General features: G+C 67.3%; 37 protein-coding genes and 8 pseudogenes (1 of these 45 only partly in view). 26 read left to right on the top strand and 19 right to left on the bottom strand.

Annotated features, from left to right (window positions below; all coding sequences use genetic code 11):
• Positions 1–449: 449 nt before the first annotated feature.
• From ABZ490_RS36495 to ABZ490_RS36485, 3 genes are all read right to left on the bottom strand, one after another.
• Positions 450–995, bottom strand: coding sequence for a 2,4'-dihydroxyacetophenone dioxygenase family protein (locus tag ABZ490_RS36495; protein ID WP_359000263.1), 546 nt, complete (start codon positions 993–995; stop codon positions 450–452).
• A 228-nt stretch (positions 996–1223) separates the two neighbouring features.
• Positions 1224–1898 (bottom strand): response regulator transcription factor, encoded by a 675-nt coding sequence (locus ABZ490_RS36490; RefSeq protein WP_359000260.1) that lies wholly within the window; start codon positions 1896–1898, stop codon positions 1224–1226.
• Positions 1895–3517: a GAF domain-containing sensor histidine kinase gene (locus ABZ490_RS36485; protein WP_359000257.1), complete on the bottom strand. Its 1623-nt coding sequence runs from the start codon at positions 3515–3517 to the stop codon at positions 1895–1897. Before ABZ490_RS36485 ends, ABZ490_RS36490 begins: the two co-directional genes overlap by 4 nt.
• Positions 3518–3905: 388 nt before the next feature.
• Between ABZ490_RS36485 and ABZ490_RS36480 the strand changes: the two genes are divergently transcribed.
• The 5 genes from ABZ490_RS36480 (at position 3906) to ABZ490_RS36460 (ending at position 8174) form a co-directional block, all read left to right on the top strand.
• Complete coding sequence (locus ABZ490_RS36480) at positions 3906–4655, top strand: PIG-L deacetylase family protein (RefSeq protein WP_359000254.1); 750 nt, start codon at positions 3906–3908, stop codon at positions 4653–4655.
• Between the two features lie 352 nt (positions 4656–5007).
• Positions 5008–5661 carry a ferredoxin reductase gene (locus ABZ490_RS36475; RefSeq protein WP_359000251.1) on the top strand — a complete coding sequence of 218 codons (654 nt, stop codon included), beginning with the start codon at positions 5008–5010 and terminating at the stop codon, positions 5659–5661.
• Entirely contained in the window at positions 5658–6365 is a 708-nt protein-coding gene (locus tag ABZ490_RS36470) for an alpha/beta fold hydrolase (RefSeq protein WP_359000249.1), read from the top strand. The genes ABZ490_RS36475 and ABZ490_RS36470 overlap by 4 nt, the downstream gene beginning before the upstream one ends.
• Positions 6366–6812: 447 nt before the next feature.
• Positions 6813–7502 (top strand): 4-carboxy-4-hydroxy-2-oxoadipate aldolase/oxaloacetate decarboxylase, encoded by a 690-nt coding sequence (locus ABZ490_RS36465; protein WP_359000246.1) that lies wholly within the window; start codon positions 6813–6815, stop codon positions 7500–7502.
• 12 nt (positions 7503–7514) lie between these two features.
• Entirely contained in the window at positions 7515–8174 is a 660-nt protein-coding gene (locus ABZ490_RS36460) for a GntR family transcriptional regulator (RefSeq protein WP_359000244.1), read from the top strand.
• A gap of 481 nt (positions 8175–8655) precedes the next feature.
• On the opposite strand, the gene ABZ490_RS36455 is transcribed toward ABZ490_RS36460, so the two are convergent.
• The 3 genes from ABZ490_RS36455 to ABZ490_RS36445 form a co-directional block, all read right to left on the bottom strand.
• Positions 8656–9285, bottom strand: coding sequence for a TetR family transcriptional regulator (locus ABZ490_RS36455; RefSeq protein ID WP_359000241.1), 630 nt, complete (start codon positions 9283–9285; stop codon positions 8656–8658).
• Positions 9286–10133: 848 nt separating this feature from the next.
• Positions 10134–10751, bottom strand: coding sequence for a hypothetical protein (locus ABZ490_RS36450; protein WP_359000238.1), 618 nt, complete (start codon positions 10749–10751; stop codon positions 10134–10136).
• Positions 10752–10966: 215 nt separating this feature from the next.
• A complete protein-coding gene (locus ABZ490_RS36445) occupies positions 10967–11500 on the bottom strand; it encodes a 2,4'-dihydroxyacetophenone dioxygenase family protein (protein ID WP_359000236.1) in 534 nt (177 codons plus the stop codon).
• Between the two features lie 291 nt (positions 11501–11791).
• Between ABZ490_RS36445 and ABZ490_RS36440 the strand changes: the two genes are divergently transcribed.
• The gene (locus ABZ490_RS36440; RefSeq protein WP_359000233.1) at positions 11792–12643 is read left to right on the top strand and encodes an IS5 family transposase; all 852 of its coding nucleotides are present in this window, start codon (positions 11792–11794) and stop codon (positions 12641–12643) included.
• Positions 12644–12888: 245 nt separating this feature from the next.
• Here ABZ490_RS36440 and ABZ490_RS36435 read toward each other — a convergent pair.
• The 3 genes and pseudogenes from ABZ490_RS36435 to ABZ490_RS36425 all read right to left on the bottom strand — a co-directional run.
• Positions 12889–14371, bottom strand: a pseudogene (locus ABZ490_RS36435) (IS1182 family transposase).
• A 75-nt stretch (positions 14372–14446) separates the two neighbouring features.
• Positions 14447–14800 (bottom strand): ClpX C4-type zinc finger protein, encoded by a 354-nt coding sequence (locus ABZ490_RS36430; RefSeq protein WP_359000230.1) that lies wholly within the window; start codon positions 14798–14800, stop codon positions 14447–14449.
• A 122-nt stretch (positions 14801–14922) separates the two neighbouring features.
• A pseudogene (locus tag ABZ490_RS36425) lies at positions 14923–15078 on the bottom strand (transposase); the annotation flags it as partial.
• 328 nt (positions 15079–15406) lie between these two features.
• Here ABZ490_RS36425 and ABZ490_RS36420 point away from each other — a divergent pair.
• The 8 genes and pseudogenes from ABZ490_RS36420 to ABZ490_RS36385 form a co-directional block, all read left to right on the top strand.
• A complete protein-coding gene (locus ABZ490_RS36420) occupies positions 15407–16705 on the top strand; it encodes a helix-turn-helix domain-containing protein (RefSeq protein WP_359000228.1) in 1299 nt (432 codons plus the stop codon).
• A 979-nt stretch (positions 16706–17684) separates the two neighbouring features.
• Positions 17685–18323: a response regulator transcription factor gene (locus ABZ490_RS36415; protein WP_359000225.1), complete on the top strand. Its 639-nt coding sequence runs from the start codon at positions 17685–17687 to the stop codon at positions 18321–18323.
• 228 nt (positions 18324–18551) lie between these two features.
• Entirely contained in the window at positions 18552–20480 is a 1929-nt protein-coding gene (locus ABZ490_RS36410) for a phosphotransferase (RefSeq protein WP_359000222.1), read from the top strand.
• A pseudogene (locus tag ABZ490_RS36405) lies at positions 20480–21324 on the top strand (acyl-CoA dehydrogenase family protein); the annotation flags it as partial. The gene ABZ490_RS36410 and the pseudogene ABZ490_RS36405, both read left to right, overlap by 1 nt.
• Before the next feature lie 126 nt (positions 21325–21450).
• Complete coding sequence (locus ABZ490_RS36400; protein WP_359000219.1) at positions 21451–21738, top strand: acyl-CoA dehydrogenase C-terminal domain-containing protein; 288 nt, start codon at positions 21451–21453, stop codon at positions 21736–21738.
• Positions 21739–21776: 38 nt separating this feature from the next.
• Positions 21777–22514: a 3-oxoacyl-ACP reductase family protein gene (locus ABZ490_RS36395; RefSeq protein ID WP_359000216.1), complete on the top strand. Its 738-nt coding sequence runs from the start codon at positions 21777–21779 to the stop codon at positions 22512–22514.
• 69 nt (positions 22515–22583) lie between these two features.
• Positions 22584–23714 carry an alpha/beta hydrolase fold domain-containing protein gene (locus ABZ490_RS36390; RefSeq protein WP_359000214.1) on the top strand — a complete coding sequence of 377 codons (1131 nt, stop codon included), beginning with the start codon at positions 22584–22586 and terminating at the stop codon, positions 23712–23714.
• Positions 23715–24023: 309 nt separating this feature from the next.
• Positions 24024–24245, top strand: a pseudogene (locus ABZ490_RS36385) (transposase); the annotation flags it as partial.
• A 300-nt stretch (positions 24246–24545) separates the two neighbouring features.
• Here the strand turns inward: ABZ490_RS36385 and cynS are convergent.
• Together cynS and ABZ490_RS36375 are read right to left on the bottom strand one after the other, a co-directional pair.
• The gene (gene cynS, locus ABZ490_RS36380; RefSeq protein ID WP_359000211.1) at positions 24546–25016 is read right to left on the bottom strand and encodes a cyanase; all 471 of its coding nucleotides are present in this window, start codon (positions 25014–25016) and stop codon (positions 24546–24548) included.
• Entirely contained in the window at positions 25013–25384 is a 372-nt protein-coding gene (locus ABZ490_RS36375) for a cupin (protein WP_359000209.1), read from the bottom strand. The genes cynS and ABZ490_RS36375 overlap by 4 nt, the downstream gene beginning before the upstream one ends.
• A 198-nt stretch (positions 25385–25582) precedes the next feature.
• Here ABZ490_RS36375 and ABZ490_RS36370 point away from each other — a divergent pair, with 198 nt between their 5' ends.
• The 8 genes and pseudogenes from ABZ490_RS36370 (at position 25583) to ABZ490_RS36335 (ending at position 32907) form a co-directional block, all read left to right on the top strand.
• A complete protein-coding gene (locus ABZ490_RS36370; protein ID WP_359000206.1) occupies positions 25583–26317 on the top strand; it encodes a helix-turn-helix domain-containing protein in 735 nt (244 codons plus the stop codon).
• A 467-nt stretch (positions 26318–26784) separates the two neighbouring features.
• Entirely contained in the window at positions 26785–27717 is a 933-nt protein-coding gene (locus ABZ490_RS36365; RefSeq protein ID WP_359000203.1) for an aminoglycoside phosphotransferase family protein, read from the top strand.
• Positions 27718–27860: 143 nt separating this feature from the next.
• Entirely contained in the window at positions 27861–29099 is a 1239-nt protein-coding gene (locus tag ABZ490_RS36360; RefSeq protein ID WP_359000271.1) for an IS701 family transposase, read from the top strand.
• Positions 29100–29181: 82 nt separating this feature from the next.
• A pseudogene (locus ABZ490_RS36355) lies at positions 29182–29880 on the top strand (IS5 family transposase); the annotation flags it as partial.
• 536 nt (positions 29881–30416) lie between these two features.
• Positions 30417–30986: pseudogene (locus ABZ490_RS36350) on the top strand (reverse transcriptase domain-containing protein); the annotation flags it as partial.
• Complete coding sequence (locus ABZ490_RS36345; protein ID WP_359000269.1) at positions 30984–31103, top strand: hypothetical protein; 120 nt, start codon at positions 30984–30986, stop codon at positions 31101–31103. The pseudogene ABZ490_RS36350 and the gene ABZ490_RS36345, both read left to right, overlap by 3 nt.
• Positions 31104–31210: 107 nt before the next feature.
• Positions 31211–31333 (top strand): annotated as a pseudogene (locus tag ABZ490_RS36340) (IS5/IS1182 family transposase); the annotation flags it as partial.
• A gap of 212 nt (positions 31334–31545) precedes the next feature.
• A complete protein-coding gene (locus tag ABZ490_RS36335) occupies positions 31546–32907 on the top strand; it encodes an aminomethyl transferase family protein (RefSeq protein ID WP_359000200.1) in 1362 nt (453 codons plus the stop codon).
• 180 nt (positions 32908–33087) lie between these two features.
• Here the strand turns inward: ABZ490_RS36335 and ABZ490_RS36330 are convergent, their stop codons facing one another.
• Complete coding sequence (locus ABZ490_RS36330) at positions 33088–33852, bottom strand: hypothetical protein (protein WP_359000197.1); 765 nt, start codon at positions 33850–33852, stop codon at positions 33088–33090.
• A 448-nt stretch (positions 33853–34300) separates the two neighbouring features.
• On the opposite strand from ABZ490_RS36330, the gene ABZ490_RS36325 reads away from it, so the two are divergent.
• Entirely contained in the window at positions 34301–35938 is a 1638-nt protein-coding gene (locus ABZ490_RS36325) for a hypothetical protein (RefSeq protein WP_359000194.1), read from the top strand.
• A gap of 229 nt (positions 35939–36167) precedes the next feature.
• Here ABZ490_RS36325 and ABZ490_RS36320 read toward each other — a convergent pair whose 3' ends face one another.
• From ABZ490_RS36320 to ABZ490_RS36305, 4 genes and pseudogenes are all read right to left on the bottom strand, one after another.
• The gene (locus tag ABZ490_RS36320) at positions 36168–37124 is read right to left on the bottom strand and encodes a hypothetical protein (RefSeq protein WP_359000191.1); all 957 of its coding nucleotides are present in this window, start codon (positions 37122–37124) and stop codon (positions 36168–36170) included.
• Positions 37121–38398, bottom strand: coding sequence for an NAD(P)/FAD-dependent oxidoreductase (locus ABZ490_RS36315; RefSeq protein WP_359000188.1), 1278 nt, complete (start codon positions 38396–38398; stop codon positions 37121–37123). Before ABZ490_RS36315 ends, ABZ490_RS36320 begins: the two co-directional genes overlap by 4 nt.
• Entirely contained in the window at positions 38395–39717 is a 1323-nt protein-coding gene (locus ABZ490_RS36310) for an NAD(P)/FAD-dependent oxidoreductase (protein ID WP_359000185.1), read from the bottom strand. The genes ABZ490_RS36315 and ABZ490_RS36310 overlap by 4 nt, the downstream gene beginning before the upstream one ends.
• An 883-nt stretch (positions 39718–40600) precedes the next feature.
• Positions 40601–40648, bottom strand: a pseudogene (locus tag ABZ490_RS36305) (hypothetical protein); the annotation flags it as partial.
• A gap of 335 nt (positions 40649–40983) precedes the next feature.
• Between ABZ490_RS36305 and ABZ490_RS36300 the strand changes: the two are divergent.
• The 3 genes from ABZ490_RS36300 (at position 40984) to ABZ490_RS36290 (ending at position 47579) form a co-directional block, all read left to right on the top strand.
• Positions 40984–43293: an FdhF/YdeP family oxidoreductase gene (locus tag ABZ490_RS36300; RefSeq protein ID WP_359000182.1), complete on the top strand. Its 2310-nt coding sequence runs from the start codon at positions 40984–40986 to the stop codon at positions 43291–43293.
• Entirely contained in the window at positions 43281–44111 is an 831-nt protein-coding gene (gene fdhD, locus ABZ490_RS36295) for a formate dehydrogenase accessory sulfurtransferase FdhD (RefSeq protein WP_359000179.1), read from the top strand. The genes ABZ490_RS36300 and fdhD overlap by 13 nt, the downstream gene beginning before the upstream one ends.
• 234 nt (positions 44112–44345) lie before the next feature.
• Positions 44346–47579, top strand: coding sequence for a S8 family serine peptidase (locus tag ABZ490_RS36290; protein ID WP_359000176.1), 3234 nt, complete (start codon positions 44346–44348; stop codon positions 47577–47579).
• A gap of 173 nt (positions 47580–47752) precedes the next feature.
• Here the strand turns inward: ABZ490_RS36290 and ABZ490_RS36285 are convergent, their stop codons facing one another.
• The 3 genes from ABZ490_RS36285 to ABZ490_RS36275 all read right to left on the bottom strand — a co-directional run.
• On the bottom strand, positions 47753–49384 hold the full coding sequence (locus tag ABZ490_RS36285; RefSeq protein ID WP_359000173.1) for an AMP-binding protein: 1632 nt from the start codon (positions 49382–49384) through the stop codon (positions 47753–47755).
• 74 nt (positions 49385–49458) lie between these two features.
• Entirely contained in the window at positions 49459–51315 is a 1857-nt protein-coding gene (locus tag ABZ490_RS36280) for an ABC transporter ATP-binding protein (RefSeq protein WP_359000170.1), read from the bottom strand.
• Positions 51316–51353: 38 nt separating this feature from the next.
• Positions 51354–51779, bottom strand: partial view of an ABC transporter permease gene (locus tag ABZ490_RS36275; RefSeq protein WP_359000168.1) — the 3' portion only. 381 nt of this gene lie beyond the right edge of the window; only the last 426 of its 807 coding nucleotides appear in the window; its start codon lies off the right edge, out of view; its stop codon occupies positions 51354–51356.

Raw genomic sequence — 51779 nt, 5'->3', positions numbered from 1 at the left:
TCTCAGCGGCCCTGAGCAGGCCATTTACCCCGATGACCGGCACATTCCCGTCCTCGGAGTCATCTATGCAGGCATTACGGCTTGCTCCTTGAGCGCTGCTTCAACCAGCTCAAGGGCTTCCGCGGCATCGCCACCAGATACGAGAAGACCGCCACTTCCTACGAAGCGGCGGTCAAGCTCGCGTCGTTCCTGCTCTATCCCCAGCCCAGAGTCGGTTCCCTTCCAAGGTAACGGCCGGACCACAAAGTTTCGTAGTCCGGTTCTCAGAAGGGTGCCGTGCGTGTTTCTCCGGCGTTCCGACTCCAGGGATGTCACACGACCCGCCACGCGAGGGCACAGCGGCCCGACCCACAAGGTGTCGGGCCGACGACGCGGCATCGGTGACAAGCCCGCTCCAGTGCCGGCCCGCGGTACCCGCCCCGCCCCTGGCGAGACCCCGCCCCATCTGGTTACAGATACAGCTTCTTGTTGATGGGAATGCCGTTCTCCCGGCAGTACGTCTCATAGTGGTTGATGTACCACCACACGTCCAGCGTCTCCAGGAACTCGCCCTGGTCGTCGAAGAAGTCGATCGGCCCCTGCAGCCACCCGAACAGCTTCACACCATCCGGATGGTCGCTGACCAACGTGTGCGACAGTCCCGGCGTCTCGTAGATGAAGCTCCCCGGCCCCGCCACCCAGTCGTACTCCAGGTACCGGCAGCTGCCCTCGAGACACACCATCACCACGGTTCCCCGGTGGTTGTGCGTCCCGACCACCCCGGGACCCTTGATCCACAGGATGTTGCTGAACGTGTTGCTGCGCACGTCGAACGCCAGGTGCCGGATGGCCGCGCCCTCCCCGAAGGGAACCCACGGGCTCTCCTCTTCCGACATCCCCACGTGACTGCCGTCCACTCCGTACCGCTCGATCACGTCCCGGTACAGCTGCGGGGTCTCGACGATCTTGTACGCCGTGGAGGGCGCCTTCAGCCCATCCGTCTCCAACTCGGACATTACGATGCCTCCTTGCATCCGAAATCGGAAAGCGCGTCCCGTGGCTTCCCGTCGGCCTCTCGTGGGGGAGGTCCCTCCCCCACCTGAGGCGTTCCTGTGAGCGTAGGTCGCTGCGCGTTCCGGGTCGCGCGTCGCCGGACCCGTTCCTTCCGGTCCACTCCGCCGAGCAGGACCGCGACATTTGTCTCGGAAGGACACCTCGCCGCCTCTATACGTGCCCAGGGGGTCTCAGCTGGTCGGCGGCGGAACCAATCCCTGGTGCACGGCGAACAACGCGGCCTGCGTGCGGGACGTCATCCGGAGTTTGCGCAGCACGTTACTGACGTGTGAACGTGCAGTGCGTTCACTGATCACCAGCGCGTCGGCGATCTCCTGGTTCGATCGCCCCCTGCCCACGAGGACAAGGACGTCCCGTTCCCGCCCCGTCAGCGCTCCGATCCCTGTAGGAGGCGAGACGATGTGCTGGGTGAGCCCTCGGGTCACCGCGGGGTCGAGGAACACCTCACCTCTGGCGGCCGCACGTATCGCGGAGACCACCTCGCCGGGCTCCGCGTCCTTGAGAAGGTAGCCAGCCGCTCCTTGGGCAAGCGCGGAGTGTACGCGCTCCATCTCCCCGAAACTGGTGAGCACCACGATCCTGAGCTCGGGATATCGCTGCTTGATCGCCCCGATGGCGGTCGGGCCGTCCATCCTGGGCATGAGGAGGTCGATCAGCACGACATCCGGAAGCTGCTCGTTCACCGCCATCCGCTCCAGGCACGCGAGTGCCTCCTGTCCGTTCGCGGCCTCCTCGGCGACCTCCATGTCGTCCAAAACGTCCAGGTAGGCCCGGATGCCACGACGGACCACAGCGTGATCGTCGACGATGAGCACCCGGATCGGTACCGCTTCGGCCCCGTTCACCGTGGCACCGTCAACGGGTCGGTGGCTTCGTCGGCCGGCTGCGTCGGGACCGACTCCGGCAGTTGGACGGGCAGCGGTAGGACCGCCCGCACTGTCGTACCTCGTCCCGAGCGCGACCTGATCTTCAGGGTGCCGCCCCATCGTTCCGCCCTTTCCCGCATGGTAGTGAGTCCGTATCCGTGGTCACGGGCCCCTTCCGGGCCCTTCTGATGGCCATCCGCGCCGGTGCCGGTGTCGGGCGTATCGCCCGCAGTGCCTGTTCCATCGTCGGAGATGGTGGCTGCGAGGGTGTGGTCCCGCACGGTCATCCGAACGGTGAGGGTGGTGGCGTCGGCGTGCTTGACAACGTTATGGATGGCCTCGGCCGTGATCCGGTAGACGTCTTCGGCGAGTTCCGGGCCCAGCATGTCCAGCCTCTTCGAGAACGCCGACCTGCAGTCCAGGCCGGTGCGGTTCTCCGTACTGCGCAGGAGCGCCCGTATCGCTTCCTCCAGGCCAAGCCGGGTGAAGGGGGACGGTCTCAGCTCGTGGACCATGGCGCGCAAGTCGGCCAGGACCGTCTGGGACAGTGCCCCCACCTCGTCCGCGAACTGCTGTACGGCTGCGGCGGGTATCTGCCCTCCTCGACCGCCCAGAACCCCGATCGCGTTGGCCTGCATGCCCATAGAAAACACTTGCTGGACGATCGAATCGTGCAGATCTCGGGCGAGGCGCTGCCGCTCGTCCTGGCGGGCACCATCACGCTCTCGCTGCAGCAACGTGGCGTAGTCGACAGCCAGCGCGGCCTGCTCAGCCATGGCGGCCAGGAACTCGAGAGTACGGCCGCCAATCTCCTGGCCCGGCGTGTAGTAGGCGTTCAGAACCCCTTCGGCTCGACCCCGGACCATGAGGGGCACGCTGACGAAGGAGTCCCAGGCGAGTTCGCCGAGGTAGGCGTGTAGGGGCTCCCAGACGGGATCCGAGCGGATCTGCGCCCACCGGTGGGGAACGGCTATCGGTTTGCCTTCCCGTACAGCGTCAAGCATGCATAGCCTCGCCCCCCTGTCGCGACACTCGAGTAGACGGTCGAGGAAACGGTCCCAGTGCCGCAGTCCGGCGGATCCCAGCAGCCGCAGTTCCTTGCCCGCGCTATCGAGGATCAGGATCTGCACACCCGCCAGGCCGTCCGTCTGGACGATCTGCTGGGCCACCGCGTCCAGCGTCGCGCCGAGTGCCCCCTCGGAGGCCAGTCCGATCGAGGTGCGAGCGATTGCGGCAAGCCGACGGTGCCGCTGCCACACATCGGTCACGTCACGGAACGACACGACCGTCAGCGTCGGGTCAGCAGACACCCGACGGGCGCGGTACGCGAACTCACGCGTCGACCCCGAGGCGGATCCCCAGCACACCACCTGCTCGTCGGATCGGTCTTCCAGGAGTCCCACCTGTGACGACGCTGATCGCTCGGTGAGCTCGAAAGGCGACCGGATCCCGATCAGGTCCGCTTCCAGCCTCCCGCCGCAAAGGGCCACAGCCTCGGGGTTGAGCTGCACGAAGCAGCCCGAACCGTCGATCAGGGCGAGGCCATCCGGCGCGGCGAAGGCGACGTCGCCCCAGCTGACCAAGGGGAGAGCTGACATGATCAATCTCCTCAACCGATGCCGCCACCGTCGAGTGGCCGCGCCGACCGGTCGGTCCGACCGCGGGGCATGCTTGATCAAGATTTCCGCGCCGGAAACCAGCCATGGCGGATGGGCAGGCGGGTAATGCGACAACAACATCGTAGCCCGCGACCAGAGGCCTCGATCTAAGTCATTTGACCTGTTCTCTGCTGGCCGAAGCTCCTGGCTGGACGCGTCATTGCTCGCGTTCCGCCGCAGGCGGCCGCCCCCCTAGCGTGGGTGTCGCCCCTGCGGGCCCGGGCCGAGGACTCCCCCATGTTCGGTTCGGGCCTGCAGGAGGTTCTGTCGCCGCCGGATGGCTGGAGTACCTGCCCCGGCCTCTTCCTACAATTCCCAGGAGCCCGTGATGAGCACCTCTGCCTCCGCCCCGGCCGACGGCCCGCTGCTGGTGATCAGCGCGCACGCCGGAGACTTCGTCTGGCGGGCCGGCGGCGCCCTGGCGCTGGCAGCAGAGCGGGGGCAGCAGGCCAAGGTGTTGTGTCTCAGCTTCGGCGAGCGCGGCGAGTCCGCCCGAGCCTGGCGGGACGGTCTCGGACTCGACCAGATCAAGGCCCTTCGCCGCGCTGAGGCCACCAGCGCCGCGGAGGCGCTCGGAGCGGAGATCGACTTCCTGGACGCCGGAGACTACCCGCTGACCGAGACCCCGGAACTCGTGGACCGCATCGTGCGCGTGTACCGGGAGGTCGACCCGGCGGTCGTCCTCACCCACACGCTCGTCGACCCGTACAACGGCGATCACCCCGCCGCTGCCCGGATGGCGCTGCAGGCCCGCATCCTGGCCCAGGCGATCGGCTACGACGCCCCGGGCGAGCCGCTCGGCGCGCCGCCCGTGTTCTCCTTCGAACCCCACCAGCCTGAGCAGTGCGACTTCAAGCCCGACGTGCTGCTCGACATCACCCCGGTCTTCGAACGCAAGCGCAAGGCCATGGAGTGCCTCGCCGCGCAGCAGCACATGTGGGACTACTACACCGACTTGGCGAAGCGTCGCGGTGTCCAGCTCAAGCGCAACGCCGGTCCCAACCTCGGTCTCGCGCACACGACGATGGCCGAGGCATACGTCCGCCTTTACCCCCAGACCGTGAACGTCCTGGCGTGACTGCACAACACAGTGACGTGCAGTGGTTCGTGAACATTCGGGTTGCTCCCGGTGAGGTGATCCGATGGCGGGATCACCCGAGCCGTTTCGGCACAGGTCAACGCGCGGTGGCGTAATGACTGCCTTTGTACCGGCTCTCCGTCGGGAACGACTACTGAGAGTCACATGGATTGTCGCACGCGCCAAGGAGATGATCGATGTGATGTCCTGGCCTCCGACGGATCCGCAGCCCGCAGCAGGCACCCCAGCCCCCGACAGCACAACGCCTGACGACGGCATCCCGGTCACTGTCCTGTCACGGTCCTCGGCCGCCGCAGGCATAGTGATACTGGACCTGGGGCCGGTCTCCGACATGTCGTTGCCGGTCTGGGAGCCTGGCGCGCACATCGAGGTTGTCCTGCCGTCGGCACAGGTCCTGCGGTACGCACTGTGCGGCTCCCCACTACAGACCGACGGCTGGCGGATCGCCGTGCCCCGGACATCCGGTCGGGGCCGCACAGCGGACTGGCTTGACGAGCACGCCTGGGTGGGATTCGAACTGCGGGTCCGTGGCCCATTCAACGACTTCCCGCTATACCCGGCGCCGCACTACCTGTTCGTCGCCCATGGCATCGGCATCGCCCCCCTGCTGCCGATGGTCGCCCGCGCCGACGCGTCCGGCGCCGACTGGTCCCTCCTCTACGGGGGACGGAGCCGACCGGCGATGGCTTTCCTGTCCGAGCTGCTCCATTACCGGGAACGCGTGGTCATCTGGCCGGAGGACCGGTACGGGCCTCTAGGCCTCGCCGGGTTCCTCGGCGACCCCGCTCCCTCCACGCTCGTGTACTGCTGTGGTACCGGCGAGCTGCTCACCACCGTCCAAGACTACTGCGCTGCGTGGCAACCAGGAGCCCTCCACCTGCGGGAGTCCGCCCTACGGACCACCCCCGGTACCGATGAGCGCGACGAACTGCCTGCCGTGCCTCGGATTGGGCGGGGGCCGCGAGCGACTGGGCACCGCTCGTGAACACCTTCGTCCTGGTCCATGGTGCCTGGCATGGGGGGTGGGTATGGCGGAATACCGAAGCACACCTCCGTGCCGTCGGACACCACACCTACGCACCGACCCTAACGGGACTCAGTGACAGGGCTCATCTGCTCGACCCCCAGGTCAGCCTGACGACGCACGTCGAGGACATCGTCGCGCTGATCGTGGCTCACGACTTGCGAGAGGTTGTGCTGGTCGGACACGGCTACGGAGGTCAGGTCGTTACGGGAGCTGCGGACCGGCTGGCAGAGCGGCTGGCCAGACGAGTGCATGTGGACGCATTCGTCGGCGGTGACGGAGACTCGGCGATCAGTCTGTTGCCGGCGGCTGTCGCCGCGGAGCACCGGGAGCGGGTCTCCCTGGCCGGCTTTGGGTGGCTCGTTCCCGTCCCGTCGGCGAAGGCGCTGGACGGTGATGCCCGGAACGGCGTCGACAGGGCTCTCCCCCGGCTCACCGCGCAACCCTGGCGTTCGTACACGGAACCGCTGAGCCTCGCTGGTCAGGCGGACCTGGTACCCGGCGTCTTCGTCGAATGCACCGATGGCATGGGGGTGTGCGCCTCTCAGGCCCGGCGTGCCGCCGCACGCGGATGGCCGGTACACCGCGTCGAGGCCCGGCACGACGCCATGCTCACAGTTCCACGGACGCTAGTCGATGTGCTGCTCCGGATCGTGGGGTCGTAATCGTGTCCATGCTTACCAGCACGGTTCGGCCACAGCGGAATCTCCAGGCGGTCCCACTGTTCGTCGACTTCCGAGGACGCCCGTCGCTGACGGCCACCCAGCGCCTGGCCTTCGGGGCGGCTCCTCGGCGACGCGATCCGCAGTTACCCGAAGGCGCCACCGTCGCCATGCTCGGGACGGATGGTGGGCTGGGGCAACGAACTGTTCACGTGGCTGATCGTGCACGGCGGCCCAGGACCATGCGTCCGCAGGGTGCGCGAGACCCACCACGTGGGTGGGCAGGACAACGCCGTCCGCCTGGTCCTGTTCGAGTCGCTGAGCCAGGACGCCGCCCTATCCAGCATGTCCGCGTCCCACCATTGCCCGTCGGCATATCGGACGCCAGCAATCGTCGGCTCCTGCGAGCCGCCTGATCACCTGTTCCGAAACCCATCACCTGGAGGAGCCATGGCCGGCCGACACGTCGTCGTCAGCAACATCACCAGAACCGATCCGAAGATCGTCGCCCGACTTGCCGAAGCCGGTGTGTCGACGATCCACGAGGCCATGGGCCGTCGCGGCTACGCCGGGACGGAGCTGCGGCCGAACCAGGCGGATGTCCGGATCGCGGGCACCGCGGTGACAGTCAGCTCGCACCCGGGGGACAACCTGATGATCCATGCGGCGGTGGAGACGTGCCAGCCCGGGGACATCCTCGTGGTGACCACCACCTCGCCGTCCACCGACGGCATGTTCGGTGAGCTGCTGGCCACATCCCTCGCCGCGCGCGGGGTGATCGGACTGGTCACCGGCGCAGGGGTTCGCGACGCGGCCGAGCTGCGGGAGATGGGATTCCATGTCTGGTCGCGCGCCATCTCCGCCCAGGGCACGGTGAAGGCTTCCCCGGGCTCGGTCAACGTGCCGGTTCCTCTGGGCGGAGTGCTGGTGTCCCCGGGTGACGTCGTCGTCGCCGACGACGACGGTGTCGTGGTGGTACCCCGTGAGGAGGCGGAGCAGACAGCAGTGCGGGCAGCAGAACGGACCGCGAAGGAGGCCGCCACACGCGACGTCCTGCGTTCGGGTGAACTCGGCGTCGACTATTACAGGCTGCGCACCCTGCTCAAGGACCTCGGCGTCCAATACGTGGACCAGGCATAGTCCGCGCGGACCATGAGGACAGAGAAAACGGCCTCGGAAACCCGGATCGCGACCGCGATTCGGGCGGAGATCCTGCGCGGCACTCTCGTGCCCGGGCAGCGCCTCGTCGAGGTGGACATGTGCGAGCGGTTCGCCGCCAGCCGATCGGTCGTGCGTCTCGCACTCCGGCAGCTGGCGGCGGAGCGACTCATCGAGATCCGACGCAACCGTGGCGCATGCGTCCAAGCGGTCTCCCTGGCCGAGGCCGCGGACGTTCTGGAGGCCCGGATGACGCTCGAAGGCCTGGTGGCCGCTCGCGCGGCGCAGCGGGCCGATCGTGCGCAGACCGACGCTCTGCGCGGGCTGGCAGCGGACTTGTGCGAGGCGTTCGACAGCGGGCACCTGACGCGCTACGACGAACTCAGCGCCCACCTGTTCGAACGAATTCACGACATCGCGGGTCATGAGCCAGCACGACAGCTCATCCAGGAGCTTAGTGCGCGGACTGTTCGCCAGCCGGATGTCGTGTCGCTGACAGGAGACCGGGCCGCCACGTCGCTGCGTGAACTCCTGGACGTCGTCGCAGCTGTCGCCGCCTCGGACCCAGCAGCGGCCGAGGCCGCCATGCGCCGGCACCTTACCGGTGTGGTGGAGTCGTTGCGGTCCTTGGCCGTGGATCGTGCCGAACGCTGACCTCCGGCCGGGTGACATACGCCCCGGCCGGAGGCTCCACCGCTTCCGAAGGTGGCGCCCGGCCTCGACGATCTTCCCGGCCAGCAACCTCGGCCGCGTGAACATCGCCTCGTGACTTCCGGGCAACTCGACGAGCCGGTAGATGCCCAGCCACACGGACGTCCGAAGATGCCACGCCCACTCGCCGGGCGCCAGGCGAATGTCCTCGGTGGCGTAGATGAAGCAACGTGGGACGGACGACTTATACAGAAGCGTTCCAGCGGCAGCTTGTCGGTGAAGGGGACGAACGGTTCGCTGGAGAGCAGTTCGCACACCTGCCGTGCCACTCGATGGCGGTGTCCCTTCGCTGCCATCGGCTCGGCCAGGTGCAGTGGGGCGAGCCCCCCTCCCCCCGGGCGGCTGACGATCGCCTCAGCGTGGACGTGAAGGGCAGCCCCGCCCCATAGCTTCCTCACCCGAACGGTTCAGTGGCTTTTTGGAGCTACTCGCCCCCACGAGCCGATGTGAGCGGCGCCTCCCACAGAGCGACGACCGCGTCGATCAGGTCCGTGGCAGTGTCCTGCCAGTTCAGCCGAGAGGCGGGAGCCCCCGCCGCAATGCTTCGCTCGGTCTCGACACACATCTGCACGATCAGGTGACGTGCCATCAGGGCCCGCACGGTCTTCACTTCGGACGGCAGATCGGGCAGCCACTCGTCGAGGAGCAGCCGCAGCTGCAGTAGCGTCGGAGATGAGTTGGCCGTCTCCACCATGAGGTCGTACAGAGCCGGATCTGCCGCCACCTGGGCGTTGAACCGGGCGTACCAGGAAGGGCTGCCCAGGGCGGCGAGATGTTCGGTAACCGGGCGTACCAGACAAGCAATCAACTGACGCAAGCCGTCGAACTCTTCAACCTCGGCAACCATACGCGCACGGAGGTGCTCGATAGCGTCCGTGTGCCTCTGCGCGATCGCCTGGATCAGGTCGGCCTTCGTGCCGAAGTGGTATCCGACAGCACCGGTGTTGCCCTGTCCTGCGGCAATGCTGATCTGCCGGTTGGAGACCGTGTGAACACCATGCTCGGCGTAGAGACGTTCCGCTGCGGCCAGGATCGCCTCACGGGTCGCTTCCACCTGTTCCTCTCGCAGTCCCCTGGGGCGCACGGCCACCACCTCGCCGGGACATGAGGTCTCCCCCGCGACAGGCGTCCCAGGACTGCCGCAGGGCCCCTACCTACGCGTCGAGGACGGGATTACCAGCATACCTTTCGGCCTGCCTGCCTGCGGGAGGAGCACGGTGCCGACCGCGGCGATTGCCCCCAGCCATTGAGTGGAGGCGATGAGCTGATGCCCCTGCAGCGGAGGGTGCCAACGGACCGAGAAGGCGCGTATCTCGGTCGCATCCGGTGCGGAAGTCGGGCCAACTTCCTGGAGAGCGACCGCACATGGCGGGGACAGTGAACTGTCCGTGGCCGTCGCTGCATGGAGCTGGTCGGCGTACGAAGGCGGTGCTGGCGGACTGATCCGGGGTGCCCGTACAACTCACTGTCACGATCGCGCCCCGCACGCGGGGCCCTGCTGAGGGCTGGCAGCTACAGCCACCAGACCTGTTCGGCCCTTTGGCCTTGGACACGACGCTGTGCCGTCTGTCGGCCCAGCGACGGCAAGACCTCGATGAAGATCGCCAAGGTGCAGCAGCACCTGTGGGCACTCTTCCCCTCGGTTTCAGGAAGGAAGGGGGCCGTGGCCGCTTCATGGGCGCGTTCGGCCTCCACCCGCTGGGTCTCGTACTCCGCAACGTGGGACGTTCGCATCCGTTCCCTTGCCGCCGCACTGGATCAGATACGGGCTCCCTGTTCGCAGAATCCACAACAGGACACCACCGGGTCATCCGTCCGACAGCGATCCGAGCGCACACCTGTCGGTCGGCGTGCGCTCGGGCTTGGCCGTCGGGACGACCGGCGCTGGGACCACTTATCCGCTTACTTGCCGAACCTCGCTGCGGGACCGACGCGAGGCACGGACCAGGGGCGGTTTCCGAGCGCGTCCAGGAACGACGTCAGCTGGAGGAAGAAGGCACCGTGCCATACAAAGGTGCCGATGATGATATCCATGCCGAGACCGTGGCTGAAGAAGCCCGGGTGGAAGTCAGGGAAGTTCCCGGGGGTCCACCACAGCAGTCCCACCACTGACATTCCCACGCCGACCAGCTGGCCGGTGATGAAGTTACCGAGCCGCGTGGAAGGAAGGGGAAGCAGGGGACGGATCAGGAACGCGTACGCGAGGCCGAAGACGAAGCCGTTGATCGAGGTGGCCAGGTAGCCGAGGAGGTATCTGGTCACGTCACTGGCCTCGGGGGCGATCAGATGACCACTGAACCTCGACCAGTCGATCTTGCTGAGCCCGATCATCCCGTACCAGAAACCGCTGATCAGAGCGAACTGACTGGCCGCGAAGGCGGCGAGCATGGCGTGGGCGACGGGACGGGGGGTACCGTCCGCGCTGACGGCAAGGGTCTGGTCGGCGGAGCGCGGGGAGGTGTTCGGCGTGTCCGACTGGGAGTCGGACGCTGAGGTGGACAGGGTCTCGTTGGCGGTCATGGAAGTCCTTCTTCCAGTCGGAGTAATAGGAGGATCGGGACGGGGCCAGGCAGGACACTGCTGGTGTGGTCGGGCCGCTGCCACTTCGCGCCCGGGAGATCGGGTCGGGTCACGGATGGCGCTCGTGTCTGTGCGCGCAGCCCCAGGGCTGCTGGGCACCTGCCTGATCCAGAGCTGTGGGTTCGGCGCGGGCTCGGCCGGGCCCAAGAACCTGATCACCGGAAGAGCGAGTTCACATACTCCGCGCCAAGACCGACCCTTTCGTAGTGTGTGCGGCACAGCTCGATGTAGTCGTGGACGTCGAAGTAGCCGTCGGGCTCACCGTTCTCGTCCAGCCAGATCAGCGGCCCTTTGACGATGAAGAACGCCTTCATCGGTTCGTCGCTCTCGTACGCCACCAGCGTGTGTCCCTCGCCCGGTGCCTCGTAGACGAAGTCACCGGCGCGCGCGGTCCACGGCCGCTCCAGGTAGCCCCACTTGCCGGAGATCGTGTACGCGAACACCTCGTGCGGGTGGTAGTGCCGGTTGACCAGCCCCGCCTCCTTGGCCCGCAGAATGTCGGCCCACGAGTTGTCCTTGACGTTGATCCACAGCGGGCGCGAGCCGACGGTCTCGGTGAACGGCACGTAGTAGCGGTCGTCGTCGGTGGCCACCTGTGACAGATAGACCTCCGGCAGCGCGTCCGGCTTGAAAGAGTTCTGGATCGGCTTGAGGTCCTTCCAGAATTCGGACCTGGCCTCCTCGGGCATGGCGCGGCTCCATTTCGTTGGGGTGGCCGACAGTGAACCGGACAGTCGACGTGGGGTCTTTCCTCTGGCAGACATCGCGCATTGCCTGTTTGGGACCCCCGCATGTCCCTCTCCGCCGGCAACCCGGCGGGGTCTCATGAACGTCCATGGCGGTCGACACCCCGTGCGAAGGTCACGGCCCGGCCGCCTTGCGCGTGGAACACATGCACCGCTAAGAGAGCATCTGATCTAGGTAGTTGATGGTTAGGGGTGATTTTGTGACTGCTGGCGTGGGTGGTCGTTGAACGACGCGTGAGTGCTCGACGTCCGTACCGCAGTGACGTGTCCGATGCCCGCTGGGCCTTGATCGAACCGGTCTTCACGGCTTGGCGAGCCAGACGGACCGGCCCCGGCACAGCGGCCCGGGTGCACGAGCTACGGGAGATCGTCAACGCGATCCTCTACGTCAATCGCACCGGCATCCCGTGGGAGTATCTGCCGCACGACTTCCCGCCGTACAAGACCGTCTACGACTACTACGCGAAGTGGGAATCGGACGGCACAACCCAGCAGGTCCACGACCTGTTACGTGACAAAGCCCGCCGCGCCCACGGCCGCAGCACGGAGCCGACTGCGGCCGTGATCGACGCGCAGAGCGTGAAGACCTCGGCAAACGTGGCCGAGACCAGCCAGGGCATTGACGCCGGCAAGAAGATCAAAGGACGCAAACGGCACCTGATCACCGACACGCTCGGTCTCGTCCTGGCCGTCCTGATCACCGCCGCGAACGTGCACGACACCACCGGAGGCAAGCTCCTACTCGACGACCTGGCCGCAGCCCATCCCGGCGTGACCAAGGTCTGGGCCGACGGCGGATACCAGACCAGCATCTTCAACCACGGCGCCCGACTGGGCATCGATGTGGAGGTGGTGCAGCGGCCACGGACGAAGGGGTTCGAACCGCTGCCGAAGAGGTGGGTGATCGAGCGAACCTTCGGCTGGCTGATGCAGCACCGCCGCCTGGCGCGCGACTACGAAGCCCTGCCGGAGAGATCCCGGACGGTGATCCACTGGGCCATGGCTAACAAAATGTCCCGCGAACTGACGGGAGAATCCACGCCAACCTGGCGAATCGAAACGGACAATACCGCCATTTCGATGTGAATGTTGATCAGATGCTCTCTAACCGGTCCTAACAAAGGCGCGTACGCGGGTGATGGCGTAGGCGACGAAGACGCCGATCTGGCACTTCTCGGTGCGGCTAGGAGCGTGTCTCAGTAACGGGCAACGGACCGGGTGGTCGTGATCGCTGGAATCGCCCGCGGCCGCCCGGCGGGTTGTCCTGCGGCGGCGGTGGCCGGTCTTTCCGGTTCGGGAATCGACCGGACGAGGGCTGACGGCCGGGTCGGTCAGGCGATCGCCGCGGTGAGACCAGTCGATCCGGCGTGTCGGAAGATCTTGCGGAAGTTGTGGCAGGCGGCCAGCAGGCGCCACTCGCCTCGGGCACCGTCCTCGCCGCGCAGGAGTAGCTGGCGGCCGTTGTGGCAGGTCATGATCTGGCCGAAGACGGGTTCGACGATGGCCTTTCGGCGGCTGTAGGCGGCCCGGCCGGGCTTGGTGCGCAGCTTGCGGGCCATGCGTTCCTTTAAGTTGGCGTCCTTGGGGGATGCGTCCGCGGGGTGCGGGCGGGACCTGTTCGTCGTGGGATAGGCGGCCGGTGGCCATGAACGTGTTGGTGCCGCAGGCCAGTTGGCGCTCTTGGGCGGCTTCGAGGTTGGTCTCGGAGCAGTATCCGGCGTCGACGAGTGCCTGCTTGGGGTGGTGACCGGTGTTGGCGGCGGACTGGTTGAGCATGCTGGTGTAGTTCAGCGCGTCCGAGGGGTTGGTCGTGACGTCGGCGGCGGTGATGACCTGGTGTTTCTCATCGACGACGGCTCGGGCGTTGTATGCCTGGATGTAGGCGCCGTCGCTGTTCTTCATGATCCGAGAGTCGGGGTCGGTGAAGTTGGCCTGGACCTTCGGCTTGGGCCTCGCCTTCGCGGCGGCCTGCTCGCCCGCGTCGGTGACGGCCTGATCGTCGCTGACGCCGGTGCGGTCCTGGCGGCGGCGTTCCTTGTCCTCGGCATGGCGGCGGGCCTTCTCGGCGGCCTCGACCTCGATCTGAGCACGGGCGGCCTGCAGCCTGGCGAGCCGCTTTTCGCGTCGGTCCAGCTCAGCGGGCAGGTCACTCTCCTTGCCGTCGACGCCGAAGGCCTGGTCCTCGGCGGTGTCGACGTGCTCGGCGTCGGCCAACAGGGCGGCGGCCTTGGCCTCCAGTTCGGCGATCTCGGCCTCGATCCGCTCCTCCTTGTCGACCAGGCGGCCGTAACTCATCGCTTTGTGCTTGGAGGCGCTGGCCTCCAGTTTCGTGCCGTCCAGTGCGACGCGGCCCATCTTGACCATGCCGAGCTTCTGGGCGAGGTGCAGCGACTGGAGGAACAGGTCTGCGAGGGCGTCCAGGTGGCGGCGGCGGAACCGGGCGATCGACCGGAAGTCCGGGGCCTGGCCGGCGGCCAGGAAGCGGAATGCGACATCGTCCACGCACCGGCGCTCGATCGCCCGGGAGGAGCGGATGCCGGTGGTGTAGCCGTAGATCAGCAGTCGCAGCATCAGCCGCGGGTCGTAGGGCGGGAAGCCGCGCTTTTCGGTGTAGTGCGCGAGGATCGGTGAGAGGTCGAGTACCTCGTCGACCAGGTCGGCGACGAACCGGGCCAGATGATCCTCGGGCAGCCAGTCGTCCAGCGACGGCGGCAGCAGCAGGACCTGGTGCGGGTCGAACGCCCGGAACGTCTTGTCCACCGCCGCCGGACGATGCTGCGGCCGCTTCTTCCCGACCGGCTCGACCTCGAACAGCCCATCCCCGCCATGCATACCGGGATCATCCCGCAGAGGAGACCGCGAGATGCGGGCGGGTTGCGCCGGGGCGGGTTACTCCTCGCCGGAGAACCGTTCCCATGCGGACTGGCGGGTGATCCCGAGAGCTTCGCCGATCCTGACCCAGGTGACACCGCGTCGGCGCAGTTCCTGCACCCACGCGCGCAGGTCAGCCTCGGCCTGGTCGATGTGCGCGGCGACGCGCGGAATGTGGCTCAGCATCTCCTCGTCCGTCAGCGACTCCCAGACGGGCACGCGCGGTTTTGCCGGGCTGCCGAGGCTGTCTTCGATGATCGAGGCGGCCAGGGCCACGCACTCGTTGCAGATGTGCACTCCAGCACCGGCGACCAGCTTGTCGACCTCGGTGTCCGGCTTGCCGCAGAAGGAACACCGAGCGAGTTCGGTCACGGTGTCAGGCGATGTCACAGTCACAGCACGCTCCTAGGGTGTCAGGACGATCCTGACACCCTAGGAGCGTCAGGGTCACCCTGACAACTAGCAGGCGACTGCCGTTACTGGGACACGCTCCTAGCGGTGCCGGAGTACTGGCGCTGCACGCCCGCAGATGTAGTGCCTCTCTTAATGAAGCCGGTGTCGTCAAGGATGAGGACTCCGTCGGCCTCGCCGAGCTTGTCGGCAACGTGCGTCTACAGGTCGCCCCGGACGTCGTCGGCATTCCAGGTGGCGCTGCCGACCGGACCAAGCAGGGCGCATACGTAGTCACACATGCGGCGTCGCAGGTCGGCAAGGTCGTCGATCACGCGGGGATGCTGCCCTCATCACCGCACAGACAGTTCTCGATATCATTAGTTGGAGGGGCGGTCCGGCGCAACCACCCCTGTCACGTCAGCAGTCACCTAGACTCCCGGCGATGTCTCTGACCAGGCCACATCGCAAAACGCTGCTGGAGTACCAGCTGGCGAGGCCAACCTCGCCCAGCTCACAGAGAAGTACGACCCCGATGACCGGGGGACGCGGGATGCCTGGGACAGCGTCTTGCTGACCGGTTGCCGCGTGAACGAAATCGTCAAGCTGCGCTGGAACTGGATCGGCCGCGACGGCGGCCTGCCCATGTTCTGGTACGACCAATCCAAGGTCGGCAACTACGACACCGCGATCCGTATCCTCGATAGGCCGCCGACTCATCGACCGCTCGCCCGGACCACGCGGCGGCGGTTCCATGGCGCGCGTCTCCGGGCCGCCAACGTGGCCTGCGGCATCGGGGTATCCTGCCTCATCGCCTGGCGAGAGTCGCAGGCACCGGACAGCTTGGCAGCGAACCACCCAGCTCGGCGGAGTCACGGAAACGCCCTGGGCACGGACGTACCGGCTGGAGAGGGGACCCAGTTGAGCCGACCTGTCGTCTCCCACGTGTCCACACACTCGGTCGATCCGGTGGACCGGATCGGCTTCTGGGAGGAGTACAACCGACAGGCGCTGGTCGGCCTGTCCTGCTCCTCTCATTCCCCGCAGGGGCTGTTGGCCACGCAGACAAACGTCGAGCTGGGTGGCTTGGGATTGGCCGATATCGCCGGAAACGAGCATGTCATAGAGCGGACTCCGCAGACCTGTAGGGCGCTGCCAAAGGACTCCGTCTTCGTCTCGCTGTTGACTGAGGGTGCCGGCCACGCAGTGTTCTTCCACGAGGGCGGCTGCCTCACCCCGCGGACAGGCGACCTGATCCTCTACGACACGCGCCGATCGTACCTGTTCGGCTTTCCATCCCCCATGCGCCAACTGCTGGTGGACATCCCTAGGGAGGTGTTCGAAACAAGATGCGCAACCGGGGAGGTGTCGACGCCCATGCTGTTCGGCCGTGTGTCAGCAGCCGAGGGAGCGCTGGTCTCGGCCCTGGGGGCGGTGCTGAGTGATTGGGCCACAGGGCACGGGAGCGATGACGCGGGGGGTACCGAGGACACCGTACTGGACCTCGTCCGTACACTGGCCGCGCCGAGACTGGGGAGCGCCTCCGCACCCCGTGCAGCAATCTCCCAGCTGGCCGTGGCCAGGGACTACATGGAACGGCACCTGGCCGATCCCGGACTGAGCGCGGGCCGCGTGGCCGAGGCGGTCGGAGTGTCGGCCCGACACCTCAGCCGCATCTTCCAGCCGACCGGAGTGAGCCCCTCCCGCTACATCCTCGAACAGCGGCTTGCCAAGGCACACGAAGAACTCGCCGGCCCCGGCACTCGCCATCTGACGATCGCCGAAGTCGCCCACCACTGGGGTTTCGCCAGCCAGGCCCACTTCACCCGAGTCTTCCGTGACCGTTTCGGAAGAACACCCGGCGAAACGCGCCCGTCCCGTGCATGACGGCAGCGGAACGCTACTCTTGTAAATGCCTGCTTGGGATGGCGGATCGGATTGCCGTGAACCTCGCCTCCGTTCGGCATGTCGCTGCGCCTGCTCGCCCTGCACCATTTGGACAGCTTCGAAGGCGTCGAGCCGCACACGATGCGCCCGCCTGTGTCACCTTCCGGTCCCTGCCAGCCCCGGCGTCGGCGACGGCTGAAAATTTCAGGCATCGCTGACACCCGGCACACCCAACGCCGCATCCATCGGATCGGTCCTGGGCGGAGAAGCGTTCACCACCAGTTGGGCGACCACAACGAACAGAACCGGGCCTGTTTGCCGCCAGGGTGGCGTCACGCGGTGAGGGTGGCCTGACAGCTCGTTCGAACCACACTCCAGGCACCCTTCACCTTGAACACCTGGATTATCGGGACATCAGCGGATACACCGAGAGCAGGGCGGCGCGGCTTCCAGCGATCACCGGAACGTCGGTTTCCCGATCACACGAGAAGACCCTGCCCACCCTCGCGTCTTCACCGATCCACGCACCACCGTCGAGCCCGGCCGCGCCGACACGGTCGCGGAGGCGGACGGGGCCGCTCATCGAGCACCTCGAACAAGCTCCCCACGCCAAGAACCGCTTCCGGATACCTTCATCTCTCGTTGCCAATGCCCCCACCTCGACCGCGAGGCGGCTCCTACCTCGACGTCCCCTGCCGCGCCTGCCCATGCTTGCTGACGTTCTCGACGTGCCTCCACCATCCGCGCCACTGGCAGGGCCGCCGTTATCGGCTCGGCCCGATCATCGCGCTGGGCGCGTTCGCCTCACTCACCCGGGCCACCACCCTCGTTGCCCAAAGAGCGATCGGCAGGCCATGGGCCTTGTCGTCCTCCGGACCGCGAACTAACCTCCTGACTGAACATTCATTTAAGACCGGAGGTGGTCACGGTGAATGCCCTGACTCAACCCGCTACCCGCCCTCTCAACACGGTCCGACCTATGGGCCTGGCCCAGGGCGGGAGCCGCGACGAGACGGCTTGCCGACCACAGCGGGTTCTGGTCGTCGACGAGCGGGAGCTGGTTCAGGCCGGTCTGCGAGCCGTGCTGGCGGGCGAGTCCTGGGTCGGCGCTTGCCTCGGCGCGAGCTCAGCGGACATGGCCTGGGAACTGGCACGTCGACATCATCCCCAACTGCTGTTGCTGAGCATGTCCGTGCAGGGCTGCTCGGGTCTGGAGCTGTGTCGGCAGTTCAAACAGCGCATGCCGCACATCAAGGTCATGCTGATGTCCGGCGAGGGCCGGGTCTCCACGTCCCTCGCGACGTCGAACGGCGCGGTGGGATTCCTGCCCACGGACATGCCCGCAGCGGGCATCGTGTCCATCGTCCGACGTGTGGCCGAGGGGGGGAAGGTGTTCCCCAGGAACCCCGATCCGCCCGAGAACGCGAGATTGTCGAAACGGGAACTGGACGTGCTCAAGCACCTGGTCTCTGGGTTGAGCAACCCGGAGATGGCGGAGCTGCTGAGTCTGTCACGTCACACGGTGAAGCAGCACACCAGCACCGTCTACCGCAAGCTCGGGGTCCGTAACCGGGCCCAGGCGGCCAGCCGGGCCCAGGAACTCGGGCTCGTCGGCTGAACCGGGGCTCCGCGTCCGCCCACGGAGAGCACGTCATCCCCCAGGTGGGCTCTCTTCGCGGTCGAGATCACGCCGATCCGCGGTCGCGCGAAGAACATCCAGGTATGTGGATGTCGAACCAGCCCCACCGCGTGGAGCTCGTCGGATCGCGTCGATCGACACTGCGCGACCCAGACGGGTCCCCCAGCCGCGTCACCAAGTCGCTTACCTCTGTGGCTCTCGCCGGGCATGCGGCAGCAACACCCGACGCCGGGCGTCAGCTGGGGCGCGGAGAAACACGACCCAGCGGCGGCGCGACAAGGGGTTCGGCCACTCGGTCGTCGCTCCCCGGTGATTCAGCGTCCCTTTAGGAGAATGTCGATGCCCGAAGCCGTGATCGTATCCGCGGCCCGCTCGCCCATCGGCCGCGCCGTCAAGGGCTCGCTCGGGCAGATGCGGCCGGACGATCTCGCCCTGCAGATGGTGCGGGCCGCCCTCACGAAGGTCCCGGAGCTCGACCTCAAGGACGTCGTGGACCTGATGCTGGGCTGCGGACAGCCGGCCGGAGAGTCTGGCCACAGCCTGGCCCGTGTCGTCGCCGTACAGGCCGGACTCGACGGACTGCCGGGGGTGACGGTGAACCGCTACTGCTCGTCGAGCCTGCAGACCACCCGGATGGCCTTCCATGCGATCAAGGCAGGCGAAGGTGACACATTCGTCTCAGCCGGAGTGGAGACGGTGAGCCGGTACCCCCGGGGAAGGGCCGACGGCCTCCCCGGAACGGACAACCCTCCCTTCGGTGAGGCCCTCGCACGGACCGACCGGCGCGGCCAGGGCTCGGCCGAGCCCTGGCGGGACCCGCGGGCGGACGGCGGACTACCCGACGTCTACATCTCGATGGGCAAGACGGCGGAGAACGTGGCGCAGCATCTGGGGATGAGCCGTGAGGAACAGGACCGGTTCGCCGTGCGGAGCCAGGACAAGGTGCGGTTCCCGGCGCCGGTGCCGGTGGGCTCCCGCCTGCAAGGCAGGGTACATCTGGCGTCGCTCGAACCGGCTGGGTACGGATACCGGCTCACCACCGTGACGACCGTCGAGCGGGCGAACGGCAGCAAGCCCGTGTGCGTTGCAGAGTCGCTGAGCCGCCTGGTGCCCGTACCCGGTGCCCTGCCGGGACTCGACCTGGACCGGCTGGCCTACTGGCTCCGCAGAAACATACCCGGCATCCACTTCGTCGAACTGACGGCGGAACTCGTCACCGGCGGCAGATCGAACCTCACCTATACCGTGTGGGCCGACGACCAGTCCTGGATCCTGCGCCGTCCGCCGCTCGGCCACGTCCTGACCACCGCCCACGACATGGCACGTGAATACCGGATCATGTCCGCGCTCGCCCCCACACCCGTCCCGGTGCCGCGGACCATCTCCCAGTGCACTGACCCGGACATCCTCGGCGCTCCTTTCTACCTGATGGAACGGGTCATGGGCACGCCCTACCGAAGGGCGCCGGAGCTGGCATCGCTGGGGCCGGAGCGCACCCGGGCCATTGCGACCGAGCTGGTCGACACGCTGGTCGAGCTGTACCGGGTCGACCACCTCGCCATCGGACTCGGAGAGGGCCGTCCGAACGGGTTCCTGGCTCGCCAGGTGCGGCGCTGGAAAGCCCAGCTGGATGCTTCCCGGACCCGTGAACTCCCCGACGTCGATCGGCTGTTCGCAAAGCTGAGCAAACGGGTTCCCGTGGCCGGCCCGGTGGGTGTCGTCCACGGTGGCTACCGGCTGGACAACCTCCTCGTCGACGATGAGGACCGCCCTGCGGCCCTTATCGACTGGGAGATGTCCACCATCGGTGATCCGCTCACGGATCTGGCCCTGACCGTCGTGTACCAGAGGGTCGGTTCGATGCCCGGCGGCGAGGCTGTCGCCGACGCCTCCTCGGCGCCCGGGTTCCTGCCTGAGCCCGAAATCCTGGAGCGTTACGCCGCCAGGAGCGGCCGCGACCTCAACGACTTCGGCTTCTACCTCGGCCTGGCTGGCTTCAAGCTCGCCGGGATCCTCGAGGGTATCCATGCCCGCCTGCTGCGCGGCCAGACCGTCGGGCCGGGCTTCGACGGGGTCGGGGCCGTGACCGAACCGCTGCTGGCAGCCGTTCTCACCTCGCTCCAGGAGTACAGCTGATGGACTTCGCCCACGACGCCCGCACCGAGGAGCTCCGGGAGAACCTCCTCGACTTCATGGAGCGACACGTCCACCCGGCGGAGGAGACCTTCCACTCCCAGATCGCGCGCCTGGAGAACACATGGGCCTGGGACTCCGTGCCCGTCCTGGCCGAGCTGCGGGCCGAGGCACGCGGCCGGGGACTGTGGAACCTCTTCCTCCCCGGCGAACACGGCGCCGGCCTGACGAACCTGCAGTACGCACCGCTCGCCGAAATCACCGGACGCTCCACGCACCTGGCGCCGGCGGCGCTGAACTGCGCCGCCCCGGACACCGGGAACATGGAGGTGCTCTCGCTCTTCGGCACCGAGGAGCAAAGGCAGCGGTGGCTCAGGCCCCTGCTCAACGGCGAGATCCACAGCTCCTTCGCCATGGCCGAGCCGGACACCGCCTCCTCCGACGCCACGAACATCTCGACCCGCATCGAGCGGGACGGCGACGACTACGTGATCAACGGGCGCAAGTGGTGGATCACGGGAGCGATGAACCCCAACGCGCGAATCTTCATCGTCATGGGCAAGACAGACCCCTCGGCCGACCGCCACCGCCAGCAGTCGATGATCCTCATCGAGCGCGACCGGCCCGGTGTCGTGGTGAAGCGCGGCCTGAGCGTGTTCGGCTACGACGACCGGGAGCACGGCGGCCACGCCGAACTGACTTCCAGGACGTCCGCGTGCCGGCCACGAACCTCGTCGCGGGTGAGGGCGAGGGCTTCGCCATCGCCGAGGCACGCCTGGGACCGGGCCGGATCCACCATTGCATGCGGTCCATCGGCATCGCGGAGAAGGCGATCGAGCTGATGTGCGCGGGCCGCGGAGCGGGTCGCGGACGACGGCGCGTACCTCGCGGCGCTCGGTGAGGGGGTGCTCTCGACGGCGGAGGCGGGCCGCCGCGCGGGGTTCGGCCGCCATACGGACGACCTCGTCGGCGCGTGGCGGCGGGTCCTCGCCGTCACCGACGAGGCCTGGGCCACGTCCGATCCGGCGGACGCACTCGCGAACGCCGCCCCTATCTCCAAGGGTTCGGACACGTGGTGCTCGCTTGGATCCTGTTGGACGTGGCCGTCGCCGCCGCCGGCAGTGTCCACCGCGAGGCGCCCGGCAAGACCGCCGCGATGCGTTACTTCTTCGCCTACGAGCTGCCGAAGACGGGTGCCTGGCTCGACGTCGTGGCCCGCCGAGAGTCTCTGTGCCGTGAGGTACCGGTGGCCGACCTGTGACGGCGCGCGTACAGCACTCCAGAAAAGGACGATCCTCCATGGGCAACCTGCACTTCGACTTCACCGGCCAGACAGCTGTCGTGACGGGCGCGGCCCGCGGTATCGGCAAGGAGGTCGCACGGCACTTCGCTCGCAGCGGCGCCGCGGTGTACCTGCTCGACCCGGACGCCGACGAGGTGGAACGGGCCGCCGCCGAGCTGGGAACGACGGCGATCGTCGCGGATGTCAGCTCCACCCAGGACGCAGAATCCGCCGTGGAGCGGATCGTGCGGGAGACGGGGCGGATCGATGTTCTCGTCAACAACGCCGGCATCCTGCGCGACAAGGTGCTGTGGGAGCTCTCCGACGAGGACTGGTCCACCGTCCTCGCGGTGCATCTGGGCGGCACGTTCCGCATGACGAGAGCCGCCGTACCCCACTTCCGCGCCCTGGGATACGGGCGTGTCGTCAACGTCACCTCGTTCACGGGCCTGCACGGCAACATCGGTCAGGCCAACTATGCCGCGGCCAAGGCGGGCATCATCGGGTTCACGAAGACGTCGGCGAAGGAACTCGCCGCCTTCGGGGTCACTGTCAACGCCATCTCCCCAAACGCCGAGACGCGCATGATCAGCTCCGTCCCCGAAGACAAGCGCGAGAAAGTCGCGGCCGAGATTCCGCTGAAGCGGTTCGCCGCCCCTCGGGAGATGTGCGCCGCCGTCGCGTTCCTCGCCTCGGAAGAGGCTGGATACATCACGGGGACGGTGCTCCCGGTGGACGGCGGACTCGCCATGTGACCAGCGGGATCCGAGTTCGAACTTCCGACCAGAAGGGCCATTTCCGGCCCACGACGTGTGGAGAGAGCCATGAGCACATCTGCCGACCCTCGGGCGAACGCCCCGCTGCCGGGACGCCTGGGCGACCCCACCATGGGGCCCGGGAAGGATCCCCGCACCAACGCCGCGCTCCGCGCCGCCCTCATGGAGCTGGAGATGGGGGAACCGATCCCCTTCCAGGAGGCGGACATCCCCACCGACCCGGACGCGGTCGAAGCCGCCATGGCGGCGGCCGAGGAGGTGAGCGAGGGCTGGTACGCGAGCATGATGCTCGACCTGCCGGGTGACGACGCCCTGCGTGTCACCAGCACGAGCCACTCGGTGAAGGCACCGGACGGACATGAGGTCGCGCTCGAGGTCTACCGTCCCGACGACGCCGACGGGCCGCTGCCCTGCGTCCTGTACTTCCACGGCGGGGCGATGACCTTCATGCGGACCCGCAACCGGGTGTACGACCAGTGGTGCACCGATCTCGCCGCGCAGGGCGCCGTCGTCGTCCAGGTGGACTTCCGCAACGCGTGGACTCCCTCGGGTATGAACCCATTCCCCGCCGGGCTGTCCGACTGCGCGGCCGCCCTGGCGTGGGCACACGAGCACCGCGCGACGCTGGGGATCGGCTCGATCGTCGTCCAGGGCGAGTCCGGCGGCGGCAATCTCGCGCTCGCCACGGCGCTGAAGGCGAAACGCGACAACCTGCTCCACACGCTGGACGGTGTCTACGCCACGATGCCGTACATCAGCGGTGTCTACACGTGGGACGAGGAACGCAAGCTGCGCGAGCTGCCCTCCCTGGTGGAGAACGACGGATACCTCATGGCCACGGCGGAAATGGACATGTACGTGAAGGTGTACGACCCTGATCGCCGACACGCCGAGGACCCGTTGGCCTGGCCCTACCACGCCACCGAGGAGGACGTGACTGGTCTGCCGCCGCACGTGGTCACGGTGAACGAGCTCGACCCGCTGCGCGACGAGGGCATCGCCTACCAGCGCCTGCTGGCGGCGGCCGACGTACCAGTCTCGGGCCGGGTCAACCTCGGCCTCCTCCACGGTTCCGAGCTGGAGTTCCGGCAGATTCTCGCGCCGTTCTACCGTGCGACGGTCCGCGACATCGTCTCCTTCGCCGCAGACCTCGTCCCCGACAAGCCGCAGAGTGTCTGACATCGGGAACGTGTGCCGTCGCCGGTCCTGACGAAGGACCGGCGACGGCGCGCTTCCCGCCCGGTCGGCCATCGCGTCGGCCCGCACCGCCTGGCTCCTCGCCCGTTCCCGCCGCATCCTTCGCCAGTGGCGCGCCCGGCGTCCGGCTCGAACAGATAACCGCGACCTTAAACTTGGCGTTTATCGTCCGCGGTCGAACATGGCCTCGAACTTACTGGCGCTTTCGGCTGAGTGCCTGACGTGAGAGCGACCTTCGCCTGCTCCTGGGCTCCGTCACAGAGGCACTTGGCCAGTACGAAGGGCGGAGCCATGAGTCTGCTGCAGCGGGACGTTCCGCAGGATGCGTTTGACGAACTGTTGTGCTTCCGGATGGAGTTCTATGCCTGCCTGACCCAGAGGCGCGACGCCTTGTTCGAGCTGAGTGATGCCTTGCTGTGTGCCGGCGGCCCGGTGCAGACGTTGGTCGAGTTGTCGCTGGCGCCTGAGCATCAGCGCGGGCGCCTTGCGTTGTACGGCCGGCTGAACCGCGGGCCCAACTGCTACTGCGCCAAGCCGCCCGGATGGCGGGTCCCGATGGGAGGCTACTGGTGACCTCCCACGCGAGCCCGCCGCCGTGGGTCCGCCACCACCACAGGCACGACCCCGCGCCGTCACGCTGCAGAGCGACCGGCGCCTCGCGATCCGGACGCCACAATCGACGGTCGAACACGCCGAGGTCCGCACACGCAAAGCCATCGGTCCGCGAGGACAGGAAGCCGTTCTCGAAGACAGCATCTCCGGGAGGCTTTCCACGAGGAGCCTTCGGTCATTCCGGTGCCGATGGTCAAGGCGTCATGCGTCGTCAGGTCCGGATGACGACTGCACCCAGGCATACGGCAGATACTTGCCGTCGATCGTGATGACGACACGATCGCCGTCCGCATGCGCCTTGCGCTGCAAATCGATGCTGCAGTTGATTGCGCTCATGATGCCATCACCGAACTCATCATGGATGAGCGCTTTCAAAGCGGGGCCGTAGACCTGGATGAGCTCGTGGAAACGGTAAATCGTCGGGTCACTGGAGACATCTTCGCGAGGGATGCGCATGGGCTGACGGACAAGTGCGTCGACGAGCGGCTCGTCCAGGCCAAACTCGTCCTGCAGTAGCAGGGCCTCCGCGCGGGGCACAGGGTGCATGCCCAGCACGGCCGCGACCAGCCACACAGCCGGACGTTCGATCATCTCGGCCAGCTCGCGCCAGCTCAGCCCCCGCTCGCGGCGGCGCTGATCAATGAGTGCGCCGGCTTCCTGCTTGGAGATCACGCCGGAGCCCCCTCGTAGTAGTCGTTTCCGCGGGAGAACTCGACGAAGGTGCACGCCGTCTCCCCGACCGCCCACGCGTCGTGGCCAGGCGGGAGGAGCATCACATCGCCCGCGCTGAACTCCTCGTATGAGCCGTCCCGCATCTCGACCCCGAGCGTGCCAGCGACGACGAGTGCCACGTGAGGCAGCAGGCAGTCATCCGTTCCGGCGTACTCCTTGAGGTCGACCGACCACTTGGCTCCGACATCGAAGGTGACCTGCGTCACCGCGACACCGTCGAGCTGTGCGCTCCGCTTGGAGATGAGCCCATGCGCGTCGGGAGCGAGCTCCGCGAGTGTCGCCTTCTGCATAGCGGGGTTATATGTCATAGCCGCTCTCCTTCCTTAACGGGACGCGAGTCGCCCCTGTCTCCCACCAGAACACGATGGCAAACGCTTGAAGAAGGAAATCCACGCATGCAATCCGCCATTATGCGCATCGGATAGAACGCGCAATGCCCGCGTAACATCGGCGTCCAACCGCAGTAACCGCCCGGCGATAGCTTCGTCCCTCAGGAAGGAGAGGCGATGACACCGCGCACACCGAGCAACGCCGTTCTGAGTGCCGTCATCGAAGCTGCCCCCGACCCCATGTGGGTGATCGGCCCAGACGGCGATGTCGTCGTCGTCAACGACGCGGCGGCCACAGTCCTCGGCCACGCCGACGCAGGCACGCTGATTGGTCGGCCCAGCCACGAGGCGCTCCATCATCGTCACCCCGATGGCTCCGCTTACCCGGCTTCGGAATGCCCGATCGTACGTTCCGAACGGGACCGAGCTGCGCGCCCGCAGCATGAGCTGTTCCTCACCCGCACGGGGCGTGCAGTGCCGGTGGAATGGACAACCTCCGACCTGCGTACGCCCGGATATCGTTTGTTGTCCTTCCGCCCCTTGCTCGCTGCGGCTACGCCCGGCGGCACGTCGATCCTGCCGGCAGCGGCGGAACTCCGCGCGCAGGTCGAACGCAGGTTTCGCGACCCCGAGCTGACGCCGCTCGTTCTGGCGCGCGATAATCACATTTCGTTGCGCACCCTGCAGCTCATCCTGGCGCGTGAGCAAGAATCGCCCGCAGAGCTGATCAGGTGGACCCGGCTCGCGCACGCACGAGACCTTCTCGCACACGGTGCCAGCGTCCGCGGCGCCGCCGAGGCCAGCGGCTTCCTCGATGTCGACACGTTTGCACGCGCTTTCCGCCGCGTCTATACACACAGCCCCCGCGCATACCGTCGCATTGTCAGCCTGGAGAGCCGCGGAGCTGTTTGAGTGAGTAGGGTCCGAAGGGTCCAACGTCAGTCGATGTACGTGTCGAAGTGGCTATCCGGACGCCACCGAAGCGGTCTTTCGGGACTGCAATTCCCGTAGTCATCGCACGGAGGCGTGCGTCGAGCACAGGCACCAGCATCAGTGCGGGGTAGAGGTGAAACCGCAGGCAACGCAGGGCTGATTCGGATCGCCGGCGATCGAGGGATCGGGCAGCCCCGGTGCTGGCAAGTTGGTCGAACTCTGTACCAGTCTCGATGATGTTGCCGCCGTCCACCTCCGCTCCCCCTCCGCCAGCCCAGGATCTCCTCTGGACGCGCGACCGACTTCGGCGGCTTGGCTGGCGAGGTGTACGGCTGCTTCCTAATACTCCAGCTGTAGATCGCGATCTTCGTAGTGCGCGGTCTGCCGGGCGGCAGCGGCCGGCTTGGGCTTGGTGGCGGCGGTGGGCTGGCGCGTAGGGTGCCGGGATGATCGCGATGCCAGAGGAGTTCGCACAGAGCACTGTCGACCGCGAGGGGGAGGTCGGGGCGGCGTGGCTCGCCGATCTGCCCGGGATCGTGGAGGAATTGCTGGGGCGCTGGGGGTGCACCCCGGATGGCGAGGTCATACACGGGGGCGTCGGCGTCATCGTTCCAGTGCGGCGGCGGGCTGAGCAGAGCGCCGTGCTGAAGGTGTCGTTTCCGCATCCCGGAAACGTCCATGAGCCGGATGCGTTCGTTGCGTGGGGCGGGTGCGGCGCCGTCCTGCTGCATGAGCGCGACGACGAGCGGTTCGCAATGCTGCTGGAGCGGGTTCAGCCGTCGACCCTGGCAGAGGTCGAGGACGGCGACGAGGTGGTGAGGGTCGCCGGGCGGCTCAATCGCCGCCTGGCCATCCCTGCACCGCCCGGCCTGCCCCGGCTGTGTGAGCAGGCCGATGCCTGGGAGGAGCAGCTGTGCAAGGACGCCGAGGAGCTGCCACATGCATTGCCGCGCCAGGTGCTGGGTGCCGCCGTGGCGACCGTTCGGGAGCTGGGCCGGGCCCAGCCGGACACCCTCATCCATGGCGACCTCCATGCGCGGAACATCCTGCGTGCCGGCCGAGAGCCGTGGCTGGCTGTCGATCCCAAGGGGTACGCGGGAGATCCCGCCTACGACGGCGGCACACTGCTGAAGTCCCGCGCACTGAAGCTCCTCGAAGCGGACGACCTGCACAAGGCTGTCCACCGTGTATTGGACGTCTTCGCCGAGGCCGCGGAAGTCGACCGTGAACGCGTTCAGCGGTGGGCACAGTTCCATGCCGTCCAGGCTGCGTTCTGGGGCCGCCGCCACGGTTTTCGTATTGCCCGCAGTGGACCACAGCTGGACTGGCTCACCGAATTCACCGACCGCCTGGCGGAGTTGCTCACCGAACGCTCGTAGAGTGTGATGGTGCCGGCCGAGTCCGGTGGGTGGACGAGTGCGGCCACCGTTGATCATCGTGAGCTGTGTGGACTGACGATGAGATGGTGGCCGCAGGTCACAGCATAGATCCGGCCCGTTGGCGGGAGGCGTTCGCGGCGGCCATGGGCCGCATCGCGGGCCGGTTCGCCCGATACGAACCCCGCCTACGAGCCGGGCGGCTGGTGCTGGGCCTGCTGTCGGACCTGCCCCGCAAAAACTGCTGGACGATCGCCGAGTGGGTCGGGGAGGCCAGCCCGCACGGTATGCAGCATCTGTTGTGCCGGGCCGCCTGGGATGCCGAGGCCGTCCGCGACGACGTGCGCGAATACGTCGTCGACCACCTCCACGACGAAGCCGCGGTGCTCGTCGTCGACGAGACCGGCGACGTGAAGAAGGGCGTCCACACCGTTGGGGTCCAGCGCCAGTACACCGGCACAGCCGGACGGATTGAGAACGCCCAGGTCGCGGTCTACCTCGTCTATGCCGGCGCCCGGGGACACGCGGCGGTGGACCGGGAGTTGTACATTCCGCGTTCCTGGACGAGCGATCCGGATCGCTGCCGGGCGGCAGGGCTCGCCGAGGACACCGTCTTCGCGACCAAGCCGGACCTGGCCCTCAGGATGATCGAACGGTTCTGGGATGCCGGACACCGTGTCGGCTGGGTCACGGGTGACGAGGTCTATGGCGGCAACCCGAGACTGCGCGCGGCGCTGGAGGAGCGCGGCATCGGCTATGTCCTCGCCGTGGCCTGCTCGGCCGAAATGGCCACAAGTGCAGGGAGGTTCCGTGCCGATGTCCTGGTGAAGAAGGTGCCGAAGCGGGCCTGGCAGAAGCTCTCCGCGGGATGCGGTGCGAAGGGACACCGGTTCTACGACTGGGCCGTCGTCGACCTCGTCGAGCCGACGCCTGGCAGCCACCAGCTCCTGATCCGCCGCAGCCGGACCACCGGCGAACTCGCCTATTACCGCTGCCACTCCACCGGTCCAGCCCCGCTGGCTGTGCTGGTCAAGACCGCTGGTTCAAGGTGGCGTGTGGAAGAAACCTTCCAGGCTGAGAAAGGGCTGGCGGGACTCGACGAGCACCAGGTCCGCCGCTACCGCTCTTGGACCCGCTGGGTCACCCTCGCGATGCTGGCCCACGCCTTCCTCGCGGTAGTCCGTGCCGACGAACACGCCCGCAGCCCCGCCCTGGACGGCCTGGTCCCGCTGTCCTGCAACGAGATCCAGCGCCTGTTCATCACGGTCACCGTCCAGCCCCGCCACGACCTGGCCCACCGGCTTCGCTGGTCGCACTGGCGGCGGCTCCATCAGCAGCGATCCCTCACCAGCCATGACCGGCGACAAGCTACATCCCAGACATGAAGATCGCGATCTACAGCTGGAGTACTAACTGGCCCCACAAAAGCTGTTGATCATGTGACTATCGGTGTGGCCTGTCGTTGGTCTGGTCGTGGGGAAACGTCAGTCGCGGCCGTGGATCGTGTCGGATGAACTGTGGTCGCTGATCGTGCCGCTGCTGCCCGTGCCGGCGCCGAAGCTGGTCGAGGGCAGACCTCGAGTGCCGGACCGGCAGGCGCTGTGCGGGATCCTGTTCGTCCTGCGCACCGGTATCCAGTGGGAGTACCTGCCCCAGGAGCTGGGCTTCGGTTCGGGGGTGACCTGCTGGCGGCGTCTGGCGGCCTGGAACGAGGCCGACGTCTGGGACCAGCTGCATGTGCTGCTGCCGGAGAAGCTGCGGTCGAAGGACAAGCTGGACTGGTCGCGGGCGGTGATCGACTCCTCCCACGTCAGGGCTGCCCGACGCGGCCCCAAAGCGGACCCAGCCCGGTCGACCGTGCACGGCCCGGCAGCAAGCACCACCTCATCGTCGACGGGCAGGGCATCCCGCTCGCGGTGTCGCTGACCGGCGGCAACCGCAACGACGTCACCCGGCTCCTGCCCCTGCTCGACAAGATCCCGGCGATCGCGGGCCGGGTCGGCAGACCGCGCCCGACGGCCCGACGCGCTGCTGGCCGACCGCGGCTACGACCACGACAAGTACCGCCGCCTGCTCTGGCAGCGCGGGATCCGACCCGTGATCGCGAAGCGAGGCGAGCCGCACGGCACCGGCCTGGGCACCTTCCGCTACGTCGTCGAGCGCACGATGTGCGCCACAAGGCGCCCTGTTTGTATCCCTGGTTCAGCCGGGAGGAACTCGGAAGGAGGTTTCTGGGCCGGATGACTTACCTGGATCCGAAAGGTGAAGGGGACAACAGCATGTCAGAAAACCAGTAACCGGGCTCAGTTGTCGGAGACGGTGTGCTGGGCGGCCCGCGCGATATGGCGAAGACTGGATTGTTTGAAACCCAATCTCCAGAAGATGCAAGCTCTCATCCGCCGGAAAGACGACTGAAACCGGCGCCACGCTCTGCACTGGACTCGATCGTTATCCGGTGCACCTCCGGAACGTGGAGCGATGCCCAGCGAGGGCATTCAAGGAGATGAGTGGGACGCTTACATCGCGCTAGAACGTACAAGCAGAGACGAACGTGGGATCGCCTAAGGGACGCAAGTCCTATGGCGACGGAGGCCCCGTAGTAGTCGCCGGAGTAACGACCGGTCAGGGAGGACGGGAAAGCCGTTCACATCGGGCGAAGGGGGCCAGGTGATTCGGACACCGAGACTCGGGAGGTATGCGAAATGCAGAGAGCCGAAACGGTGCTGGGTGTCCTGCGTGAGCGCGGCAGGCGTGGTCTGCCGTGTGACGAACTGTATCGGCAACTGTTCAACCCGCAGTTGTATCTACTGGCTTATGGGCGCATCTACGCCAACCACGGTGCGATGACGCCCGGAGTCACGAAGGAAACAGTGGACGGCATGTCCCAGCGGAAGATCGGACGCATCATTGATGCGATGCGCCACGAGCGCTACCGGTTCCGTCCGGTACGCCGCGTGAATATCCCAAAGAAGAACGGAACCACGCGGCCACTTGGATTGCCGACATGGTCGGACAAGCTTGTCGGTGAAGTCGTGCGCCTCTTACTGGAGGCGTACTACGAGCCGACCTTTTCCGACCGCTCCCACGGGTTCCGGCCCAAGAAGGGCTGCCACACCGCACTGCGCGAGGTGGCCCATACCTGGACCGGAACTGCCTGGTTTATCGAGGGTGATATTGCCGACTGCTTCGGGAGCCTGGATCATCAGATCCTGCTCTCAATTCTTGGCGAGAAGATCCGAGATAGGCGTTTCCTTCGGCTGGTGCGCAACATGCAGACCTCTGACTGGGCGCGCGTCATGCTGCATCGGCGTCGCAAAACTGTCGTGGCATGCGATACCTGCCACGACCGCATCCACTCAGAACGGCCTGCCAAACCATTCACGCCGTAATCATTGGAGAGCCGGATGACAGGGAAACCGTCATGTCCGGTTCGGCGGGAGGCCGCGCGGAAAAGGACTCGCCCCGGTGAGAACCTCGCTGCGTGGCCCACCCATCCGCGTGGCTCCACGGCTTCCGACGCCTTCGCATCCGGTGGGAACGCAGAGCCGACATCCACGAAGCACTCCTCAAGCTCGCCTGCTGCCTCATCACCCACCGCCACGTCCAACGCCTTTGTTAGGACCCGTTAACCCAAGGCGTCCTACATCATTTGTCCAGTGGGCACGCGACGCTCGGCCGAGAAGTGTTGGGTCATCCGTACGATTCTTGATCGCGCTGACTGTCGTACGGTCGTCGCCAGGTTCGGAGCCCGCCCGAGTGACGCTGCTTCATCGACCTCGTCGGCGATGCGCCCCGACCCACACTGCCCTGAGGAAAGGTCTTTCGACGATCATGACTTTCGAAAGTCTGGCGGCGGCCATCGAGCGCGTGGGGAACCCGGTAGACCTCCTGCGTAACAGCCCCGCACGTGCCCACACGTTCCCCGTCGTACCCGAATTCACCAACTGGCGCTCCGAGCAGCGTGCCTGGGCGGAGTCCTGCGCCCTACTGGACCAGTCACACCACATGGTCGACCTTTTCCTCAAGGGCCCCGATGCTCTGACGGTGCTCACCGGACTGGGAGTGAACAGCTTCGCCGGCTTCGGAGTCGGCAAGGCCAAGCAGTTCGTGGCCGTGAACCCGGATGGTCAGTTGATAGGCGATGCGATCCTCTTCCACCTGGAGGAGGAAGTGTTCGATCTCGTCGGGCACCCGATGGTGATCGACTGGGTGCTGTTCCACGTCGAGCGTGCAAACTACGAGGTCACCGCCGAACGCGATGAGAACTCCGCCGTCAGGACCTCCGGGCCGCCGAAGTTCTACCGCTACGAGCTTCAGGGCCCAAAGGCCGCGGCTGTCCTTCAACAGGCCACCGGGCGGCCGCTGCCGGAGACCAAGTTCTTCAACATGGCCGACTTCTCCATCGCCAGCCGCACCGTCCGTGGCTTGCGCCACGGCATGGCAGGACAGCCCGGGTTCGAACTGTTCGGGCCGTGGGAGGAGGGCGAGGCAGTCCTCGATGCCCTTCTGGCGGCAGGGCAGGACCACGGACTCGTCCGGGCTGGGGCGAAAGCGTACTCGACCGCCAACCTTGAGTCGGGCTGGGTGCCGGCGCCGATCCCTGCAATCTTCGACGACGCTCCGCTACTCAATGAGTACCGGGAGTGGCTACCCGCCGTGGCCATCGGCGCCATCGGTGGCAGCGTGGACTCGAGCGACATCTCCGACTACTACCTGACGCCCTACGACATCGGCTACGACCGCAACATCAAGTTCGACCACGAATTCGTCGGCCGTGCCGCCCTCGAGGAACTGGCGAAGAACCCGCCGCGTACCAAGGTCACCCTCGTCTGGAACGACGACGACGTCACCGCCGCGATGGGGTCACTGCTCGGCGACGGGCCCGGAGCGAAGTACTTCGACCTGCCCAAGATCCGATATGCGTTGCACCAGGAGGATCAGGTCCTGCTGAACGGCGAGCAGATCGGAATATCGCTGGACTGCGGCTACATCGCCAACGAGCGAGCCATGGTCTCCCTGGCCACGATCGCCAAGGAGCACGCTGCGCCCGGGACCGAGGTGGTCGTCGTCTGGGGCGAGCAACCGAACTCGGCGAAGCCGCAGGTCGAGGAACACAGGCTCTGGGAGATCCGGGCTACCGTCGCCCCCGTCCCTTACGTTCAGTTCGCCCGAACCGATTACCGGAGCAGGTGACATAACGGCGACGACGGACTCACAGGGTGGGTACAACGGTAGGCTTCGTCTACACCAAGCGCTGACACGGCAGAACGGCACGCTGGTGCGGGATTGCGCAATGTACTACGCGATCCCGCACAAGGTCCGATCAACCTGGCGGCTCCCTGACGCTGGGCTTCCGCTCCGCTTCCCGTCCCATCAGCAGTGGTCGGAGCTGGCCACCGCGCGGTCGCGGGCCACATTCTGACCCTTCGGTGTGCCGTCGGGGTTGATCACGTTGGCCTTGGCGTCGTAGTAGGCGCCCGTGGAGAGGATGGTTTTGTAGCTGGAGTCGCGACCGCGCCAGGTGGTAGTGGTGACCAGTCCGCCGCCCGACGCACCCCAGCGGTACTTCGAGACGGTGAATCTGGGGTTGCTGCGCACGGTGCGCATCTCCGGGCGCAAGGTCAGCCATCCCACTCGCCTGGGCGGGACAGTGATGCCAGTGGTGGTGGACCAGCCCTTCGCCTTGGCGTACGACCAGGTGTGTTCGTAGGCACCGCCGGCCTGTATGTGCAGGACGTCCTTGATTGCGTTCCAGTCGAAGCCGAACGAGCCGCTGACGCTGTTGGTTTCGGTGCTTGTCGTGCTCCCGTTCGTCTGGAGGTTCTGACTCAGCTGGGAGCCGGAGCTGCAGTTCACGAGGGTGTTGCTGACCTTGGTCTCCGGACCGGTCCAGGTCCAGCTGGAGGACTCGGGGTAGCTGCAGGAGCCCTCGAACGCCTCCCAGTTGGCCGAGAGTGCGTTGAGGTGCGAGGCCTCGAACGCATTCGACTTCTTGAGCTCGCCGGTCTGTACGTTGATGAGCCAGTACTGCTGTGATGTCGAACCGGTGCAGAGACTCATCAGCAGCTTGTCGGTGTTGAACGGCTCGACGCCTCTGATGTTGGCCGCGGCATTCGCCGGTGAGACGAGTGCCAACATCGAGGACATGCTCAGCGCCCCGACTACGGCCGCGCGGGTAATCGTCGTACGCGAAATCACGTGATGGTCCCTTACTTTGCCTGTCCAGGAGGATGCCAAATGACGACCTCGTGGCGTCCACGGGTCTGCCCGCCACTCAACAGCAGATCTAAGGCGGTCCACCGTGCCGGTGCGTGCCACCCAGGGCGACGTGATCATCTTTGGGCTCCACTGACGCTAGAAGGTGCGGATTTGATCAGCAACCCAAGCGCCTGCGCCTAATCAACCTGTTCTGGGGTTCAGCCTGGCATCGGCGCACTTCCCTTGCGAGAGCGACGGCACGACCCCACCCGCCGTACCAAGGACACCCGATTCACCGAAGGCACGGCCCAACGAGGCATCCATGCCGTCGTCGTGAATCGCGATCGTCGTTTCATTCGGAATGCAGAAGACAGAGGTAGGTGGCCCTATGGGACGTCCCGAAAAACCGCTGGACCCGGCGGCCGGCGCGGTGCAGCGCCTTGCCGACGAACTGCGTAAACTACGAAGGGATGGTGGCAGCCCGTCGTACCGGACCATGGCCGGAAGCGCCGGATTCTCTGCGTCGGCGCTGTCGCAAGCGGCGGGCGGAGAACGGCTGCCGTCGTTTGCCGTCTTTCAGGCGTATGTAAGGGCGTGCGGCGGCGACCCCTCCGCATGGGAACAGCAGTGGAAGACCGCCGAGGCAGCCGCCGCAGAGTTACCTGTACTTGTCGGGGAGGACGACCCTGCCCCTTATCGGGGCCTCGCACGATTCGAACCGGACGATCACGACCTGTTCTTCGGCCGGGACCGAATGCTGGAGCAACTCCAAGAGCTGGTGTGCGAGCACAGGTTCGCAGCTGTGTTCGGTCAATCCGGCAGCGGCAAGTCCTCCCTGTTACGAGCCGGCCTGATCCCGTCCCTGCGAAGGGAGATAGCAGCCCGGGGGAATCCGACATCGCTTCGGTTACTCACCCCAGGGGACAGACCCGCCACGACGTACGGGCATCTCCTGGCGCCAGCAGAGGATGGGCGGGAGATCTGGGTGGTGGTGGACCAGTTCGAGGAGATCTTCAGCCTGTGCCAGGAAACGGCTGAACGGGCCCGCTTCATCGACCTGCTGCTCGCCTCCCTGGATCCCGACAGCAGCCTGCGCGTGCTCATCGCCATACGCGCGGACTTCTATGCCCGCTGCTCCGAGCACCTAGGCCTCGCGGGCGCGCTGCACGGCGCCGGACTACTCGTCGGCCCCATGACCAGGGAGGAATTGCGGGACGCCGTCGTCAAGCCCGCGATGGCGGAAGGTGTACTCGTGGAGCGGTCACTGACCAACCTGATCGTCGAGGACGTCCTCGATCGGCCCGGAGCCCTTCCGCTGCTCTCGCACGCCATGTTAGAGACCTGGCGCCGGCGCCAGGGACGCATGCTGACCAGGGTCGCGTACGAGGCGATCGGCGGGCTGCGCGCCTCGATCGCGGCGAATGCCGAGGGCGTGTACGGACAACTGGACCCATCCCAGCAGCGAGCCGCGCAGAGCACGCTGCTCCGAATGATCCAGCCAGGGCGCGGAACCGCCGATACCCCACGCCCACTCGTTCGAGCCGAACTCGACGCTTGGGACGACCCCGACGTGCGGACAGTGGTGGAGCAAATGATCCACGCTCGACTGCTGACAGCCGGCGAGGACGGCGTCCGCATCGCCCACGAGGCCCTGATCAGCTACTGGCCCCGGTTCCACGGCTGGATCGAGGAGAACCGTGAACGTATGGTCCGTCTTCGACAGCTCGCCGAAGCCGCCCATGGATGGCTTGAGCACGACAACGACCCCGACGCCCTGTTCCGAGGCAGGCGCCTGGCCCAGTTGGAAGAGCTTTTCCCGGACTACCGAAACGATCCCGCTCTCACCGCTCTGGAACGGGCTTTCCTCACAGCCGCTTTCGAGGCACGCGAGAGGGAACGGCAAGCCGCGCGCCGCACCCGACACACGACTCGGCTCCTCCTCATCGCACTCTCCGGTGCTCTGGCGGTGGCCCTGGTCGTCGGCCTGCTCGCATGGTCGCAGTGCAGGTACAAGGAGCGGGAGTGAACTGACACCGCGGCTCGCCGGGGCGCCGCGGTCACCGACACCCCGCGCACAACGGGCCGCGCTGTTGGTGCCGCCGCCTGGCAGATTTCCCCGCCGCCCGAGAGCCGGCGGGCCCTGATCGCCTCTCGCACTCAGCCGGAAACGAGCGTCGAACCGCACAAAGGCTCTGAAGCACTGGTGGATGTCACCGCGCAGCACCGGCCCCCTCGCCGCCGCTCCCGATCTCCGGTCAGTCCCAGGCAAGCCCCACGTCGATGACCCGGTGCAGTCCCGGAGCAAGCCTCCGCGCCGCCGAGGCGACGCTCAGCATGCGGGCGACCGTCCCGGGGTACGGGTCCGCGGTGAACGCCCCGTCCACGGTCGCGCGCAGCCACGAATCGCCGTCGACCACGATCCTGAGGGCGAGGTCCAGGTTCTCGGCGTGGGCCACGGTGGGTTCCCAGACCAGCGTGACCTGCCGGCCGCCCTCGAGCTCGGCGACGCACTCGTGGCGGAAGCCGCACGCCAGACCCGCCGGGATCGTCTCGTCGTCGAGCCGTACGTCGTGTTCGGACGTCAGCGCCCGTCGCGCCTCGTGGAGGTGCTCGACGCGGCGCCCCACCGCCTCCCCGATCAGATGGGCGGACGCACCGAGCGGGTAGGGGGTCTCGCGCTCCAGGTCCGCGGGAGACTCGCCGATGCCCTGCATGTGCCGGTTCTCCCGGGGCCACGACCGCGCGTCGGACGGTTTGACGATCGTCAGCCGCCGCCAGCCCGGCGCCATCTGCAGCAGCAGCGCGGGCAGCACGTCGAAGACGAAGCCCGGTTGGAGCCCTGCCGTGGCGATCCGTGTGCCGCGGGATCTCGCGGCACTGTCGAGGGCCTTCCCTCCGTCGGTCAGTTGGGTGGCTGGATGGAACAGGCCCGAGCTCGTCACCACGTCGAGCCCGAGGTTCGCGCAGTTCTCCAGCGCGTGCGCGAGTTCATCCGCCACGGCATGGTTCGTGTGCACGACAACGGCGTCGGGGAAGCGTTCAGCCGCTCCGGCGAGGTCGTCGAAGACCGCGATGCCCGGCGGCAGCGGGCCGGCCTGCGCCGGCCGTCTGGTGACGACCGCGACGGGTGCCAGGCGTGGCTCCCGCGCACAGGCCTCTACAGCGAGCCGTCCCAGTTTCCCCAGCCCCCAGACGATCACTTGAGTCGTCATACGAGTACCTCCGGGGCGGGGCGACGGGCACGGATCTTCTGCAGGATCTCGTCGGCGACGCGCTGTCCGGAACGCGCGGCGCCTTCCATGGCGCTGGCCCATTCCCCGGTCGCCTCGCCGGCGAAGTGGACGCCGCCCACAGCGGCGCCGAGTGCGGCACGGCGCGCGAATCCGCCGGTGCCGAGGTTCACCACGCCTCCCACGAACTCCTCAGTCGTCCAGTTCTGCACGACGCCGCCTACGCGTGAGGGCGTCACCCCGGTCATCGCCTCGATCTGGCGGTCAAGGTCGGTCAGGGTGGCGGCGGCATCGTCGAGCCTCCCGTCGCCGGTGTCCGCGACGGTACCGAGGGCGATCACCGTGTCCTCGGGGCCGGACTTGAGCCAGAACATGCTGACCGGGCTGTCGGTCATCGTGCTGGGGCCTGCAGCGTCCAGGATGCGGCCGCCGTCGCGGTACTGCGCGACGACCTTGCCTCCCTGTGCCATGGGGGTGCCCAGCAGGGCCTCGATCTTCCAGGAGGGCAGCACGGGGTCGAATCCGATCCTGCGGGTGGCCTGAACCGAAGCGGTGACGACGACGCGATCCGCGGTGAAGTCACCCGTGTCGGTGAGGACCCGATATCCCCGGCCCGCCCGTGTCACCACGCGGACCGGGGTGCTGAACCGAATGTCCAGTCCAGCCGACGCAGTGCGCGCAATCGAGTCGGTCCCGTCAGCAAGCAGCCAGCACAGTCGCCCGATGTCCCCTGGGTGCACGTGCCACGAGGAAACGAGATCACCGCGGGTTACAGGGTTGAATCCGGCCTGCATGACGTACGCGTGACGGGACTTCACCGACAGCCCAACACGCCGTGCCCAGGCCGTGAGCGTCTCGGCGCCCGAAGGAGGCGCGGCATCGAGGGCGTCCAGCACCTCCCATGCCATCGCGGAGCGCTCCCCTGCATCCACCCGCTGTCCATCGGTGACCAGGTTCCCCAACAGGATTGAGGCACCGCTGTACCTCTGGTCCGGGCCCTTGGGGAAGAGCGCGACGCGGGGCCTGAGCCGCACGTCATGCTCCAGGCAGAACGAGAGCAGGGTGTCCTGGCCGATGTCCAGCCACGACGCTCCGAGGTCGGCGACCTGCCCGTACGCGAGCGACTCTCGGTCACCCCGTGTACGGCCGCCGAGATGCGGAGTGGCTTCGAGGACGACAACGTCCTCACCACCATGGGCGAGGCTGCGGGCGGCGAAGAGGCCGGCGAGACCGGCTCCGATCACGATCGTGCTCATGCGCGAGACAGCCTTTCGTCGATCAGGTCGGCGTGGTACCGCCGGGGAGAGCGGAGTATCTCGTCCGCAGCGCGTATCCCGGAGCGCACAGCCGCCTCGAGAGTTCCCGACATCGGGCCGTCGGTGTAGTCGCCGGCCAGGTGGGTGCGGTGCTCCACCGCTGACAGGACACTGGCGATTGTGGTGCGTGCTGCGGCCGACGGCATGACGGTCACCCCCTTCGCGATGGGGTCGGCCCACCAGTTCTTGACCTCGCCGTGCAGCCGGGTCACCGGGCCGCCGGTCGCCTTCACCACTAGATCGTCGACCATCCTGAGCGACGCCTCCTCGTCGGCCAGGACTCCCCGCCCCTCACCGTTGATGAAGGCGGCCACGATCGCCGGCCCTTCCGAGAGGTGCATGCTGCCCACCCAAGCCGAGTTGATGGCTCCATCGGTGTAGACGATGGAGCCGAAGGCCTCCCGCACCGCGTCTCCCTCGGCGTACTGCGCGAGGACCTTGCCCGCCATCGCCGGCAGGAGGGACATCGCCGTGGCCACCTTCTCCTCCGGCAGCGGCGGGTCGAAGCCGATCGTGAGCATGGCGAACGGCCCGGCCGCGCAGATCACCCTGCTGCCGGTGTAGGTGGTGCCGTCTTCGGTCTCCACGGTGACGCCCCCGACGCGCCGCACCCGTGCGACCGTCTGGTTGAGTCGGATGTCCAGGCCCTCGGCCAGAGCGAACGCGAGCCGCTGGGTGCCCCCGATAACGCGGCGGAAGTCCGCGCTGGGCGTACCGAAGATGTAGTGGACGTCGCAGTCCCAGGGGTCCAGCTGGGTCAGCATGCGCGATACGCTGCGCACCGCGGCGGCGGGGACCGTCGAGAGCCTGGACCTGCGTACCCACTGCTCCACAATCTCATGGTGCTGGGGCGGGTGCGCCTGGGCCGCTGCCCGAATGTCGGCCGCCGCTCGCGCGGCCTCTTCCTGGGCGATGACCCCTCCGTCGACCAGGAAGCGTCCGACCCGCAGGTAGCCCTCGACGAGCGAGAGGTCCTCGGGTTCCGGACGCCCGTACGCCAACGGCTGCGAGAGTTCCACGCCGAGCTCGCCGCAGAGCGTGGTCAGCGCGTGGTAGCTGCGGTCGATGATCTCTCCGCCGTGGTCGGCGTACTGACCTGCGCACCAGCCGTCAGTGGTGGTCAGGGCCCTGCCGCCGACCTGGTCCCCGACCTCGAGCACGATCACCTCGACACCGGCCTGTCGCAGTTTCCGGGCGGCTGTCAGCCCCGCCAGTCCCGCCCCGATCACGATCACCGGGCCGTTGTCCAGCGTCTGCACGCCACCACCTCCATCCACATCGCGCGAGCGGGATCCGGCGGCCGCCGGGTCCCCGGCCATCCACTAGACACCCGCACGGAATAGGTGCCTGTGTGGGCGCAGCGATCGATGCCCGGTTGGGGGAACCCGCAAGCCTCCCCTCACCGTGGGGCTCCCCCACCTCGCGGACAGGTCCCCAGCCGGGGACACGACACTCACCTGTCCCGTCCTGCATCGGAGTGTCCGGCAACTGTTCGAGGATCGCGGCGACGTCCGTGCTGTGGGCGTTGTCGACCAGCATCCGGGCCATGTGCGATGCGGGATCCCGCCGGGCCACCACGAGCCCAATGCGGTGTGTGCGTGCAGGCCCGGTCAGGGGCACCGCCTGCATTCCCGCGAGCACCCCGAAGACGTGCAGCCAAGAGTGGGGCACGATGCCGGCCCAACGGTCCGTCCTGACGTGCGCGAAGGGGGAGGCGACCTCTGTCTCACCTGGGCCGCACCAAGGCGCCGATCTCCTCAAAGACACCGTCCAGCACCCGGCGTCCCTGCATGACCGGGCCGAGGAGGCAGAGCGGCTGCCGCTGTCCAGGTGATCTCGTTCAGCCGCCGGCGCCGACGGCCGATCACGTCGGCAGGACGTACCGCTCGCGATACAGAGGGACGTAGTCGAACCGCCGGGCGACCTCCTCGGCTCGACCACTTCCGTGGTGCGCAGGTACGTCTGAACCTGGACGGTGACGAGCGGATGTCGGGTGCAGAAGCTCGATCAGCAGGGAGACCACGGTGGGTACGGAACCGACGCGCAACCGGCCGCTGAGTCCGCTCCGCATGGCCGCCACCATGTGCGGTCCCTCGGGTGTCAGCCCCTCGAACCTCCGCTCCCTGCGCACCAGGGAGACCTTCAGTTCTTCCTCAGCTTCCGCAAACCCTCGGACAGAGCGGGCTGGGAGACATGACACGACCCGGCGGCACGGGCGAATGACGCTCACGGGCCAGAGCGACGAGGTGTTCGAGCCGGCGCAGCAGCACATCATCGGTGTACTGACTCCGGCCGCGCAAGCCAACCAGATCGCCATCCGAGACCACCATGCGCGATCTGATAGGCCACACCTATCAGATCATTGCGAAGACCACTTTGACGCCACTGACGGAAACCGGTGAAAGTGCCTGTACGGCAGGTGCGTTCCGTTCCTTCACTCTCGCCCGCCCGCCCAGAGGTTCAGCGACTCCGTGCCGGAGTGCCGCCACGTCCACCCACGCCGTGAAGGGAATGGATACCGCACGATGAGCACAATCGAAGACCCCGAGGACGAGCGTCTGTCCGTCACTCCCCCCAAGGCATGGGCCACCGGAGTGCCGGCGGTGACACACGCCCTCCAGTACTCCCTCGGCCAGACCTCGGTGCGGCGTACCGCGCTGACACTGCTGAACATCAACCAGGCCAAGGGCTTCGACTGCCCGGGCTGCGCCTGGCCCGAACCAGCCGCAGGGCAGCGGCACCTCAACGAGTACTGCGAGAACGGCGCCAAGCACATCAGTGACGAGGCGACCTCGCGCCGCGTCACCGCGGAGTTCTTCCGGCGGCACCCGATCTCCGAGCTGGGCGGGAAGTCCGACTACTGGCTCAACCAGCAGGGTCGGCTCACCGAGCCCATGGTCAAGCGTCCCGGCTCGGACCACTACGCGCCGATCGGATGGGACGAGGCGCTGGCCCTGCTCGCAGATGAGCTGCGCGCCCTCGACTCGCCAGACGAAGCACTCTTCTACACCTCCGGGCGGGTGGGCAACGAGGCTGCGTTCCTCCTCCAGCTCTTCGCCCGCGCCTTCGGCACGAACAACCTGCCCGACTGCTCCAACATGTGCCACGAGTCCAGCGGTTCCGCCCTGAACCAGACACTGGGCATCGGCAAGGGCAGCGTGAGTCTGCAGGACCTCTACGACGCGGATCTGGTCCTCGTCGTAGGACAGAACCCGGGGACGAACCACCCACGCATGCTCTCCGCGCTGGAGGAGACCAAGCGCAACGGCGGACAGATCGTGGCCGTGAACCCGCTGCCAGAAGCGGGCCTATTGCGGTTCAAGCACCCCCAGAAGGCCCGTGGCGTAATCGGCCGCGGAACCGCCATCGCCGACCAGTTCCTCCAGATCCGCCCCGGCGGAGACCTGGCTCTGTTCCAGGCGCTCAACCTGCTGTTGCTGCAGGCAGAGGACGAGCGTCCGGGGACGGTCCTCGACCACGCCTTCATCAGCAGGCACACCACCGGCTTCGACGACTTCGCCAGCCACGCACGGAAGATGTCCTGGCCGGATGTGCTCGCGGCCACCGGGCTGACCCGCGAGGAGATCGAACAGGTCCACCGTCGAGTCCTGAACAGCGAGAAGATCATCGTGTGCTGGGCCATGGGGCTGACCCAGCACAAGCACGGCGTCCCGACGATCCGTGAGATCGTCAATTTCCTCCTGCTGCGCGGCAACATCGGCAAGCCCGGTGCCGGTGTATGCCCCGTGCGCGGTCACAGCAACGTGCAGGGCGACCGCACGATGGGCATATGGGAGCGGATGCCCCAATCCTTCCTCGACGCACTGGAGCGCGAGTTCGGCTTCGCCCCGCCCGCCCAGCACGGTCTGGACTCGGTGGACGCGATCCGGGCGATGCGTGACGGACAGGCCAAGTTCTTTCTCGGCGTAGCCGGCAACTTCGTCCGGGCCACCCCGGACAGCGAGGTCACCGAGAGGGCGATGCGGCGCTGTCGGATCACCACGCACATCTCGACCAAGCTGAACCGATCCCACACGGTCTGCGGCGACACTGCGCTCATCCTGCCGACTCTCGGCCGGAGCGACCGCGACATCCAGGCGGGTGGGGAGCAGTTCGTCACGGTCGAGGACTCGATGAGCGAGGTGCACGCCTCCCGCGGTCGGCTCGCCCCGGCCTCACCCCACCTGCTCAGCGAGGTGGCCATCATCAGCCGTCTGGCCCGGCTGACCCTCGAGGACCGGCCGGCCATTCCATGGGCGGAGTTCGAGGCCGACTACGGCACCGTACGGGACCGCATCGCGCGTGTCGTCCCGGGCTTCGAGGACTTCAACGCCCGCGTGGCCCGACCCGGCGGCTTCCGGCTGCCGAACCCCGTGAACGAGAGACGGTTTCCCACGGCAAGCGGCAAGGCCGTCTTCACTCGCAATGCCTTCGAGATGCTCCAGGCCCCCGAGGGGCACCTGATCCTCCAGACGCTGCGCTCGCACGACCAGTGGAACACCATCCCCTACGCCATGAACGACCGCTACCGGGGCATCTCCAACGCACGCAGGGTCGTCCTGGTCAACCCCGCCGACCTGGAGGTCCTGAGAATCGCGGACCGTAGCGAGGTCGATCTGGTCGGTGTCTGGCAGGACGGTGTGGAACGCCGCGCACCAGGCTTCCGGGTTGTCTCCTACCCGACGACGCCCGGTTCCGCCGCCGCGTACTACCCCGAGACCAACGTCCTGGTCCCCCTCGACAGCGTCGCCGACATCAGCAACACGCCCACCTCCAAAGGCGTCATCGTACGGCTGGAGCCGGTCGGGGAGGGGGCAGGCGCATGGGCCGGGTGACCGCGCGACGCCGCGTCCTTCGTGTCCGCGACGGCACGGCCGCGCACTGGCCGGACACTCTGGCCGTGGAAGAGCCGATGGAGATACGGGTCGGGGGGCGACCTCTGACGGTGACCATGCGCACTCCAGGCCACGACTTCGACCTCGCGGCCGGATTCCTCGTGAGCGAGGGGGTCGTCCGCGCCAGCGAGGAGATCGCCGGAATCCGGTACTGCGCCGGCGCCACGGCTGACGGCGCCAACACATACAACATCGTCGACGTCGTCCTGGCTGCGGGCGTCGCGCCCCCGGACGCCTCGCTGGAACGAAACTTCTACACCACGTCGTCCTGCGGGCTGTGCGGCAAGGCCAGCCTGGAGGCGGTGCGCACCACGGCTTCTTGGCGCGTGGACGAAGACCGGCTGCGCATCAGTCCCGAGAAGCTCACTGCGTTGCCCGCAAGACTGCGCGCGGCACAGCGCGTCTTCGACAGTACGGGCGGACTGCACGCGGCCGGCCTCTTCAGCGCTGAGGGCGAGTTGCTGTGCCTGCGTGAGGACGTGGGCCGGCACAACGCCGTCGACAAGGTCGTGGGACATGCCCTGCGCACCGGCCTGCTGCCGCTGCGTGGCACCGTTCTCATGGTCAGCGGCCGAGCCTCCTTCGAGTTGGCGCAGAAGGCACTGATGGCGGGCATCCCGATGCTCGCCGCCGTCTCCGCGCCGTCCTCCCTGGCCGTCGATCTCGCGGCCGAAAGCGGTCTCACGCTGGTCGGCTTCCTTCGCGGCACTTCCATGAACGTGTACACGGGCCAGGAGCGGGTGACGGGCACCTCCTGACTCCGCCCGTACGCAGGGTCCCAGCTCGCCGACGATCATCTTTTCCAGGCGATCAGGAGGGCATGCCTCCATTTGTCCTGCGTGGGCTGCTAGAGTCCAATTAACTCACTCGCATGAGTTAATTGGACACCTGCGAGGGATCGCTCTGGTTGCCGTCCCAGCCGTCGCCACACCGACGGCCCACTCGGCCCCCGTGCGGCCGAAGGCGTTCCTCCCTCCTCAGCCGCGCCCTACGTGAACCCACCCACGAGACCGGACTCGCGAGAGCCCAGGAAGCTCTCGCCTGTGACACCGGGTTTCCCCCACATATGCTCGTCAGGAAGAGAATTGACGCATCAACAGCCATCCGGTCAGACTGCCGCTGGGCTTCGGACCGCTCTGCTCGCCACAGCCCTCACGTTGTCCGTCCTGTCCGTGCCAGCCCACGCCGCCCAAGCAGACGAGAATCAGCCGAACGGCGGCTTCAGCGCCGGAACCTACGTGGTGCAGCTCGCGGACGCCCCGGTCGCCTCGTACAAAGGCGGCCTGCACGGACTGAGGCGTACCGCGCCTCAGCCGGGCAGCCGCCTCGACAGCACGTCTAGCGCGGTCAGAAGCTATCTGCGGCACCTGAAGGAGCGGCGAGACACGGTCCTGGAGAGCGTGCACGGCGTGAAAGCCCTCTACAACTACGTGTACACGCTCAACGGTTTCGCGGCCCGGCTCACCGCTAAGCAGGCAGCGAAGCTGGCCGGCAGCCCCGGCGTCATGTCGGTCACGCGGTCCACTACCAGCCACCCGGCCGCGGCCCCGGAGACGACCCACACATCCCCAGTCAAGCGGTCCGGGACAGCCGACACACCCCGCTTCACACAGACCGCGACCGTCAGCGTTTCCCCTCGGTCAGCACCCGGACGGACGACCACCGCGCCAGTACCTGACATACCTCGCTTCCTCGGCCTGTCCGGGAAGAACGGCCTGTGGTCGAAGTCAGGCGGAGGCGCCCACGCGGGTGAGGGAATGATCATCGGTGTGATCGACACCGGATTCGACCCTGGGAACCCACTGCTCGCCCCGCTCCCGGAACCCCGTCCGGACGCGGATGTCATCGCCAGGAAGTGGAAGGGCAGTTGCGACGAAGGCGACGACAGCGCGCCCCAGCACAAGGTCACCTGCAACAACAAGGTGATCGGAGCCGCCTGGTTCCGTGCCGACATGCCGGACCCTCAGCCGACCGATGTCCCGTCCCCACGCGACATGGACATGCACGGCACCCACACCAGTACCACCGCCGCGGGTGACTACGACACCCCCGCGACAATTCCCGGTGCCAATGTCAGCGGCACGATCAGCGGTGTGGCGCCGGCGGCCAGGCTGGCCGTGTACAAGGCATGCTGGAGCAACGGCTGCGGAGACGTGAACACCGCCGCGGCGATCGATCGCGCCGTGGCGGACGGGGTGGACGTCATCAGTTACTCCATCGGAGGTGGGCTACCGAGCGCCACTTCCATGGAAGCCATGTTCAACGCCACGAAAGCGGGCGTGTTCGTCTCCGCCGCCGCAGGCAACAGCGGCCCCAACACGGTGGAGAACACCGCTCCCTGGATCACCACTGTCGCCGCGGAGACCCATGACACCCGCTACACAGCATCCCTCGTCCTCGGTGACGGCCGCCGCTTCACGACGCCGGCCCTCACCATCGGCGTTCCCACGACTCCGCTGGTGAACGCCGTCGACGCGCGCAGCAGGGAAGCCGACCCGGCGGCGGCGGCACTCTGCGCACCGGACACACTGGATCCCGGCCTGGCCAGAGGGAAGATCATTGTCTGCGACCGCGGCAGCACCGGGTTCACCTACCAGGACCGTTACGACGCTCTGAGGGCATCTGGCGCCGTGGGCGTGATCATGGTCAACACGCCCACCAGTGCACAGGACACGTGGCAGGAACCCCAATTCCCCACGATCATGCTCGGCAAGGACAGCCGGGACGCAATCAAGAAGTACGCCGCCAGCCCTGGCGCCACCGCCACGTTCACCCCCACAGCCAGCGCGCACGTCCAGGCCCCAGTCATCACCGGCTTCTCGTCCAGCGGCCCCGATCCCTTCAGCGGCGGGGACCTGCTCAAGCCCGACATCACTACGCCGGGTGACATGGTCGCCTCGGGCACGGTGCCCGGCGGCGCCAACCACGACCTGGGCCAGTTCGGCTTCATGGGCGGCACCTCCGCCGCGACCCCGCAGATTGCGGGGCTCGCCGCCCTTCTGAAATCCCTCCACCCGAACTGGTCGCCCATGGAAGTCAAGTCGGCGCTCATGACGACGGCGACGACCACCGACAACACGGGCGAACCACTCTCACGGGGGTCGGGCGACAGCCCCGATACCGTCCCCGCCACACCACTGGACTTTGGCGCCGGCACTCCCCGGGCCAGGCTCGCCGCCGATCCCGGCCTGGTCTACGACTCCACCGCCGAGAACTGGACAGCGTATCTCTGCAGTATCGGGTTCTCGGGCCAGGACGAGGCCGACACCTGTTCCGGTGCGCCGAAGACGGACCCCAGCGACCTCAACTATCCGACGATCTCGGTTGGCGACCTGTACGGCCGTCAGACGGTGACTCGCACCGTCAAGAACGTCTCCTCCACATCCGCCACGTACCAGGCCAAGCTGCACACTCCGGTCGGCTACAAGGCCGAGGTCACCCCGAGGCGTCTCTCCCTCGCACCTGGCGCGTCGGCCACGTACAAGGTGACGTTCACGCGTACGCGGGCACAGCTCGGCCAGTGGGAGTTCGGGACACTGACCTGGAGCGACGCCCACAGCCAGCACCGCGTGACCAGCCAAATAGCCCTACGTGCCGCGTTGTTCGGCACCCCGAAGGAGGTTGACGTCGTCGGCCACGACTCGGTGACCGTGACGTCGCACGTGAGCTGGAACGGCGAACTCACGGCGCGAGCCGAGCTGAACGCCGACAGCCGGATCACCGGCACGCTCTACGGGACCGAACAGTCGGACTTCCCCGGTCTGCCCCCCGCCTCGGACGCGGTCGCCAAGACGCACATCCATGTGCCGGAGAACGCCCCGTTCACCCGAGTCGCCATATCCGCCACGGACCACCTGCCCGGAAGCGACCTCGACCTGTACGCCTTCGACAAGTCGGGCCAGCTCGTCGGCCCCTGGCCGGGCTCCGGCTCGGACGAGCACGCCGATCTGCCGCCCGGCGACTACGACATCTACGTCGTGCAGTTCGCGCTCCCGGAAGGCGTGACCCAGCAGCCGTACACCCTGCGTGTCTGGAAGGTCGGTCAAGGGGGCCCCGGCCCGCGTACCACGACGAAACCGGCCGTCCAGCGAGTCGCCGCCGGCTCCGCGGCCGACGTCAGCGTGAGCTGGACCGGAGCCCAGCGCGGTGAAATCTACCTCGGCGTCGTCACCTACGGAGACGGATCGAAGACGGTGGGCCGCACGGTCCTGTCGGTCGGGCCCTGATCGTCCCGCACAGGCACGGTGCGAAACCAGCGCCTGTACGTGCTGTGCCCCGGTCAAGGTCATCGACCGGGGCACAGCACACAGGAGCCAGCGTCCTGTGCCTCGGCATGAGAACAACCTCCAGTGCGCGCTTCGGGACACCGAACCCGTCGCCCCGTGCGCCTGGCCCCACATCAGGTGCGGGCGCCCCCGGCGTCTCTCGCCGGAGTGGACCGGGCGGTGGCTTCACGATCTCGCTCGGCGTCGTACACCCTGCTCGTGAGACCCCGCTCCCTCAGCACCGCCTTGGCCACTCGCTCCGACGGTGTCTTCGGCAGCGAATCGACGATGTCGATGAACCGCGGTACCGCGTAACGCGGCAGATCGGCCGCAACGTGACTGCGCAGCTGCCTCGGGTCGGGCGGTCCGTCACGATGGGGAACGATGACGAGCGCCACGTCCTCCTCGCCCACTTCGGAGGGGACACCGATCGCGGCCGCCTCCAGGACCAGCGGATGTGTCAGGGCCACCCGCTCCACCTCCCAGGCCGACACGTTCTCGCCACGGCGGCGGATGGAGTCCTTCAGACGGCCCACGTACTCGTACGTACCGTCCGTCCGCCGTCGGGCGAGGTCACCGGTGTGCATCCACAGGCCCCGCCAGGCCTCGACTGTCGCCTCGGGCCTGCGCCAGTAGCCCATCATCACCGCGTGCGGACGGGTCGGGCGGACCAGGAGTTCGCCCACCTCCCCATCAGCGACCGCGACACCGAAACGGTCTGCCACACAGAGTTCCACACCCGGCAGCGGTCGGCCCACGTTGCCCGGAGTGCCTTCCCCTGGGTACTGGTTGCAGACGGCCGGCGCCTCCGTCATCCCGTAGCCCTCCAACAGCTCCACGTTGAACCGCTCCGTGAAGGGGTCGTGGATGGATTTGGGGATGGCGGAGCCCAGTCCGCGACGGCGACGGCCCGGCCCGGACGGGTTGGCCGGCTGCTTGAAGACAAGGGGAAGCATCGCCCCGATGAAACAGAACACGTCGGCGTCGTGGCGTTCCACCTCGCTCCAGAACCGGCTGGCGCTGAACGAACTCGCCAGGACCAGTCGGCACCGCTCATACAAGACGTCCAGGACGGCCATGCGCGGATCGATGTGGCACAGCGGCTGAGCGCAGTACATGACCTCACCCGGGCTCAGGGCGATCGCTTCGTGGTGCGCCATCGGGATGTTCGCGTAGTAGCCGTGCGACAGCATCACCCCCTTCGGCGGCCCCGACGAACCCGACGAGTACATGATGGTGGCGAGTTCGTCGGGCTGGGGCCGAGCCAGGTCCGCGGAATCGGTTCGGCCGCGCGCCAGTACGTCATCGAACGTGTGATGGCGAACACCTGGCCCCAGCGGCTCAGGATCGGCCTCGCCATCGAGGACGACCGCCAGTTCGATTCCGTGACCGGGGACGGTCTCCGCGACGCGCCTCAGCAGTTCGGCCGCGCCGATCGCGACACGGGGCGCGAGATCGGTCACCAGATGCTGCAGCGACGCACCCTTGGCCTCCACTGAGGCCGGACCGTCGACGGCCCCGGCGGCATGCAGACCGAACCAGCTCCAGACGGCCTCGATACGGTTGGGCATCATGATGAGGGCGCGGTCGCCCTTCGCTACGCCTGCCTCGCGCAGACCCCGACCCATGGACATGACCTCGGCATACACTTCACTGAACGTGTGCTCGACGTCATCGAACACCAGGAAAACCTCACGCGGGAGCTCCGAGCTGGCACGCGCGAGTTCCTGGAGAACGCCGCCGGGCACGACCTCGGTTCTGTTCATGTCGGACATGGTGCTGCGGACGCCCTTCCTCGTTCCTACGCCTGTTAGCTTTGCACCCGGTCAGGGGAAAAGACTCAGTCAAATGCCCGGTTTCCGATCGTCGGGGCTGCCTCCAGCAGCCGACGAGTGTAAGGGTGGGCAGGCTCCCGCAGTACGCTCGCCGTCGGACCGCGTTCACAGATATCGCCGGTCTGCAGGACCAGGACCTCGTCCGCGATCGTCGCGACCACGCCCAGGTCGTGTGTGATGAAGAGCATCGACAGACCCAGCTCACGGCGCAGCTCACGAAGCAGCTCGAGCACCGCGGCCTGTACCGAGACATCCAGGGCCGAGGTGATCTCGTCACACAGCAGCACGTCCGGCCTCGCGACGAGGCTACGGGCGATTGCCACGCGCTGGCGCTCGCCGCCCGAGAGCTCACTGGGATAGCGCTTCGCCATGCTGTGCGGCAGACGCACCTGGTCGAGGCGGCTCAAGGCCTCTGTCCGAGCCGTCGACCGGTCCTGACCGAGCAGCAGGTGCGCGGGGCGGGTGAGTGATTCCTCGACCGTCCGCCGTGGATTGAGGGCTTCCGCCGAGTGCTGGAAGACCATCTGGATACGCCGGCGCTGTTCGGGAGTGCGCTGTCTTGCGTGGCCTGGCAGTTCGATTCCGTCGAGCAGGACGCGCCCCGACGCCGGCGGATGCAATCCCGCGATCGCGCGGGCCAGTGTGCTCTTACCGGAGCCCGATTCACCCAGCAGTGCCACGCAGGCCCCCGGCGCGATGGCGAAGCTTACGTGCTTCGCCGCAGTGACGACCTCGCGTCGGGACCGGTGCTCGGCGGTGACCGAGTCGAGTACGAGCACCGGGGCCGAGTCCACTCTCGTCTCACCTGCTTCCGTCCGGTCGCGAGTGACTGTCGGCGGGGCGGCGCGGCGCCAGTGGAAGCAGCGCACGTCGTGTCCGGGGCGGACGGGCGTGGGCTCGGGCGACTCGTCCGAGCACTCCGCAGTGGCCATCCGGCAGCGTGGGGCGAACGAGCACCCTGTCGGGCGCTCGGAGAGCCCCGGGGCGACACCAGGGATCGGCTCGAGCCCGCCCGGCGCGGTCGGGTCCGGGCTCGCGGCCACCAAGGCCCGGGTGTAAGGGTGCCTGGGGTGGGACAGAACATCCCCCGTAGGCCCCACCTCCACGATCCGGCCGGCGTACATGACCGCGATCCGGTCCGCGATCCGCGACACGACCCCGATGTCGTGCGTGACGAAGACCATCGAGATTCCGTGTACATCCCGAAGCCGAAGCAGTTCGTCCAGAATCGTCGCCTGGGTGACGACGTCCAGTCCCGTGGTCGGTTCGTCGAGCACCACGACGACAGGTTCACAGGACAGCGCGACACCGATGGACACCCGTTGCTGCTGTCCGCCGGAGAGCTGATGGGGAAAGCGCCGCGTGAACTCCCGCGTGGCAGGCAGGCCCACGGCCCGCAGTTGAGCCACGACGCGTTTCGTGTGCTGGCCACCGGCCCCCACGCGATGCTGGTCAAGCACGTCCTCGATGACCTGACCGACACGGAAGGCCGGATTCAACGCCCGGCCCGGCTCCTGGGGTATGTAGGAGATCAGTTTGCCCCGCCGGGAACGCATCGACTCACCCAGGGGCACCGTCTCTCCGCCGACCGTCAACCGGCCATGGGCGATGTGGACCCCTGGCGCCGCATACCCGAGCAGCCCCAACGCCATCGTGGTCTTGCCCGAACCGGATTCCCCCACGATCCCGAGGATCTCCCCCCGGTCGATCTCCAGATCGACCCCGTCGACGATCACCGCGCCCGATCCGAGCCTGATGTCCAGACCTTCGACTCGGAGTCCCGGGTTCTGCACGCCCTGGCCCTGTGCGCCGGGCGGCTCGGTACCGGAAGCGGGATCCGGTGAGACCTCTGCATATGACAAGGTTCGTCCTCGTTCGGTTTCTCTGCGGTTACCGACCCTCATGCGACATCACCCGATCGTCCGGCGGTCTGCACGACGGCGTCGGCGATCAGGTTCACGGAGATCGCCAGGACCGCCAGCAACGCCGCCGGTACGAGCACGGAAAGCATGTTGGTCGCCATGACCGACCGGTTCTCAGTGATCATCAGCGCCCAGTTGGCATCGGGCGGACTCGCACCGACTCCCAGGAAGTTGAGGCTCGCGACGAGAAAGACCGCGGAGGGCGAGCGCACCCCGGCGTCGGCGGCGATCGTCGGCAGAATGTTCGGAAGGACCTCGTGGACGATCAGCCCTCCGGGCCTCTCTCCCCGGGCCACAGCGGCTTCGACGTAACCGGTCCTCGACACCTCCAGCGTCGCGGCGCGCGTGACGCGGGCGACACCGGGGAACAGCACGAGCACGATCCCGATCACCACGGCCGGTGC

The sequence above is a fragment of the Streptomyces sp. NPDC005811 genome (assembly GCF_040630405.1).
Classification (GTDB): Bacteria; Actinomycetota; Actinomycetes; order Streptomycetales; family Streptomycetaceae; genus Streptomyces.
Note: the sequence above shows the minus strand (reverse complement) of the source record. Positions and strands in the feature narration are given on the sequence as shown.

Excerpts from the sequence above, each read along its gene's own strand:
- ABZ490_RS36495 (WP_359000263.1), bottom strand. The coding sequence starts at position 995 with ATGTCCGAGTTGGAGACGGATGGGCTGAAGGCGCCCTCCACGGCGTAC.
- ABZ490_RS36485 (WP_359000257.1), bottom strand. The coding sequence starts at position 3,517 with ATGTCAGCTCTCCCCTTGGTCAGCTGGGGCGACGTCGCCTTCGCCGCG.
- ABZ490_RS36480 (WP_359000254.1), top strand. The coding sequence starts at position 3,906 with ATGAGCACCTCTGCCTCCGCCCCGGCCGACGGCCCGCTGCTGGTGATC.
- ABZ490_RS36475 (WP_359000251.1), top strand. The coding sequence starts at position 5,008 with ATGTCGTTGCCGGTCTGGGAGCCTGGCGCGCACATCGAGGTTGTCCTG.
- ABZ490_RS36465 (WP_359000246.1), top strand. The coding sequence starts at position 6,813 with ATGGCCGGCCGACACGTCGTCGTCAGCAACATCACCAGAACCGATCCG.
- ABZ490_RS36460 (WP_359000244.1), top strand. The coding sequence starts at position 7,515 with ATGAGGACAGAGAAAACGGCCTCGGAAACCCGGATCGCGACCGCGATT.
- ABZ490_RS36450 (WP_359000238.1), bottom strand. The coding sequence starts at position 10,751 with ATGACCGCCAACGAGACCCTGTCCACCTCAGCGTCCGACTCCCAGTCG.
- ABZ490_RS36445 (WP_359000236.1), bottom strand. The coding sequence starts at position 11,500 with ATGCCCGAGGAGGCCAGGTCCGAATTCTGGAAGGACCTCAAGCCGATC.
- ABZ490_RS36415 (WP_359000225.1), top strand. The coding sequence starts at position 17,685 with ATGGGCCTGGCCCAGGGCGGGAGCCGCGACGAGACGGCTTGCCGACCA.
- ABZ490_RS36410 (WP_359000222.1), top strand. The coding sequence starts at position 18,552 with ATGCGGCAGCAACACCCGACGCCGGGCGTCAGCTGGGGCGCGGAGAAA.
- ABZ490_RS36395 (WP_359000216.1), top strand. The coding sequence starts at position 21,777 with ATGGGCAACCTGCACTTCGACTTCACCGGCCAGACAGCTGTCGTGACG.
- ABZ490_RS36390 (WP_359000214.1), top strand. The coding sequence starts at position 22,584 with ATGAGCACATCTGCCGACCCTCGGGCGAACGCCCCGCTGCCGGGACGC.
- ABZ490_RS36375 (WP_359000209.1), bottom strand. The coding sequence starts at position 25,384 with ATGACATATAACCCCGCTATGCAGAAGGCGACACTCGCGGAGCTCGCT.
- ABZ490_RS36370 (WP_359000206.1), top strand. The coding sequence starts at position 25,583 with ATGACACCGCGCACACCGAGCAACGCCGTTCTGAGTGCCGTCATCGAA.
- ABZ490_RS36365 (WP_359000203.1), top strand. The coding sequence starts at position 26,785 with ATGATCGCGATGCCAGAGGAGTTCGCACAGAGCACTGTCGACCGCGAG.
- ABZ490_RS36360 (WP_359000271.1), top strand. The coding sequence starts at position 27,861 with ATGGGCCGCATCGCGGGCCGGTTCGCCCGATACGAACCCCGCCTACGA.
- ABZ490_RS36345 (WP_359000269.1), top strand. The coding sequence starts at position 30,984 with ATGCAGACCTCTGACTGGGCGCGCGTCATGCTGCATCGGCGTCGCAAA.
- ABZ490_RS36335 (WP_359000200.1), top strand. The coding sequence starts at position 31,546 with ATGACTTTCGAAAGTCTGGCGGCGGCCATCGAGCGCGTGGGGAACCCG.
- ABZ490_RS36330 (WP_359000197.1), bottom strand. The coding sequence starts at position 33,852 with ATGTTGGCACTCGTCTCACCGGCGAATGCCGCGGCCAACATCAGAGGC.
- ABZ490_RS36325 (WP_359000194.1), top strand. The coding sequence starts at position 34,301 with ATGGGACGTCCCGAAAAACCGCTGGACCCGGCGGCCGGCGCGGTGCAG.
- ABZ490_RS36320 (WP_359000191.1), bottom strand. The coding sequence starts at position 37,124 with ATGACGACTCAAGTGATCGTCTGGGGGCTGGGGAAACTGGGACGGCTC.
- ABZ490_RS36315 (WP_359000188.1), bottom strand. The coding sequence starts at position 38,398 with ATGAGCACGATCGTGATCGGAGCCGGTCTCGCCGGCCTCTTCGCCGCC.
- ABZ490_RS36300 (WP_359000182.1), top strand. The coding sequence starts at position 40,984 with ATGAGCACAATCGAAGACCCCGAGGACGAGCGTCTGTCCGTCACTCCC.
- fdhD (WP_359000179.1), top strand. The coding sequence starts at position 43,281 with ATGGGCCGGGTGACCGCGCGACGCCGCGTCCTTCGTGTCCGCGACGGC.
- ABZ490_RS36285 (WP_359000173.1), bottom strand. The coding sequence starts at position 49,384 with ATGAACAGAACCGAGGTCGTGCCCGGCGGCGTTCTCCAGGAACTCGCG.